The 49,826-nt window shown below is 59.4% G+C and carries 41 protein-coding genes and 7 pseudogenes; 27 read left to right on the top strand and 21 right to left on the bottom strand.

The genetic code is table 11. The annotated features are described in order from the left end of the window. Positions 1 to 1,452 (bottom strand): tripartite tricarboxylate transporter permease (locus ACPYOJ_RS20455; RefSeq protein ID WP_481417881.1); only part of this gene is annotated, 1,452 nt, incomplete at its 3' end. Between the two features lie 184 nt (positions 1,453 to 1,636). On the opposite strand from ACPYOJ_RS20455, the gene ACPYOJ_RS20450 reads away from it, so the two are divergent. Next, complete coding sequence (locus tag ACPYOJ_RS20450; RefSeq protein ID WP_481417880.1) at positions 1,637 to 2,707, top strand: Bug family tripartite tricarboxylate transporter substrate binding protein; 1,071 nt, start codon at positions 1,637 to 1,639, stop codon at positions 2,705 to 2,707. A gap of 1,201 nt (positions 2,708 to 3,908) precedes the next feature. Here the strand turns inward: ACPYOJ_RS20450 and ACPYOJ_RS20445 are convergent. The 3 genes from ACPYOJ_RS20445 to ACPYOJ_RS20435 form a co-directional block, all read right to left on the bottom strand. Continuing rightward, positions 3,909 to 4,895, bottom strand: a complete 987-nt coding sequence (locus ACPYOJ_RS20445) for an ABC transporter substrate-binding protein (protein ID WP_481417879.1) — start codon at positions 4,893 to 4,895, stop codon at positions 3,909 to 3,911. A gap of 181 nt (positions 4,896 to 5,076) precedes the next feature. After that, positions 5,077 to 6,381, bottom strand: coding sequence for a hypothetical protein (locus ACPYOJ_RS20440; protein ID WP_481417878.1), 1,305 nt, complete (start codon positions 6,379 to 6,381; stop codon positions 5,077 to 5,079). 43 nt (positions 6,382 to 6,424) lie between these two features. After that, the gene (locus ACPYOJ_RS20435; RefSeq protein WP_481417877.1) at positions 6,425 to 6,901 is read right to left on the bottom strand and encodes a MarR family winged helix-turn-helix transcriptional regulator; all 477 of its coding nucleotides are present in this window, start codon (positions 6,899 to 6,901) and stop codon (positions 6,425 to 6,427) included. Positions 6,902 to 7,220: 319 nt separating this feature from the next. Between ACPYOJ_RS20435 and ACPYOJ_RS20430 the strand changes: the two genes are divergently transcribed. The 13 genes from ACPYOJ_RS20430 (at position 7,221) to ACPYOJ_RS20370 (ending at position 18,720) form a co-directional block, all read left to right on the top strand. Further along, positions 7,221 to 7,916 carry a DUF2848 domain-containing protein gene (locus ACPYOJ_RS20430; RefSeq protein ID WP_481417876.1) on the top strand — a complete coding sequence of 232 codons (696 nt, stop codon included), beginning with the start codon at positions 7,221 to 7,223 and terminating at the stop codon, positions 7,914 to 7,916. Then, positions 7,916 to 8,647, top strand: coding sequence for a GntR family transcriptional regulator (locus ACPYOJ_RS20425; RefSeq protein ID WP_481417875.1), 732 nt, complete (start codon positions 7,916 to 7,918; stop codon positions 8,645 to 8,647). The genes ACPYOJ_RS20430 and ACPYOJ_RS20425 overlap by 1 nt, the downstream gene beginning before the upstream one ends. Beyond that, positions 8,644 to 9,873 carry an FAD-dependent oxidoreductase gene (locus tag ACPYOJ_RS20420; protein ID WP_481417874.1) on the top strand — a complete coding sequence of 410 codons (1,230 nt, stop codon included), beginning with the start codon at positions 8,644 to 8,646 and terminating at the stop codon, positions 9,871 to 9,873. The genes ACPYOJ_RS20425 and ACPYOJ_RS20420 overlap by 4 nt, the downstream gene beginning before the upstream one ends. Further along, positions 9,873 to 11,222: an amidase gene (locus tag ACPYOJ_RS20415; protein WP_481417873.1), complete on the top strand. Its 1,350-nt coding sequence runs from the start codon at positions 9,873 to 9,875 to the stop codon at positions 11,220 to 11,222. The genes ACPYOJ_RS20420 and ACPYOJ_RS20415 overlap by 1 nt, the downstream gene beginning before the upstream one ends. A 12-nt stretch (positions 11,223 to 11,234) precedes the next feature. Then, positions 11,235 to 11,357 carry a hypothetical protein gene (locus ACPYOJ_RS20410; protein ID WP_481417872.1) on the top strand — a complete coding sequence of 41 codons (123 nt, stop codon included), beginning with the start codon at positions 11,235 to 11,237 and terminating at the stop codon, positions 11,355 to 11,357. Between the two features lie 83 nt (positions 11,358 to 11,440). Further along, on the top strand, positions 11,441 to 12,154 hold the full coding sequence (locus ACPYOJ_RS20405) for a cysteine hydrolase family protein (protein WP_481417871.1): 714 nt from the start codon (positions 11,441 to 11,443) through the stop codon (positions 12,152 to 12,154). Positions 12,155 to 12,226: 72 nt separating this feature from the next. Next, positions 12,227 to 13,219: an ABC transporter substrate-binding protein gene (locus tag ACPYOJ_RS20400; protein WP_481417870.1), complete on the top strand. Its 993-nt coding sequence runs from the start codon at positions 12,227 to 12,229 to the stop codon at positions 13,217 to 13,219. 14 nt (positions 13,220 to 13,233) lie between these two features. Further along, a complete protein-coding gene (locus ACPYOJ_RS20395) occupies positions 13,234 to 14,016 on the top strand; it encodes an ABC transporter ATP-binding protein (RefSeq protein WP_168832870.1) in 783 nt (260 codons plus the stop codon). Positions 14,017 to 14,044: 28 nt separating this feature from the next. Next, entirely contained in the window at positions 14,045 to 14,875 is an 831-nt protein-coding gene (locus tag ACPYOJ_RS20390; protein ID WP_481417869.1) for an ABC transporter permease, read from the top strand. A gap of 58 nt (positions 14,876 to 14,933) precedes the next feature. After that, entirely contained in the window at positions 14,934 to 15,860 is a 927-nt protein-coding gene (locus ACPYOJ_RS20385) for an ABC transporter substrate-binding protein (RefSeq protein ID WP_481417868.1), read from the top strand. A gap of 26 nt (positions 15,861 to 15,886) precedes the next feature. After that, the gene (locus ACPYOJ_RS20380) at positions 15,887 to 16,267 is read left to right on the top strand and encodes a cupin (protein WP_168832867.1); all 381 of its coding nucleotides are present in this window, start codon (positions 15,887 to 15,889) and stop codon (positions 16,265 to 16,267) included. A gap of 11 nt (positions 16,268 to 16,278) precedes the next feature. Further along, a complete protein-coding gene (locus ACPYOJ_RS20375) occupies positions 16,279 to 17,625 on the top strand; it encodes an amidase (RefSeq protein ID WP_481417867.1) in 1,347 nt (448 codons plus the stop codon). 174 nt (positions 17,626 to 17,799) lie between these two features. Then, entirely contained in the window at positions 17,800 to 18,720 is a 921-nt protein-coding gene (locus ACPYOJ_RS20370; RefSeq protein WP_481417866.1) for an ABC transporter substrate-binding protein, read from the top strand. A 152-nt stretch (positions 18,721 to 18,872) separates the two neighbouring features. On the opposite strand, the pseudogene ACPYOJ_RS20365 reads toward ACPYOJ_RS20370, so the two are convergent. The 4 genes and pseudogenes from ACPYOJ_RS20365 to ACPYOJ_RS20350 all read right to left on the bottom strand — a co-directional run bounded on the left by ACPYOJ_RS20365 (position 18,873) and on the right by ACPYOJ_RS20350 (position 23,044). Beyond that, positions 18,873 to 19,871, bottom strand: a pseudogene (locus ACPYOJ_RS20365) (IS5 family transposase). A 169-nt stretch (positions 19,872 to 20,040) separates the two neighbouring features. Then, positions 20,041 to 20,682 (bottom strand): ThuA domain-containing protein, encoded by a 642-nt coding sequence (locus ACPYOJ_RS20360; RefSeq protein WP_481417865.1) that lies wholly within the window; start codon positions 20,680 to 20,682, stop codon positions 20,041 to 20,043. A gap of 16 nt (positions 20,683 to 20,698) precedes the next feature. After that, on the bottom strand, positions 20,699 to 21,799 hold the full coding sequence (locus tag ACPYOJ_RS20355) for a Gfo/Idh/MocA family protein (protein ID WP_481417864.1): 1,101 nt from the start codon (positions 21,797 to 21,799) through the stop codon (positions 20,699 to 20,701). Between the two features lie 39 nt (positions 21,800 to 21,838). After that, a complete protein-coding gene (locus tag ACPYOJ_RS20350) occupies positions 21,839 to 23,044 on the bottom strand; it encodes an ROK family protein (RefSeq protein ID WP_481417863.1) in 1,206 nt (401 codons plus the stop codon). 211 nt (positions 23,045 to 23,255) lie between these two features. Between ACPYOJ_RS20350 and ACPYOJ_RS20345 the strand changes: the two genes are divergently transcribed. The 4 genes from ACPYOJ_RS20345 (at position 23,256) to ACPYOJ_RS20330 (ending at position 27,507) form a co-directional block, all read left to right on the top strand. Next, entirely contained in the window at positions 23,256 to 24,566 is a 1,311-nt protein-coding gene (locus ACPYOJ_RS20345) for an ABC transporter substrate-binding protein (RefSeq protein ID WP_481417862.1), read from the top strand. Between the two features lie 69 nt (positions 24,567 to 24,635). After that, on the top strand, positions 24,636 to 25,574 hold the full coding sequence (locus tag ACPYOJ_RS20340; protein ID WP_168832915.1) for a carbohydrate ABC transporter permease: 939 nt from the start codon (positions 24,636 to 24,638) through the stop codon (positions 25,572 to 25,574). Beyond that, the gene (locus tag ACPYOJ_RS20335; protein ID WP_481417861.1) at positions 25,567 to 26,415 is read left to right on the top strand and encodes a carbohydrate ABC transporter permease; all 849 of its coding nucleotides are present in this window, start codon (positions 25,567 to 25,569) and stop codon (positions 26,413 to 26,415) included. Before ACPYOJ_RS20340 ends, ACPYOJ_RS20335 begins: the two co-directional genes overlap by 8 nt. A 21-nt stretch (positions 26,416 to 26,436) precedes the next feature. Further along, positions 26,437 to 27,507 carry an ABC transporter ATP-binding protein gene (locus ACPYOJ_RS20330; protein ID WP_481417860.1) on the top strand — a complete coding sequence of 357 codons (1,071 nt, stop codon included), beginning with the start codon at positions 26,437 to 26,439 and terminating at the stop codon, positions 27,505 to 27,507. On the opposite strand, the pseudogene ACPYOJ_RS20325 reads toward ACPYOJ_RS20330, so the two are convergent. After that, a pseudogene (locus tag ACPYOJ_RS20325) lies at positions 27,495 to 27,789 on the bottom strand (transposase); the annotation flags it as partial. The gene ACPYOJ_RS20330 and the pseudogene ACPYOJ_RS20325 overlap by 13 nt on opposite strands. A 75-nt stretch (positions 27,790 to 27,864) precedes the next feature. Between ACPYOJ_RS20325 and ACPYOJ_RS20320 the strand changes: the two are divergent. Continuing rightward, a pseudogene (locus tag ACPYOJ_RS20320) lies at positions 27,865 to 28,276 on the top strand (LysR substrate-binding domain-containing protein); the annotation flags it as partial. A 770-nt stretch (positions 28,277 to 29,046) separates the two neighbouring features. On the opposite strand, the gene ACPYOJ_RS20315 reads toward ACPYOJ_RS20320, so the two are convergent. After that, positions 29,047 to 29,946, bottom strand: coding sequence for a LysR family transcriptional regulator (locus ACPYOJ_RS20315; protein ID WP_481417859.1), 900 nt, complete (start codon positions 29,944 to 29,946; stop codon positions 29,047 to 29,049). A gap of 249 nt (positions 29,947 to 30,195) precedes the next feature. Between ACPYOJ_RS20315 and ACPYOJ_RS20310 the strand changes: the two genes are divergently transcribed. The 5 genes from ACPYOJ_RS20310 to ACPYOJ_RS20290 all read left to right on the top strand — a co-directional run bounded on the left by ACPYOJ_RS20310 (position 30,196) and on the right by ACPYOJ_RS20290 (position 35,399). Further along, positions 30,196 to 31,284: a mandelate racemase/muconate lactonizing enzyme family protein gene (locus ACPYOJ_RS20310; protein WP_481417858.1), complete on the top strand. Its 1,089-nt coding sequence runs from the start codon at positions 30,196 to 30,198 to the stop codon at positions 31,282 to 31,284. A gap of 75 nt (positions 31,285 to 31,359) precedes the next feature. Further along, positions 31,360 to 32,472, top strand: coding sequence for an ABC transporter substrate-binding protein (locus ACPYOJ_RS20305; RefSeq protein ID WP_481417882.1), 1,113 nt, complete (start codon positions 31,360 to 31,362; stop codon positions 32,470 to 32,472). A gap of 22 nt (positions 32,473 to 32,494) precedes the next feature. Beyond that, complete coding sequence (locus ACPYOJ_RS20300; protein WP_481417857.1) at positions 32,495 to 33,445, top strand: ABC transporter permease; 951 nt, start codon at positions 32,495 to 32,497, stop codon at positions 33,443 to 33,445. Next, on the top strand, positions 33,442 to 34,296 hold the full coding sequence (locus ACPYOJ_RS20295) for an ABC transporter permease (RefSeq protein ID WP_481417856.1): 855 nt from the start codon (positions 33,442 to 33,444) through the stop codon (positions 34,294 to 34,296). The genes ACPYOJ_RS20300 and ACPYOJ_RS20295 overlap by 4 nt, the downstream gene beginning before the upstream one ends. Positions 34,297 to 34,301: 5 nt before the next feature. Then, complete coding sequence (locus ACPYOJ_RS20290) at positions 34,302 to 35,399, top strand: ABC transporter ATP-binding protein (RefSeq protein ID WP_481417855.1); 1,098 nt, start codon at positions 34,302 to 34,304, stop codon at positions 35,397 to 35,399. A gap of 1,276 nt (positions 35,400 to 36,675) precedes the next feature. Here ACPYOJ_RS20290 and ACPYOJ_RS20285 read toward each other — a convergent pair. The 3 genes and pseudogenes from ACPYOJ_RS20285 to ACPYOJ_RS20275 form a co-directional block, all read right to left on the bottom strand. Beyond that, a complete protein-coding gene (locus tag ACPYOJ_RS20285) occupies positions 36,676 to 36,996 on the bottom strand; it encodes a hypothetical protein (RefSeq protein ID WP_481417854.1) in 321 nt (106 codons plus the stop codon). A 457-nt stretch (positions 36,997 to 37,453) separates the two neighbouring features. Then, positions 37,454 to 37,842, bottom strand: a pseudogene (locus ACPYOJ_RS20280) (sulfite oxidase); the annotation flags it as partial. 637 nt (positions 37,843 to 38,479) lie between these two features. After that, positions 38,480 to 38,554: pseudogene (locus ACPYOJ_RS20275) on the bottom strand (thermonuclease family protein); the annotation flags it as partial. An 810-nt stretch (positions 38,555 to 39,364) separates the two neighbouring features. Between ACPYOJ_RS20275 and ACPYOJ_RS20270 the strand changes: the two are divergent. After that, positions 39,365 to 39,505, top strand: a complete 141-nt coding sequence (locus ACPYOJ_RS20270; protein ID WP_481417853.1) for a glycosyl hydrolase 108 family protein — start codon at positions 39,365 to 39,367, stop codon at positions 39,503 to 39,505. A gap of 1,081 nt (positions 39,506 to 40,586) precedes the next feature. On the opposite strand, the gene ACPYOJ_RS20265 is transcribed toward ACPYOJ_RS20270, so the two are convergent. From ACPYOJ_RS20265 to ACPYOJ_RS20255, 3 genes are all read right to left on the bottom strand, one after another. After that, complete coding sequence (locus tag ACPYOJ_RS20265) at positions 40,587 to 41,546, bottom strand: GlxA family transcriptional regulator (RefSeq protein WP_481417852.1); 960 nt, start codon at positions 41,544 to 41,546, stop codon at positions 40,587 to 40,589. After that, a complete protein-coding gene (locus ACPYOJ_RS20260; protein ID WP_481417851.1) occupies positions 41,546 to 42,556 on the bottom strand; it encodes an SLAC1 anion channel family protein in 1,011 nt (336 codons plus the stop codon). The genes ACPYOJ_RS20265 and ACPYOJ_RS20260 overlap by 1 nt, the downstream gene beginning before the upstream one ends. 398 nt (positions 42,557 to 42,954) lie before the next feature. Continuing rightward, positions 42,955 to 43,674, bottom strand: a complete 720-nt coding sequence (locus ACPYOJ_RS20255) for an SOS response-associated peptidase (protein ID WP_481417850.1) — start codon at positions 43,672 to 43,674, stop codon at positions 42,955 to 42,957. Between ACPYOJ_RS20255 and ACPYOJ_RS20250 the strand changes: the two are divergent. Beyond that, positions 43,607 to 44,223: pseudogene (locus ACPYOJ_RS20250) on the top strand (ferritin-like domain-containing protein); the annotation flags it as partial. The gene ACPYOJ_RS20255 and the pseudogene ACPYOJ_RS20250 overlap by 68 nt on opposite strands. 188 nt (positions 44,224 to 44,411) lie before the next feature. Next, complete coding sequence (locus ACPYOJ_RS20245; protein ID WP_481417849.1) at positions 44,412 to 44,594, top strand: CsbD family protein; 183 nt, start codon at positions 44,412 to 44,414, stop codon at positions 44,592 to 44,594. Here ACPYOJ_RS20245 and ACPYOJ_RS20240 read toward each other — a convergent pair. The 5 genes and pseudogenes from ACPYOJ_RS20240 to ACPYOJ_RS20220 form a co-directional block, all read right to left on the bottom strand. Further along, positions 44,570 to 44,722: pseudogene (locus tag ACPYOJ_RS20240) on the bottom strand (cupin domain-containing protein); the annotation flags it as partial. The gene ACPYOJ_RS20245 and the pseudogene ACPYOJ_RS20240 overlap by 25 nt on opposite strands. A gap of 450 nt (positions 44,723 to 45,172) precedes the next feature. Next, a complete protein-coding gene (locus ACPYOJ_RS20235; protein WP_481417848.1) occupies positions 45,173 to 46,612 on the bottom strand; it encodes an aspartate ammonia-lyase in 1,440 nt (479 codons plus the stop codon). 72 nt (positions 46,613 to 46,684) lie between these two features. Next, positions 46,685 to 47,527: a LysR substrate-binding domain-containing protein gene (locus tag ACPYOJ_RS20230; protein WP_481417847.1), complete on the bottom strand. Its 843-nt coding sequence runs from the start codon at positions 47,525 to 47,527 to the stop codon at positions 46,685 to 46,687. 184 nt (positions 47,528 to 47,711) lie between these two features. Then, positions 47,712 to 48,617, bottom strand: a complete 906-nt coding sequence (locus tag ACPYOJ_RS20225) for a helix-turn-helix transcriptional regulator (RefSeq protein WP_481417846.1) — start codon at positions 48,615 to 48,617, stop codon at positions 47,712 to 47,714. Between the two features lie 131 nt (positions 48,618 to 48,748). Further along, a partial coding sequence (locus tag ACPYOJ_RS20220; protein ID WP_481417845.1) for an ABC transporter substrate-binding protein occupies positions 48,749 to 49,826 on the bottom strand: 1,078 nt, incomplete at its 5' end.

The following is a 49,826-nucleotide window of genomic DNA, read 5'->3' as shown; positions in this document are numbered from 1 at the left end:
GTTGCGGACTGCACTCCAGACGCTAGCGGCAACGGAGGCAACAACGAGGGCTGCAATGACCATGGCCTGGGGCCGCTCCATGAAGCGAAGGCCGTAGACCTGCACCGTCTGATAGCTGCTCGCCTCGAGGCCCTGCGAAAGAACGAAACCGACGACGAGAGCCGGGCGGGGCCAGTCGAAGCGCTTCATGTAAAGGCCAATCACCATCAGCACCAGGAGAGTGATGATATCGCCCCAGTCCTGGGTCGCCTGGTAGGCCGTGAAGAACATCAGCACGATGATCAGCGGTGCGAGGTAGGCGTAGCGGATAAGAGTGACCTTGGCGATCGGACCGGCAAGCACGATGGCGATGACGGCGCCGAAGACGTTGGCAAGCGCGAGCGACCAGATAATGACGAAGGTCAGATCCAAATGCGGTCCAACCATCTGGAAGCCGGGCTCGAGGCCGATAAGAACGAAAGCACCGAGCAAAAGCGCCATCGAACCGGAACCCGGTATGCCGAGAAACAGGGTCGGAACGAGATCGCCGCCGCGCACCGCGTGGTTTGCGGCCTCCGGCGCAATGACACCACGGATGTCACCCTTGCCGAACATGCTCTTGTCGCGTGAGGATTGCACGACGTGACCGTAGGCCAGCCAGTCGGCGGTAGAGGCGCCAACGCCGGGCATGATGCCGATAACGGAACCGATCGCCGAGACGCGAAGCATCAGCCACCATTCCTTCAGCGTATCGGCGATACCCTCTCGCCACCCGCTTCCCAGGGTCTTGACTTCCGCGATCGACGACCGCTGACGCATGAGGTCGATGATTTCGGGCATGGCGAAAAAGCCGAGCGCCAGAACGACCAGTGGTACGCCATCGCTGAGATAGGTCGTCTGAAAAGCATTTCGAAGTTCGCCCGTCGCGGGCGCCGATCCGATCGTGCCGATGAAGAGGCCGATACCGCAGCCCGCCAGCCCCTTCAGCGGACTGTTGCCCGTAAGAGAACCGACCATGCTGAGTGCCAGAACGATCAGCAGGAGCTGTTCGCCCATGCCGATTCCCAGAATCAGCGGTCGGGCAATGAAGACACAGAGCGTAAGAACAATGGCGCCGACCAGACCTCCCAGCAAAGATGCGGAAAACGCCGCCGAGAGCGCACGTGCGGCGTGTCCCTGTCGCGCCAGCGGAAACCCGTCCAGCACCGTCGCGGATGAAGAGCCGCCGGGGATTCCCATCAGAATGGAAGGGAACGTATCTCCCGTCGCCGTTGTCGAGAGCATGCCCATCATCAGCGAGAGAGCGGATGCCTGCTCCATGCCGTAGACAAAAGGCAATAGAAGCGCCATGCCGGCGGCACCTCCCATGCCCGGAACGATTCCGACGACAAGGCCGATCAGCACACCGAGCCAGAGGTAGAGAAAATGCTGCAAGGTGAGCAGCTCACCAAGAGCCTGTAGAACGACGGCCATATTCCTCCCCTATGATCGCTAGCTATCCCTCGCGAACGCTAAGCACGAATTGGATTGGCGTCAACAAATGATGAAAGACAATTTCATATGATGAAAAATTCGGAAGGGCGCTTGACTTTCCATTTTACGATCCATACCATATTTTGGAATTCAATTTCACCATATGAAACTTGGTAGGGTTTAGATGGTTGTGAAATCACTTTTTTCTGCTGTGGCAGCTGGTCTGCTGATGGCAATGCCGGCCTTGTCGGCCGATTTCTCCGGCAAAAGGGTCGAGATCGTCGTCCCCTATGAAGCAGGCGGCGGTACGGATCTCTACGCGCGTTTCCTGGCGCCGCTCATTTCGGCAAACCTGCCGGGAAAACCGACAGTTATCGTGACCAACATCGAGGGTGCAGGGGCGATTGCCGGCAGCAATCAATTCCAACAAAGAGCCAAGCCTGATGGCATGACACTCATCGCCGTCGCCGCTTCGGTGACGTCGAACTATGTCTTCCGCGATCAGCGCGTCAAATACAAACTCGATAGCTGGATTCCGATCATCAGTTCGCCTGCCGGAACCGTGGTCTATGGACGCCCCGATATCGGTGCGAAGAAGGCCGGTGACGTTGAGGGCTTGAAAGGAAAGCAGCTCGTCATGGGCGCCAACAATCCTTCGGGCGGCGATATGCGAGTCCTCCTCAGTCTCGATCTGCTCGGAATGAGCGTCAAGCCGATCTATGGTATCAACAGGGGTGATGCGCGCCCGTCCTTCGAGCGCGGCGAGTTCAACATCAACTTCGACTCTACACAGGCCTATCCCACGCAGGTAACGCCACTCGTGCAGGCGGGAAATGCTATCCCGCTCTTCACCTTCGGAATAGCCGACGAGCACGGGACGATCGTCCGCGATCCGACTGTTCCGGATCTTCCGACATTCGTTGAAGTCTATAAATCGCTGATGGGAAAAGATCCCGAGGGGCCGGGCTTCGATGCCTGGAAGGCGGTGTTCAATCTGAATATCATGGCCTCCAAAGCACTGGCACTTCCGGCCGGAACACCGGCAGATGTCGTGGAAGCCTACAACAAGGCAATGGCGGCAGTGGTGGAAGACCTTTCCAAGCCGGACTACAAGGAAAAAGCAGACGAAATCGTCGGCCCTTATCCGCAGGCGCTCGGCCAGCAGGCAGCCGATGTGCTTCATGGCGCGGTGAAGTTTGATGAAAGCACATACGTGTGGCTTCAGGACTGGATCAAGAAGCAAACAGACGGCTGACTTCGACCTCGCTCCGCCAAATAGATCGGCAGCTCACGCGGGGTTAGATCATGAGATCGGTCACTTCTTGGCAAGCTTCGGCTCGTGAAGCCGAAGCTTGCCACCAACCTCAAACGGGCGCGTGTTAAACCAGTTGCCAGCTCGCGCTCCCGCAATTCAGGCCTTGGGGAGTTCCGCTCCGAGTCTCAGTTCCCGCCATTCTTCGATCTCGGCAACCCGGTCCTCCATCTTGTTCGTGAGAGCACCGAAGCCGAGGGCGCAAGCACCAGATGGCGCGGCGGATTCTTCGTAGTAGATACAGAAGAAACGGAGCTCACTATCCCCCGATAAATGATGGACTAGACTCTTTTGACAAGTGCGGAAGCCAGATGCTGCCTGTGGGCGCTACAGTTTCCTATCGGTCGTGCCGGACAACGAAAAGAAAAGAAAATCTTGTTCGGTTGCGCCGTGGCCAGGTCGGCGAGTTCCTCGGCATTCATTCGAGCTTCTCACGCTGGACGGCCTCGCACATCTTATCCAGCCGGCGATCAACCTGACGAAGGCGGAAGGTCGGACCTTAAGGTCGTCGATGGCGACGTCGATTGACAGATTTCTCCAGGCCCCGTCTCCATCATTATACTCCGTCAATGGGATAAACAGCGGCGTTATCCTGTAATTCTGCAAGCCCTTGTCGGAGGAATAGCGCAGCCTGGCATCGTCCGTATTCGTCTTACGCTGCAGAAACGAAATTTCGGGTGCACGGTTCGACTCCTTTCAAGAGCGCCCTCTCTTAGTCGGAGCCCGCGCGATAGACCCAGATAGAGATCAGCGCGCGTTCGCAACGCGCACGGGGGGCTTAGTACCCACGATTTTTTGACCAACTCAGCCGCATCAACTCCCAAAACGGTTGCAAAACGATCCACGTCTTCAATGGTTGGGCGGTAAACGCTGCGCCCTAAAGACCGAATGTAGGTTCGGTTCAGGTCCGCCTGATGAGCAAGTTCTCGGCACACCCGTTTTGAAGGATCCATGTCACGAACAAGACAAGATTGACTTTGACGCCCAACCCTTCCCGCAATTCATGCCAGGCTGCGATACGCCCAGCATGCCGTAAAGCGTAACGGAAACCGGTAGGGCGGTTTTTCGGGGTTGGGCGTCTCCATGGAAAACGCACATTCGTGTTCGGAAAGACGTTCGAATTATGTGCGTGAGGCTCGCCGTCCTAGTGGCTGTCGGCTCGTGTCAGCGCATCCTGGCGGACCGTGTCGTCGACGATCTTTGCGGCGTCGAAATCGGCCGTGATACTTCCTGTCTTTTCGAGCAGCTCCTTCAGCCACCTCACGCGGTCCACGGGGATCGTCATCGCAGGATCGATCGCCTTGTATTTCACCGCTTCATCGAAAATGTAGGCTGGCCGCGGATCTTCGGCCGGCAGCTTCGCGGCGCTGCGGGCGTAATCCAGGAATTCGTCGCGATGCTGCAGGCCGTACTTTATCGCATTCATTTCGGCAGCCATGAAGCGGGTTGCCGCATCATGGCGGTCATGAATAACAGCCGGTGTCATATAGGTGCAGAGGCGCAGGAATTCGGGTGCATCCTCGAGCGCGGAGGCGAGAAGATGGTAACTCTTCTGGACGACTGGCACATAGGATGTGGAGGCGGCGACTGCGTCGGCCGAACCGGCATAAAGCGCATTGAAGCGGGCGGCATCGGTGCCGAGCGCGGCAAAATTGACGCTCCTCGGGTCGACCTTGCTGTTGGCAAGGATGACGCGCGTCAGTATGTCGGGCAACGAACTTGGAGCTGAAATGCCGATCGTCTTGCCGCTGAGTTCGGCAGGCGTCTTGATGCTGTCCTTGCTGTAGATTCCATAGGTTAGGCCCGGCCAGTAACAACCAACCATCCGCAGGTCCACGCCTTTCGACATGCCGATTAGCGGACTGCCCGGGCTGCCTTCGTAACTGTCGATCTCGCCGGCGATGAGCGCCTTGAGCGCGATCGCGTCGCTGTTGAATTTGACGAATGTGATATCGATACCCTGCTTCTTCGCGAAGTCGCGGGTCGACGCCAGCGTGGTGAAGGCCGAGTCGAGATCGGAGGCGGTGATACCGTGCTTCCACTGCGGCAGTTGCTGTGCCATCGCAGTTGCGCTGGAAAGCAGGACGGACGTGAGGAGGCAAGCTCCGATGATTCTGCGCCTGATATTCATGATTGTACGTTCCCTTTTTATGGTTAGGCCGCGCCCCTTTTGCGGCGACGGTCGGGCCGATTGACGATTGCCTTTCATATCCCCGAGGACGTCGGGCTGGATGTCCGCGCCGGTGCGTCGTCTCTTCTCAGCACGTTCCGTTCTGGCCTGATCTCCCTCAGACAGGAACGGTCGCCGAATGTCACAGCGGTCGCGGCGTGAAATAGCCGGCGTCGATCGCCTCTTTCCACAGCTCGACCATGGCGGGAACAAGCCCGAAGGGCAGGCCGTCTTCCGCACGTTCATAGGCATGCGTGCCGGCATCGAAACGGCTAAGCTCGACGCGCGGCGCGGGCCTGATGTCCGCAAAGCTCGGCAGAACCACCGACTCGTAGATCTCGGGACGATGGTCCCGGCTGAACTTGGCGATGCTGAGAAGGATCGGCGGAACCGGCTTCGGCCCCGAGAGCTCCCGAGTGTAGCCGATATAGCGTGCGACAAGCTCGTCGGTCGCGGCCTCACCGAGCTTCAGGCGGGTCGCTGCGGTGCGGGCAGCGGCCGTCAGTGCCGGAACGGATGCATAGTGGATCGGATATTCCGCCTTGAAATTCGGCTGGGTCTTCCCTCTCTCCCATTTTGCGAAGACGTCCTCGATCAGCCAGGGCAGCCGCATCAGCGCCTGCGCGCCCTCCTGATGATAGATCTCCGCACCGGAATAGCGGGCGATGTCGCGCCAGGTCCTGATATAGAGGTCGTTGAAGGGAACCGGCCATTCGATGTCCAGCATCCGCTGGTAGATGTAACCGAAGGGCGAGTTCTCCATGCCGACCACGCCCACGATGTTTCCGACGCGCTGGGTCAACATGTGCGCGAACGGGCCGCCGGTCGAATGGCCGTGCACGTAGATCGAATATTGATCCTCCGGAAACTGGCGGGCGCAGGCCGTCTTCATCGCGAGCTCGAAGGCAACGGGCCAGGCGGCCATCCGATCGTAGAACCGCGTTCCCGGTCTGGCCCGGGCATTGGTGCGCGTGCCGTAACGCGCACGCAAAGTCTGGTCCTCGACGACCTCCACCTGATCCTGCGAGATATTCTCGCCGGCCAGCCAGATCGGCAGGCGCACCGATCCGTCAGGGGCAATCGTATCTCCTGGCCAGTCGCGGGAAGGGTCGTTGAGGTTCAGCCGGCCGGGATAGGTCATGCTTGCGACGTGATATCCGTATTTGCCGGCAAGAAGGCGTGCCAGGGGTGCCATGAAGCGAAAGTCGGCGGCGCCGCCGTGAAGCAGAAAAAAACCGATCTTTCGGCCGTCGATGCCGGTCGGTATTCTGCTTTTGTCGAGCGGGGCATAGGACATGACGCCGATGTCCCATTCGAGCTCAAGCGCCTCGATGCGGAAGATATGTTCGGTTTCCACGATCGGCATGCTTGGCCGGGCCAGCAGCTTCTCGGAGGTCAAAACCAGCTCTTCGCGGCTGATGGTATGTGGCGCCCGCCAGTTGATCATATCCGTATAACTCCCAATCTCGAAAACAGGTCGACCCGGGACGTCAGGCAGCGGCATCCGCCTCCGCGACCTGCGACATCGTCTTGAGGTGCCCGTCGAGTTTCTTCAGAAGGGTTTTCAGCGTCGCGACCTCTTCGGCGGACAGTCCGCTTTCCATCGCTTCGGCGAGCAAACAGGCGCGCGGGAGAAACCGGTCCATGAAGGATTCGCCGTCTTTGCTCAGAGCCAGTTTCTTGCTTCGACGATCATCAGCATCGGGAATCTCTTTTATCAAACCGCGCTTGACGCAGCTGTGCGCCGCGCGGCTGATGCTCACCTGATCCAGCGAAATACGTTCGCTGATCTCTTTGGCGGAAATGCTGCCGAACCTGCTGATCTGCGCGAGAAGGCGCCATTCCGTGATCTTCATGCCGAATTTCGTGTAGACCGCATCGCAGGTACGGGACATTTTTCGTGCCACCGATGGCAGCAGATAAAGCAGGAATTCCTCGTTATTGAACTTCTCTTCAAAGGCGTTCATCCGGGTCCCAATGTCCGCTGGCCAATTAGTTTCATATGAGATGATATCTTGTGAAAATAGTTGTCAAGACAGCGTCGGGCGCTGCAGACGAGGATTTCGGGTCAATTCAGTCGACGGAGAAGCTGGAGAGGGCTTGGAGCCTGTGCAACATACATAGTTTTTTCAATCGCTTACCGTGGATAAAATTCTCCTCGAAAATCAGCTCTAATAAATTCGCTCCTTTGCCCATTTTTTTGCCTTGACTATTTTTTCGGCCAGTCCTTAGATATCGGTGTGAAATATCACTGTGATGGAAGAAAAATTTAAGAGGAACTTCGGAGTGAAACCACCCATCTTCTCCTTCCCGGCAGTTCTGCACAGCGGCTCTGAGGTCAACCAAAGCGAAATCGATATCCAAAGCGCAATCGTCGCCGGCTGGACCGGTCGCGACACCGCTGCGCTTGAAAAGCACATCGCCGAACTGGAGGAGTTGGGCGTCAAGCGCCCCGCTTCGACGCCGGTCTTCTATCGGGTCGCCTCCACCCGGTTGACCACACAGAACGCGGTCGAGGTCAGTGGCGAAGATTCCAGCGGCGAAGTCGAATTCGTGCTGATGAAAGTTGACGGGCGGATGTGGGTCGGCGTCGGTTCCGACCATACGGACCGCAAGGTCGAAACCTATAGCGTGACCGTCTCGAAGCAGATGTGCGACAAGCCGATCTCCCCGGAATTCTGGGCATATGAAGATGTCGCATCGCACTGGGACAAGCTCGTCCTGCGCTCCTACATTCACGAAAATGGTCAGCGGGCTGTCTACCAGGAAGGGTCGGTGGCCGGCATGCTTCCTCCCGACGGCTTGCTCAGTCGCTGGAATGACGGCGGTCTTGAGGACGGCTCGCTCATGTTCGGTGGAACACTTGCCGTGCATGGCGGGATACGCCCGTCGAGCCGCTTCGAGATCGAAATAGAAGATCCGGTCCGCGACCGCAGGATCAGCCACGCCTACGACATCATCACACTTCCGGTGGCTGGCTGATGTCGCCAAAAATCACGACATTGCCGAACCTGGGCACGGACGAGGAGGAGGGCGGGCGTCGCTCACTTCGCGATGTCGCCTACGACATGATCAAGCAGAGGATTACGACCTGTGCCTACAAGCCGGGGGAGTATCTCAACGAGGCACTCGTTTCGGCAACGCTCGGCATCGGCCGCACACCTGTCCATCAGGCAATCGACCGCCTGAAGGTCGAGGGGCTCGTGGAAGTGATGCCGCGCAAGGGTATCATCGTCAAGCCGATCAGCCTCGATGAGGTCATGCAGATCATCGAAGTGCGCCTGCTCAACGAATGTTACGGCGTGCGGCTCGCCGCAACGCGAGCCAGTCAGACCGAGATCGATCAATTGGCCGATGTGCTTGCGCGTTCCAAGGACGGCATGGCGGCCCGTGACAATGAAATGATGATGGCGCTCGATCGCGAGTTTCACGGCATCTTGGCGCAGGCATCGCGCAACGATGTGCTTGGTGAGCAACTTGGCCGTCTGCACGACCGCTCACTGCGCTTCTGGATCATCTCGCTCAATGCGCCGGGTCATCTGCAGAAGGTTTACGAAGAGCATCAGGCGATCCTGACGGCCATTCTCGATCGCGATGCCGATGCCGCCGAACAGGCGATGCGTCTGCATATCGAGGACTTCCAGCGAAACATCATAAGAAGTGCGGCGCCTGGGCAATCGATGCCGGTGTGGAATGAAGGAGGCTCGAAATGACGACGAACCCGCAAGTATTGATTTCCGGCGGAGGCCCGGTCGGCTTGTTCTGCGCTCTCCTGCTTGGACGGCAGGGCGTTAGCGTGCGGGTATTCGATGTCAATGCGACACTGCAGCGTGATCCGCGGGCAGCCACGACCCATCCGGCGACCCTGGAGGTTCTCTCTGCCGTCGACGGTCTGGTCGAGGACATGGCAAGGGTCGGCCTCGTCGCGCCCATCTTCCAATTCTGGGATCGTCCATCGGGACGTCTCGTTGCCGAGTTCGACCATGCCATGCTCGTCGGCGAAACCAAATTCCCTTACGTGATCCAGTGCGAACAATTCAAGACGTCGAAGCTGCTGCTCGAGCGCGTGACGCAGCTTGCCAATGTCGAGGTTCTGTTCGAGCACGAAGTGCTCTCGGTCGAGCAGTCGACGGACGGTGTCCAGGTTTCCGTCAAGGGTCCGAAAGGAATCACCACGCACAAAGGATCATATCTGATCGGTGCGGATGGTGGCCGAAGCATCGTACGCAAGCAATTCAATATCGCCTTCGAAGGCTTTACCTGGGACGAACGGTTCATCGTTCTTACGACGCCATTCGATTTCCTCAAACATCGCGGCTACTCCTATCGCAGCTACTTCGCCGATCCGGACGAATGGTGCAATTGCTTCAAGGTCGCAGCAGACGCACCGCCCGGCCTGTGGCGGGCGGTTTTCCCGACCAATCCGGCGCTGCCGGAAGCCGAGCTGATGAGCGACGAGGCGGTGCAGGCGCGGCTTCAGAAATTCTTCCCGTCCGAACAGCCCTACGAGATCATCCATCGTAATCTCTATACGACACACCAGCGCGTCGCGACGACGTTCCGGTCCGGCCGCGTGGTGCTTGCTGGCGACGCAGCGCACGTCAACAATCCGATCGGTGGCATGGGGCTGAACGGCGGCCTTCAGGATGCTGGCAATCTCTGTGAGAAGTTACTCGCTATCTTGCTGAATGGCGCTGACGATCGGTTGCTCGATCTCTACAGCCTGCAGCGGCGCACCGTTGCCACCGAATTCGTCCAGGAACAGTCGATTGCCAACAAGCGGCAGCTTGAGGCCCGAGACGAGGAAACGCGTCAGCGCAATTTTGACCAGCTGTCGCAGGTCGCAGCCGATCCTGACAAGGCACGCGGGTTTCTGCTGCGCGCCTCGATGCTGTCGGCCCAGCGCCGGGTCGCGAACCTGAGCCTGGAGGCGGCCTGATGTCCGTTGCCGCTGCCCCTTCCAGCACACGGCCCTATCTCAAGGCCGCTCCGGCTTTCGCCGCGGGAAATGATACCCCGCGCGCGTTTCTGGAACGCTGCCTGGCCGTCATCGACGAGCGGGAGACCGATATCGGCGCCTTCGTCGAACTGGATATGGCGGGCGCGCGGCAGACGGCAGATGCGGCAGCGGATCGCTGGCGGTTGGGAAGGGCGATCTCGCCGATCGACGGGATGCCGCTCGGCATCAAGGATATCATCGAGACGATCGACATGCCGACCGGCATGGGGTCGCCTCTGTTCGAGGGCTGGCGATCGGACCGGGATGCGGCTAGCGTCAAGGCATTGCGGGAAGCCGGTGCAATCATCGTCGGCAAGACGGTGACCACGGAATTTGCGGCAACCCAGCCGGGCAAGACGCGCAATCCTCACGACCGTGAGCGGACACCCGGCGGATCGAGCAGCGGTTCTGCTGCTGCGGTGGGCTGCGGCATGCTCAGCGCGGCGCTTGGAACCCAGGTCATCGGATCCATTATCCGACCGGCCGGCTATTGTGGCTGCATCGGCTTCAAGCCGACGGTCCACGCCCTCAATCGCGGCGGCAGCCACGATTATATGAGCCAGAGCGCGATCGGCGTATTGGGCGCGGATCTCGCCGATACCTGGCAGGTGGCCCGCGAAATTGCCGCGCGCTGCGGCGGAGATGCGGGATACCAGGGCCTGTCCGGCCCGATGGCCCTGCCGAAGATGCAGCGTCCCGCCCGGCTTGCCCTGGTGCGCACGGCCGGCTGGCCATCCGCACCGCAGGAGGCGATCGATGCCTTTTCTCGCGCCTGTGATCGGCTGGCCCTCGTCGGACTGGATATCGCCGATGCCGAAAGCGATCCGCAGCTCGCTGAGCTGGAAAGTGCAATCGAGCACGCACAGGAACTCAGCCGGCGGATCAACGCCTGGGAGTCGCGCTGGCCGCTCAATACATATCGGGACCGCGATTTCGCCAAGCTGAGCCCCGTGATGCAAACCAGACTGAGGCAGGCGGAAGCCATGTCCCAGGAAGATTACGGCAGGGCGCTTGCCGAGCGCGATGCCGCGCGGAGTGTCCATGCCGTGCTTGCCGGACATTACGATGCCGCCATCACGCTGTCGGCGCCGGATGTCGCGCCGCTCGGCCTCGCCTCGACGGGCGACGCCACCTTCGCCGTTCCGGCCTCGCTGCTCGGCGTGCCGGCATTGTCATTGCCTTTGCTGCGGATGGGAAAGCTGCCGCTCGGCCTGCAGATTATCGGATTTGCCGGTGCCGACGAGAACCTCTTTTCCCTCGCCGCCTGGCTTTCAAATCATCTCAACTAGAGACGTCGCATCATGTCCGAAAAACCGTCGCCCATTCCTGCTTCCCCGAACAAATATGCGCCGTCCGGTGGGCCGGAGCGCGGCTATCTCGATCCCCGGGAGATCGTTGCCATGAACGAGCCTGTGCCACGCTGACCGCGGAATACGGGCGGTACGCCTTACCGGCCGCGACGCGCGGCGAAGGGCGGATGTGATCGATAGCGGAATAGGAAATCAGCATGGCGTCCATCGACAAATTCGAAGATCACTGCTGGAAGGACGTCATTCCTCCGGAGGATATCGAGCTCTACGCGACCTATCGCCGGGAGACCTTCGTCGGCCCGCATCCGGCGCTCCTGATGATCGATCACTACAATATCGTCTACAAGGGTGGTCCGGGCTCCCCTTACGAGCTGGAAAAGCAATACCCGAACAGCTGCGGCATATATGCCCATCAGGCGATCGAACCGACGAAGCACCTGCTCGCCGCCGCGCGTCGGGCCGGGCTCCCGGTCTTCTTCTGCACCAAGGACATTGCCGCGCACAGCAAGCCGCCGAACACGGTGTCGACCAAGCGTACCCAGCATCCGGTCATGCCCGGCGACTATGACATCTATCACGAATTCGAGGTGCTACCGACCGATGTGGTGATCCGCAAGCAGCGTGCCAGCATGTTCCAGAGCACGCCGCTGCTCTCGCATCTGAACCTGCTCGGGGTCCGCAGCGTGATTGTCTGCGGCGAGGCGACGTCGGGTTGCGTGCGCGCCAGCGTGATCGAGGCCTTTTCCTCCGGACTGCATGTGACGGTCGCTGAAGAATGCACCTTCGACCGGGCACCGCTCACTCACAAGGTCAACCTGTTCGATATGCACCACAAATACGCCGACGTCATGCATGTCGACGAGATCATCGCGCATCTTTCGGACATGAAGAGCGTGGGGGACGCCGCCTGATCCCTATTCTCGCAAGCATCAGCAGCTAAACCGACAAACGGCCATAGAGCCCATATAAAAAAGGAGTGGAACATGAAAAACAGCATCAAGAACATCATCGCCTTGACAGCAACCGCATTGCTGTCCTGCGTAACGCTGAGTGCAGCCTCGGCCGAGGATGCAAAGCCGTGGCGCCACGGAACCGTCCAGGCCAAGAGCGATGCTGGGATCGTGCTGATGGCCGATCACAAGGGCTTCGCGAAGGACCAGGGCATCGATCTCAATGTCGTGCAGTTCACCGGGGATGCGCTGGCGCTCAAGGCGCTCATCGCGGGTGAACTGGACAGCTATGAAGGCAGCCCTGGCGGCCCGCTGCTGGCCGCCTCCCGCGGCGCCGACATCAAGATCGTCGGCTGCTATTGGCCGGGTCTGACCTACGCGATCTTCTCCAAGCCGAGCCTGAACTCCGCCAAGGACCTGGCCGGAAAGACGCTGGCGATTTCCGGCCCCGGCTCGCTGCCGGATCTGATCACTCGTGCCGTTCTGCAGGCAAACGACCTTGCCTCGTCGTCGGTGAGCTTCACGCAGATGGGTAGCGACGTCGATCGCATGCGCGCTCTGACGACAGGCGTCGTCGATGCCGCAGCCGCCTCGACCGAATTCATCGACTTCGCCAAGGAAAACAACGTCAAGCTGCTCGTCCACGCCCAGGACGTAGCCCCGAACTTCCTGCGCTTCTGCACCTATGTGACCAGCAAGACGCTCGAAACCCGCAAGGATGAGCTCGCGCATTATCTGGCCGCGCAGATGCAAGGCGTTCAATACGCGCTCGATCATCGTGACGAGTCGATCGCGCTGACCAAGACACTGACCAAGGCCGATCCGAACGATACGCGCGCCGCCGATATGTTCGACGAAGTACAGAAATATCATGCGGTTGACAGCACGATGCCTGTCCCCGCCGAAAAGCTTAGCTGGATGCAGGATCTGCTCGTCAAGACCAAGAACCTCAAGACGCCCAATGACCTCACCAAGCTCATCGATACCAGCGCTCGTGATCAGGCGCTGACGCTCGTCAAAAAGTAATAAGGGGATCGAAGATGGGCCAAGTCAGCCTCGTCGATGTGTCCAAGCGTTTCAACTTGCGCATCAACAATGAAATCAAAACGGTAAGGGCCCTATCATCGGTCAATATCGACATCAGGGACGGTGAAATCGCCGTCCTCATCGGACCCAGTGGATGCGGGAAAACGACTGCCTTGCGGATCGCCATGGGACTGGAATCGGCGACGCGCGGCCGCGTGGTCGTTGATGGTCGCGATGTCAACGGCTGCGGCCATGACCGCGGCCTTGTCTTCCAGCATGCAGAACTGCTGCCGTGGCTGAGCGCCCTGCAGAACGTGATGTTCGGCCTGGAAATGAAGGGAATGCGCGGCGCGCAGCTGCAGGAAACCGCGATGCGCTACCTGGATCTGGTCGGGTTGGCAGAGTCAGCCGACCGGCGGCCACACCAATTGTCGGGTGGCATGAAACAGCGCGTTGGCATTGCCCGCGCTCTCGCTATCGATCCGTCTGTTCTCCTGATGGACGAGCCTTTCGGCGCTCTCGACGCCCAGACGCGGGAAGGATTGCAGAGCGAGCTTCTGGAAGTTCACGCACGAACGAACAAGACGATCCTGTTCGTGACCCACGATTTGGACGAGGCCGTGCTTCTGGCGGATCGCGTTATCGTCATGCGCAGCGGCACGGTTCAGGAAGTTATCGACATCAACCTGCCCCGCCCGAGAGGCGACCTCGGGGCCTTGCGCGGTTCGCCGGAATTTGCGGCGGCGCGCTACCGGATCTGGCGCGCGCTCCACGAACTGCCCGATAGCGTGCACTGAAGGTTGAACGATGAAAGGAAACAGCATCATGGCAACACCGGCCTTTCGATCGGAAACGCAGCAAACTGCCGAAGACGATATCGAGCCTGCAAAGCCCCGAGAGATGCCCGGCTGGATGATCACGACGATCTCGCTCGTGGTTATTATCGCCGTCTGGCAGATTTTCGGCCACGATATCAATCCAATCTTCGGATCCTACCCATCCGCAATCGCGATCGCCTTCTGGGGACTTCTTGTTTCCGGAGAGCTGCCGACAGCGCTGATGACGAGCATGCAGGCCTTTGCCGTCGGCTTTGCGCTGTCGATCGTCATTGGCGTGCCGCTTGGTCTCATCATCGGTCGGTCACGCATTCTCGAAAATGCCGTCGGTGTCTACATCACCGCCGGCAACGCGATGCCGCTCGTTGCTTTTGTCCCGCTGCTGATCCTCTGGTTCGGACTGGGCTTCATGGTCAAGGCTGCGATCGTCTTCCTGATGTCGGTCTTCCCGATCTGCATCAACACGTGGCTTGGCGTTCGGGCTGTGCCGAAAACGCTGATTGAAGTCGGCCGTGCCCTGGTGGCTCCGAATTCGGTGATCATCCGCAGGATCGTGCTGCCGGCGACGCTGCCCTACATCATGACGGGCATCAAGCTTGCCGTCGGCCGCGCCGTGGTAGCGATGGTGATCGCCGAATTCTTCACCGCGATCTCGGGTCTCGGCGGCATCATCATCAACTCCGCCAACAATTTCGACACGGCGACAATGTTCGTGCCGATCTTCGTCCTGATGATCCTGGCGACGCTGCTCAACGGCCTCGTGAGCCTCGTCGAGCGCTGGGTGGCGCCGTGGCAATACGAACTGACGGATCGCAATTAAGCGATCCGCTACTTTGATCTCATTCCGATAGACCTGTAACAGAAATTGGAGCAGGACCATGCGTATCGCTGTCCCCGATCTCATTTCCAATTCATATTTTCCCGCCGCCGCGGCGGTCGAACTAGGGTTCCTTCGAGACCTCGGCCTCGATATCAGCCTCGAACTGATTTTTCCGGTGAGCAAAGCGTATGAAGCGCTCCGCGACGGCGAAGTCGACTTCGTTGGCGGATCTGCCCATTCGGCTCTTGCGGCATTTCCCGACTGGAAGGGCTGCAAGCTTCTCTGCGCGCAGGCGCAGGGCATGTACTGGTTTCTTGTCATGCGCGCCGATCTCAACCCCGTGAAAGGTGATCTCAGCATCGTCAAGGGCAAGCGCATCGGTGCGGCCCCCTGGGTCGATATGGGCTTGAAGGAACTGCTGAAGGCTGCCGGCATCGATGAACAGCGCGACGAGGTTACCATTGCGCCGGTACCGGGCGCAGTTGGTGCCGGTGTCAACTTCGGGCTGACTGCGGCAAAAGCGCTGGGAGAAGGCAAGATCGACGGCTTCTGGGCGAACGGCATGGGCACGGAAGTGGCCGTGACACGCGGCGTCGGCAAGGTCGTGCTGGATGTCCGCCGCGGCGACGGACCCGCAGGCTGCTTCGACTACACGTTTTCGTCTATTGCGACCAGCGACCGTCTCATCTCCGAGAAGCCGGAAGCCGCCGCGGCGATGGTAAAGGGCATCGTCGCCACGCAGAAGGCTCTTAGGGCCGACGTCGGACGGGCGGGGACGGCGGGCAAGGCGCTCTTCCCGCCAACCGAGGCGGGTCTCATCACCGAGCTGATCCGCCGTGATCTTCCCTATTACAGCCCACGGATCTCCCAAAAGGCCGTTTCGGGGATGAACCGCTTCACACGCGATCTCGGGCTTCTCAAGAACGACGTCGACTATGACGACATCGTGGCGACCCGGTTCAGCCACTTCTGGAACGCTGCGTAATGCGCGATACGAAAGGAAATGAATCCATGGCAATCAATAAATTACACGACGAATTTCATACGTTGGATATGTCTTCCGGCTGGGAAGTACCACAAGGCTATCCTTCCGGCATCCAGCAGAAAATCATATCCGGCTCATTGGACGAGACGAACAAGAAAGGCAGTCGCACACGCCTGCTGCGTTTCGACGCCGGCACCTTCACGACCAAGCCCTTCGTTCACGATTATTGGGAGGAGGTCTTCCTTGTCTCCGGCGATCTGACTGTCGGTAACGACGAAAACGGGCAGGGCGGCGAAGCCTTCGCGCCCTTTACCTATGCCTGCCGTCCACCGGGCGCATTCCATGGTCCCTTCCTGTCGAAGACCGGCTGCCTGCTTCTCGAAATTCACTATTTCGATCCGGCTTGAGGCGTAGCGCGATGTCCCCCGATGCCACTTTGAGAAGCCTTTCCGAAGATCTGGCGCATGGCAGGACGACGAGTCGCGCGCTCGTCGAAGCCTGCCTCCAGAGGATTGAAGATCCGGCGGGTGAGGGTCGGCGGGCCTTCATCGCGGCCGATCGAGAAACTGCGCTCGCTCAGGCAGATGCAATGGACAGGCTTCGGGCGGTAGGCGCGGAACCCTCCCGGTACGCCGGCATTCCCATATCGATCAAAGACCTGTTCGACGTTAGGGGTCAGGTCACCAAAGCTGGCGCCAAAGTCCTGTCGGAGGCGAAGCCGGCAACGGAGGATGCGCCGGCTGTGGCACGTCTCCGCAGTGCCGGTTTCGTATTGATCGGCCGCGCCAACATGAGCGAGTTCGCTTTTTCCGGCCTGGGTCTCAATCCGCATTTCGATACGCCACGCAACCCTTGGGACAGGAAAACGGGGCGCGTTCCTGGTGGCTCGACTTCCGGTGGCGCCGTGTCGGTCGTCGACGGAATGGCATATGCGACCCTCGGCACGGATACGGGCGGATCATGCCGGATTCCGGCTGCCTTTACCGGCATTGTCGGCTTCAAGCCGACCGCACGGCGCGTGCCGACAGATGGAGCAGTTCCGCTGTCGACCAGTCTCGATTCCGTCGGCCCGCTGGCCCGGAGCGTTGCCTGCTGCGCAGCGTTGGATGCTGTTATCGCCGACAGCTCGCTTGGAAATATTGTGCGCGCATCCATTGAAGGATTACGGCTTGCCGTGCCGAACACGCTGGTCCTCGACCGGATGGACGCGACGGTTTCCGCCGACTTCGATCGCGCTTTGTCCGTTCTATCGAGAGCCGGTGCTAGGATCACGAAGATCGACATCCCCGAATTTGCCGATATCGCCCGCATCAATGCCAAGGGCGGCTTTGCCGCCGCGGAAAGTTTTGCTTGGCATCGCGACTTGTTGAACCGGTATCCGGATCGCTACGATCCGCGCATCAAGATGCGGATTGAGCGCGGCCAGCAGATGTCTGCCGCAGACTACATAGATCTACAGGCTGCCCGCAAAGCCTACATCGCCGGTGTGACCCGAAGGATCCGAGACTTCGATGCCATCCTCTTCCCCACCGTTCCGATAGTCGCTCCGGCGATTTCGGAGCTGAACGACGACCAGTCGTTCACCGACCAGAATCTTCTTGTGCTCAGAAACTCAACGACGATCAATCTGTTGGATGGATGCGCTATCTCAATTCCAATGCACAGACAAGGCGACGCACCCACGGGTCTAACGATTGCAGGCTTGCCAGGACACGACACAGCGGTTTTCAGTCTGAGTTCCGGGATTGAAAACCTGTTGCGATAACCGCGTCGGGAAGTTGCAGCACGTCTGCGCGGATAAATTGGTCGCTCAATCTCAATTTGCGACCCGGCAATTGACCCGCCTTGGAAGATCGGTGGCGCCTACGGCAAGGCGCCAGGCTTAATTCGAAACCGCAAAAAGTTAGAGCTCAAAAGATTGAAGCTATTGGAGGATAAAATGTATAGGTTGATGGTCGCTGATGTGGATTCCCCTTCATATTTCGTCGCGACGGCGGCCGTAAAACTGGGGTTCTTCAAGGCGGAGGGCGTCGATGTAGAATTCGTGCCGGAATATGGCGCTAAAAGCGGGCCAGAGAAACTCAAAGACGGTTCAATCCACTTTTTTGGTGGCCCGGCGTTCGCGGCGACGCGAGCCTTTCCAATGTGGAAAGGCGCCAAGCTCTTATGCGCCCTCGCGCAATATTCCTACTGGTTCATGGGGATCCGCAAGGATATCGACATTCCTCGCGGTGACGTCGCTGCCCTCAAGGGTCTGCGCATAGCATCCTCGTTCAAGTTTCCCCGGACGGCGCTGCGACACATGCTGATGGAGGCGGGCTTGAACCTCGATGACGTGCAGATCGTCGAGAGCCTAGCGTCGGAGTCGGAATGGCATAGCCTCGATGGCGTCAAAGCCATCGAGCAAAACCATGCGGATGCGTTTTGGGGCAATGGCATGCGGCTTGCCCTGGCAGAGAAGGCCGGTCTCGCCAAGTTGCATCTCGATCTGCGACGTGGCGATGGACCGCACGGAGCGCAATACTACAACTTCGCTGCCCTCACGGTAACAGACGCGCTGATCAAGAATGAACCTGAAATTGCCGCTGCCGCCATCCGCGCAATACGGGCGACACAGGAGGCGTTGAAAGCGGACGCATCCCTCGCACGACAGGTGGGTGCCGACCTCCTCTTCCCTAAGGATCAGACCGAACTCATTCCCACCCTTGTGGCCCGGGATAGTCCTTATTACACAGCGGACATCGGGGCGGAGGCAATCGAAGGGCTTAACAGGTTCGCTGGCGCCAATGGGCTGACAGAGCGAAAGCTGGATCCAGACGAGATAGTCGCGACACGATTCAGCGAGCTCTGGACCAGCTGATCTTGAGCATCAGTTCGGGGCGGTCCCACGTTTGTCGTCGTACGCCTCATTGCCCTGCATCGCTTGCAATTCTCGGGGCGGACGATGTGCCGTCTTTTGCGGCGTTGGTGCGCGGATAGTTATGCAGGCGCTATTCAGTCTTTGATGACGGGTCATTTTGTCGCCGGCGTCGTCGCCTTGCACCGCACGGATTTCGGGCGTGCACAGATGAGCATTCGGTTAAGGATGGCGACGCCGATGGCAGCCTCCGTCTGTTGAGCGGGGAATGCCCGGGCCTGCAAACGCCGCCCGATGATGCTCTTATATCTGCCCATCCCCGTTTCAACCAAAGCCCGCTTGCCATAGCCGGTGGAGGCCTGCCATTTCAGCCGGCCGTCGTTTGGATTGATGCGACATGACGATCCCATTGGTTTGGCGATTCTGTGTCTTGCCTTGCGACCGCAGTTGATCGCGGCGGAATGACGACCTTTGCCTCGGCACTGTGGCACAGGACGGCGTCATACGTTGGATCGCCATCATAGGCGCCATCGGCGGTGAGCTGGCCAATCTCATCGTCGATCTGATCGAGCAACGGCTCGACCTGCGAGGCGTCGCCGGTGTCGTGATCTGTGAGCGCATGCGCAATGATCTCGCCACTGCCGGCATCAAGCGCCACATGCAGCTTACGCCAACCACGGCGGGACTTTGCGCTGTGCTTTTCTTCCAACCATTGGCCCGCGCCATAGATCTTCAGCCCGGTGTTATCGACCAGAACATGAAGGGGTCCAACCGCCACAGGTTGACGGCCATTGCCTTGGGCAGGCGGGCTTCCAGGTTCTTGCCCGCCCGCTGAGGGTCGTGTGATCAGGTGCCGGCAGATCCAGGCCCATCAACGTAAGCACCGAGCCCAGCAATCCTTCGCCCTGGCGGAGCGGTAACCGAAACACCATCCCGAGCGTCAAGGTGGTTTCGATGGCGAGATCTGAATAGCGCGGCTGGCCACCGCGTGTCTTGCGTCGTGGCGCAGCCCATCCGGCAAGTGCTTCCGGCGTCAGCCACAGCGTCAGACTGCCGAGACGGCGAAGGCCCGCTTCATACTCCCGCCAGTTCGTCACCCTGAATTTCATCTTGCAGATGCGATGACGGCGGGCGGCGTTGTGCTTATGCGGCATGGTGTGCGGATCAATCACGCTGTTTGCGATTGCGGACCCATAGGCGGAAATCGTTGAAATTTGATCCCTGCACCAATGCTCGCGCCGGATGCTTCTTGTTATCGCCAAGACCTGCTGCGCAAGGATGGCTGGCCCCGCACATCGCGGCGGGGCCAGAGTGTAGCGATCGTCAGCGGGCCGCCCAGTTGGCGCCGCGGCGGAAGATGGTCTTCATCTGCGGCACATCGAATTCCTTGGCCTGGTGGCCGAGCGAGGAATAGAAGACACGGCCCTTGCCATAGTGGCGCTTCCAGACGACGGGCATCACGACGCCATTGATCCAATAGGCATAGTCGCCGGTGAAGGTCGTGGTGGCGAGCACTTCGTTCGAAGGATCGACGTGCATGTAGTACTGCTCCGACGTGTAGGGGAAATCGGTGATTCCCTCCATGAGCGGATCATCGGGCCGGGTGATGTTGACGGTATAGTCGATGATATTGCCGGGATGCGCGACCCACTGGCCGCCGATGATGAACTGGTATTCGACGCTTTCGCGGAAGCTGTCGCCCGCGCCGCCATGGTAGCCGGCAATGCCGACGCCGCTTTCGATCGCCGCGGCAAGGTTTTTCACTTCTTCCTTTTCGATCTTCGACATGGTGACGATCGGCACGATCAGGCTGAGATCATGGATCGACGGATCGGCAAAAGCTTCGGTGCTGTTTTCGAGATAGACCTTGAAGCCGTCTTCTTCCAGCATGTCGCGGATGATATGGGCGCATTCCTGCGGTTCGTGGCCGCTCCAGCCGCCCCAGACGATAAGTGCTTCGCGCATATTGCATTTCTCCTGATTAGCGGCCGATTTTTCCGTCTACGAGGGACTCGGACAAGGGGGCCGGACGTTCTGTCTTGGTGGTGATGGCGACTGTGCGGCCGGTGTCGGACGCGGTCTGGAAGGCTTCCATGACTTCGAGCAAATGCAGCGCCAGGCTGCCGTTGGCGCGATGCGGCCGGTTGGAGCGGATGGCATGGGCAAGGTCGGCGACGCCGAGCGAGCGATAGTTGCCGTCGGCATAGGGTGCCGTCACTTCGCGCTCCTCGAACTGGCCGCCCTTCTTCAGGAACTCGACCGGGCCGGCGAAGCGGTTCGGATCGGGAACGATCAGCGTGCCCTCGGTGCCGTAGACCTCGAGCGGAACATGCTTGTGGCCGGCGACGTCGAAGCTCATGCCGATCTGTACGACCGCGCCGTTGGCAAAGGCCATGACGCCGGCGACGTGGGTCGGCACGTGCACGGGAATGTGTTCGCCATTGCGCGGTTCGCTGGTGATGATGCGTTCCTTGCGCGGCGTTACCGCGAAACCGGCGACCTGCGCGACAGGCCCGAGCAGGTTGACGAGATCGGTGATGTAGTAGGGACCCATGTCGAGCATCGGGCCGCCGCCGACTTCGTAGTAGAAGGCCGGGTTCGGATGCCAGCGTTCATGACCCGGGCACATGAAGGTCGCGGTTCCGCCGACCGGAATGCCGATCTCGCCTTCGTCGATAATGGCTCGAGCCGTCTGATGGCCGCCGCCGAGGAAGGTATCGGGCGCGGCGCCGATGCGCAGACCCTTGGCAGCCGCCGCATCGGCAAGCCTCTTGCCTTCGGCGAAGTTGATGCCGAGCGGCTTTTCCGAATAGGTGTGCTTGCCGGCATCGAGCGCCTGCAGGCCCACCGCGACATGGGCCTTCGGGATCGTCAGGTTGACGATGATCTCGACGGAGGGATCGGCCAGCAGCGACGCGACGTCGACGGCCTTCAGGCCGAATTCGGCGGCCTTGGCTTCTGCCAGCTCGCGGTTCAGGTCCGCAACGCCGCGGATATCGAGAATGGGGAATGAATTCATCGCGTTGAGATAGGCGCCGGAAATGTTTCCGCAACCGATGATGCCAATGCCGACCTTTTCCATAACTTCCTCCAAATGAAGTGTCTTGTTGTGCCTTGGGGATCAGAGCGCCGGAGCAGGCCCGGTGGTTCCCCAAGGTGATTCATAAAGTTCGCGCAGCGCGACGACCGCGGCGCCCTGCGCCCAGGTTTCATCCGTCGACTGGTCGAAGACGAGTTCGGTCACGCCCTTGATCGAGGGCGGGATCGCCACGGAATAAGCCTGCCGCAGGCTGTCGAGAAAGGGTTGGCCAAGCGCAAGGCTGGAGCCGACGAGAATGACTCGTGGCGGCGCAAACAGCGTCACGATATTGGCCAGCGCCATGCCACATGCCTCGCCGGCGCGGATCGCGGCGCTGATCAGGGTGTTGTCTTCGGCGGCGATCAGGGTCTTTGCATGCGCCATGCCGCGACCAAGCCGGATCGCCTCGGCAAAGCGTCCGCCGGTCGGCTGGTCGCCGAGGATGGCGCTTTCGCCGGCCTGGCTCGCGAGCCTGATGGTGCCCTGCGGCCCGATGCCGAGCACGAGGTCGCCGAGATTGTGGCTGAGGCCGCCGGCGCCGCGGAAAAGCTGGCCGGCGTGCAGAACGCCGAGGCCAAGTGTCTGTTCCAGCGACACCAGCACCATGTCGTCGAGGTCCTTGGCCTGTCCGAACCAATGGTGCGCCAGCGTGATGGCGTGAGCGTCGCTCTCGACGATGGTGGCGATTCCGAGGCGCTCCGTCATCTCGGCCGCGAAATTGACGCCGCTTTCGCGGAAGATCGGGCTGGTGCGGACATGGCCGGTGCGGTGTTCGATGACGCCGGGCAGGCCCAGGCAGACCGAATCGATCTCTTCCAGCGACAGGTTGGCATCAACGACGCAACGCCTGACCCCATCCTCGATCAGATCGGCAATGACGCTGATGGGCTGGCGGTCGACGCGCAGCGCCAGCGTCAGTTTCGACAGGACTTCGCCCCGAAAGTCGGCAACGACAAACACCATCCTGTTGGCGGCGATCTTAGCGCCGACGACCCTTGCAGCATCCGGGTTCAGCTCCAGCATGACCCGCGGTCGGCCACGGGCGGCGGCCTCGCGCAGGTCGCCTTCGGTACGGGCAAGGATGAGGCCGTCATCGAGCAACGAAGCCGTGATCGCAGAGACGGTGGTCGTCGACAGTTGCGTGCGTTCGCTGATTTCGACGCGTGCGATCGAACCCGCCCGCCGGATGGTATCCAGCACGTTGAAGCGGTTTATCGCCCGCATAAGTTCGGGATCTGCTGTTTTCATGAAAATCTTTGCCGAGTGGGATCTCCGCCTCGGCGACGGCTTGATATTTTTGACGGGATGCGAATTAAATACTCTATGGTTGCTGCCCGGTGTCAAGCCGTATTGCCGAAATTTTGGGATCGGTGGTTGACTTTTCGGCAAAGCTCCGCTGAATTAATCCGCATAAGGGAAAAATTCTTTGAAGCTCTTATTCCCTTGGGAGGAGAAAATCATGTTTTACGAACGTAGGGCGAAGGCCCTCCGGCGGACGCGTGTTGCCGCCATTGCTGCCGCGACCGGTCTTGCCATGCTCTTGGGCGCCGGCAGCGCCGCGGCGGAAACTGTCGTCAAGTGGCTGCACCTGGAACTCGATCCGAACTATGTCGCCATCTGGCGCAAGATCGCGGATCAGTACGAAGCGCAGCATCCGGACGTGAAGGTCGAGATGCAATTCCTGGCAAACGAAGCCTTCAAGGCAAAGCTGCCGACTTTGTTGCAGTCGAACGACGCGCCGGACTTCTTCTACACCTGGGGCGGCGGCGTGCTGAAGCAGCAGGAAGAGACCGGCACGCTGATGGATCTGACCTCGGCGATGAACGCGAAGGATGGCGCCTGGGTGAAGACCTATAACCCGGCGGCCATCAAAGGCCTGACCTTCGACGACAAGATCAGCGCCGTGCCGTTCAAGCTCGGTACCGTCTCGTTCTTCTACAACAAGGCGCTGTTTGCCAAGGCCGGTGTCGACGCCAGCGCGATCAAGACCTGGGACGACTATCTCGCCGCGGTCAAGAAGATCAAGGATGCGGGTATCGTACCGATCGCCGGCGGCGGCGGCGAGAAGTGGCCGATCCACTTCTACTGGAGTTATCTGGTGATGCGTGACGGCGGCCAGAAGGTCTTCACCGACGCCAAGAACGGCCAGGGCAACGGCTTCAACGATCCGGCGATCATCAAGGCCGGCGAACAGCTCGCCGAACTCGGCAAGCTCGAGCCCTTCCAGCCCGGCTATCTCGGCACCACCTGGCCGCAAGCGCTCGGCGTCTTCGGAGACGGCAAGGCGGCAATGATCCTCGGCTTCGAAAACACCGCAGCCAACCAGCGCACCAATGCCGGCGACGGCAAGGGCCTCGCCGACGACAATATCGGCCGTTTCGCCTTCCCGGCGGTGACCGGCGGCGCCGGCCTTGCAACCGACACGCTGGGCGGTCTCAACGGCTGGGCCGTGACGAAGAAAGCCCCGCCGGAAGCGCTCGACTTCCTCGCCTATCTGACCAACGCCGAGAATGAGCGGACCATGGCGCAGGCCGGCATGATCATCCCGGTCACCATCGGCTCCGAGGATGGCGTGAAGAGCCCGCTAATGCACGCATCGGCCGAGCAACTGGCGCATTCGACCTGGCATCAGAACTTCTTCGACCAGGATCTGGGTCCGTCCGTCGGCCGTGTCGTCAACGACATTTCGGTTGGCATCGTCTCCGGCCAGATGACCCCGAAGGACGGCGCCCAGCAGGTGCAGGACGCATTCGAGCAAGACCAGCTCTAAGAGAGACGGACGCCGGCGGTCCGCCGCTGGCGTCATCGATTTTCTGAATTCCGAGTATCAGGATTGTTCATGACGAACATCACCGCAACCACCGCCCTCGGGCCTACCGCGCAGGCGAAATCGACGACGCGGCGCAAGAGCCCGGCAGCGCGCGGTCGAATGCCCGTGATCCTTCTGTTTTTGCCGCCTGCACTGCTGCTTTTTACCATCTTCGTCATCCTGCCGATGGGAGAGGCCGCCTGGTACAGTCTCTACAAATGGAACGGCTACGGTCCGCCGACGGAGTTCATCGGTCTGCGTAACTTCCAGGTTCTGTTCAAGAACTCGGCGTTCCTGACCGCACTCAAGAACAACGCGCTGATCATCCTGATTTCCATCTGCATTCAGGTGCCGCTTGCCATCTGGCTCGCGACCATGCTCGCAAACCGCATTCGCGGCGTCGTGCTGTTCCGGCTGATCTTCTTTCTGCCGTATGTCCTTGCGGAAGTTGCCGCCGGCCTCATCTGGCGCTTCGTCTACGACGGCGACTATGGCCTGTTTGCCGCGATTTCGCATTTCCTCGGCGTGGAGACGCCTTACGTTCTCGCCGACAAGAACCTTGCGATGTATGCGGTGCTCGCTGTCATCGTGTGGAAATATTTCGGTTTCCATATGATGCTGTTCATCGCCGGCCTGCAGTCGCTCGACAAGAGCGTGCTCGAGGCGGCTGAGATCGACGGCGCCACCGGCTGGCAGAAATTTCGCTATGTCACCCTGCCGCTGCTTGGTTCGACGCTGCGCCTGTCCGTGTTCTTTGCGGTCGTCGGCTCGCTGCAGCTCTTCGATCTGATCATGCCGCTGACCGGCGGCGGACCGTTCAACTCGACGCAGACGATGGTGACCTTCCTCTACAATTTCGGCGTCACCCGCATGCAGGTCGGCCTCGGCAGCGCGGTCGGCGTGGTGCTGTTCGTGATCTGCGTCACCCTCGCTTTCGGCTACAAACGGATATTTATGCGCAATGACTGACATGGCTTCATCCGTTCGCATGCGCACCGGCACGAAAATCTATCTCTACGTGTCGCTGACGATCATCGCCGCCATCGTGCTGATCCCGCTGCTGACGACTGCGCTTGGCGGCTTCAAGTCGCTAGGCGATCTCAGGACCAATCCGTTCGGACTGCCCACCGAGTGGCATTTCGAGAATTATACCGGCATCCTGTTCGGCGACCGCTACTGGCGGCAGATGATGAATTCGCTGATCATCGCGCTGCTGACCATGTTCCTGACGGTATCGGTATCGGCGATGGCGGCTTTCACCTTCGCCCATGTCAAATTTTTCGGATCCAACTTCCTGCTGAACTATTTTCTGATCGGCCTGATGTTCCCGGCGGCAACGGCGATCCTGCCGCTGTTCATCCGCATCCGCGATCTCGGCCTGCTCAATACCTATTGGGGCGTGGTATTGCCGCAGGTGGCCTTCGGGCTCGGCATGAGCATTCTCCTCTTCAGGAATTATTTTCGCAACCTTCCGGAAGAATTGTTCCAGGCGGCCTTCGTCGACGGCTGCGGCTATATCCGGTTCTTCTGGCACATCTCGCTGCCGCTTTCCCGGCCGATCGTCGCCACCGTCAGCATCATTTCCTTCGTCGGCAGCTGGAACAGCTACATCCTGCCGCTGATCATGCTCAATTCGGACTCGATCTACCCCTGGCCGCTTGGCATGATGGTCTATAGCGGCGAGTTCGGCACGGAGTGGGAACTGGTGCTGGCGTTCATTACGCTGACCATCATGCCCACCATCATCGTTTTCTTTCTTGCGCAGAAGCACATCATCGCCGGCCTGACCGCCGGTGCGGTGAAGTCCTGAGCCACAATCGGAGCAAGGCCTATGGCATCCGTCGAACTTCACAATATCCGCAAGGCCTATGGCGCGATGGACGTCATTCACGGCATTTCACTCGCCATCGAGGACGGCGAGTTCATCGCCCTCGTCGGGCCTTCGGGCTGCGGGAAATCGACGCTGCTGCGCATGATCGCCGGGCTCGAGGAGATCACCGACGGCGATGTTTCGATCGGCGGGCAGGTGGTGAACAGCATGACCCCGCGCGAGCGCAATATTGCGATGGTCTTCCAATCCTACGCGCTTTATCCGCACATGACCGTCGCCGAGAACATGGGCTTCAATTTGAAACTGTCGGGCGAAACGAAGCCGGTCATCGAACAGCGGGTGAGCGAGGCGGCGCGCATGCTCGACCTTACCAAGCTGCTCGATCGCAAGCCGGCGCAGCTCTCTGGCGGCCAGCGCCAGCGTGTCGCCATGGGCCGCGCCATCGTGCGCAATCCGGCCGTCTTCCTTTTCGATGAGCCGCTGTCGAATCTCGACGCCAAGCTGCGCGTGCAGATGCGCTCGGAGATCAAGGCGCTGCACCAGAAGGTGCAAACGACCTCAGTCTACGTCACGCATGATCAGATCGAGGCAATGACGCTAGCGGACCGTATCGTGGTTCTGAACCAGGGGCGCATCGAACAGCAGGGCACGCCGATCGAACTCTATCGCCAGCCGGCCAATCTCTTTGTCGCCGGCTTCATCGGTTCGCCGGCGATGAATTTCCTCGATGGCGTGGTGGACGGCGTCGCCGGCGCGCCCGCGGTCCGGCTCAAGGACGGAACAGCGGTGCGCATTGCCGATGCGCGCAAGGTAAAGCCGAGCCAGTCCGTCAAGATCGGGCTTCGGCCGGAGCATCTGAGCCTGTCAGCCAATGGATCGCCTTTGAGCGGCCAGACGCTGCTGGTCGAACCTACGGGCGCGCAGACGTATGTGCTCTTCGAGCTTGCCGGCGAGCAGGTGACCGCCGTCGTCGACGGCGAGGCACCCGTGCGTTATGGCGAACAGCTGAAGGTCGCCGTCAATGCCGAGCAAGTCTACGTTTTCGACAGTGGCAGCGGCCTGGCACTGTAAAAGCCGATTTCAACTCGGATGGCGGCCGACTTGTGGGAACCGAGGTTATCCATCACGACGATGTCACCGGGTTCGAACACCGGTAGGAGTTGCCGCTCGACACAGGCTCGGAAGCACTGACTGTTGATCGGTCCATCGAAGACACAAGGTGCGGCAAGCCGATCGCAGCGCAGCACGCCGAGGAAGGTCAGGGTGCGCCAATGGCCGTGCGGGGCGAAGCTGCGCAGGCGTTTTTCCCCTCGGCCCCCAGCCTCGAAGCGGCGGTGGCTCCCATTTCAGATATGGAACTTAGGCGGTGGACTAGTCTTGAGACCGTCGCAGAAGCAGACGAGCGCCTGTGTAATCACCATTTGTAATGCCCATGAGCGCTATCTGCTGGCGGTTGCAAGGACGAGCCCGCTTTGCCGGGATGGAGGAGATCGGCATCGAGGATCTACGCTCTCAGAAGATCATCTCGTTCAATAGGCAGAACCTCTCCTTCACCGAACGCTACTTCAATGAGAAGTTCGAGGAATATGATCTGACCAAGAACATCGCCTATAGCTGCGATGACACCTACTCCTTGGTCTCGCTCGTCTCGGCCGGGCTTGGCATCGGCTTTGCGCCGGAATGGACACAGGATCTGCCGAACCGGGCTTTTGAGCTGAAGCCGGTCAGGGGTATCGATTTCAGGATCGGGTTAGGCGTTGCCTGGAACAAGGAAGATCCGACCGCCTCGCGTGATGACATTGTCGATATTGCACGATCGCTGGCGAGACCAGGGAGGTGAAGGGAAAATACAGCCGCTACCCGTTCGAGGCGGATTTTCGGCACTACCACGGGAAGTTTCTAGCAGAAAGCAAGCGGTGCTTAAGAGATTCTGGCGACGCGTCTTATCCGCGTTTTGAATGCGGATGTATTATGGCAACGTTCATTTACGGCAGCCATGGAAGCCTGGTCTTAGGTTTGTCGCAAAAATTGAGGCAGCCGCGAAGCCGGCCGATTGTCGCGGCTGCTCAGAAGGCGCCGGCCAGGATGGCAATCATTGCAAGCCGGCGATATCGCCTCCGGTGACTGTATGACGAGACATCTTTTCGCTTCCCGGCGCGAGAGCCGTTCACGGAGGTAGAAGCCGGTCGGTTCACTCTGAGCTCTGATGGGAGGCACCTTTCAAGAGGCTGACAACGGTCGCTCCGCCGAACACCGCGAGGATCACGCGTGTTGCCACGAACATCCTCGCACCCATCAAATCTTCACCGATGCATCCACCGCATCAGAATGGCGCGTAAACCGCCGAGCATCTCAGCCAAGCGGTAGAAGCAATACTTCCGGCGAGCGCCATTTGCGCATGGCCGGAAATCCGAAGACCTCGCCGTCATCGGTGTGATACGTCACGACCCGGCTATAGCCACCGTCGTGGCCCAGCAGTCGGTTTAGCGGCTCCAACCCCGCGAGCGCGTCAGGTTATGTCGTGCTCTTCCTGGCCTCTATGTGTGGCAGGCCCGCTTGTTGATCCACTTCAGAGGAGAGCCTGCAAGAGTCCTTACAAAAGCGATCCTATCAAGGCCAGTTTTCATCGGGGGAAATAGGTCTGACGTAACTCCAGAACGTCTCCGATGCCACACTCAGCTTTTCCCGCGGTCGAAAAAGGCGGATCTCCATTGGGATGCTCCAATGCACGCCGCCGGCCTCAACGAGCGTTCCATTGGCGAGCTCGGTGCGCACCACACTTGCCGGGACCCATGCAACTCCTCTGCCTTCCAGGACCAAACCAAGAAGCAGCGCCAAATGTGAGGTGGCGACAGGGATGAGTTTCGGTTTCAAATTCTCGATGTCGAAAACCGTGCTGAATATTCGCCCCAAACCCGTCTGTTTTTCATAAGCAAGCAGCGGAATCGAGTCTGTCACGCCGGCGTCGAGACGGTAGAGGGGCTTGCCATCCCCATCAGTGGCGACGACCGGCATCAGACGGTCACGCAGAATGGAAATCCATGTGAATTCATCGGCGGGGAGGCGGAATGCCATGCCGTCGTAGTGATGGCAGAGCAGGAATTGAGCTCGGCCATGGAGCATATCGTATTCGCAAGGTTCAAGCCCGCCGGAGGTAAGGTGAATGCTGTCGATCTTGAACTTGCCAGTGATGGTCTTCAGCCATTTTGGAAAGAAGTTCAGCGAAAGAACCTGTGTTGCCGCAAAGCGCAGGGTTGCCTTCGAACTCTGCTCGATCTCCTGGACAACCTGACGAGCCTTGTTGATCCGGTCGAGAATTTCGGTTGCATAATCCAGGAATTGACGACCTGCATCCGTCAGCTCGGCAGGATGCGAGCTGCGGTCGATAAGCGTTGCTCCCGCCCAATCCTCAAGCATCCGGATGCGGCGGCTGAAGGCAGGCTGAGTGACGTTGCGCAGTTCCGCCGCGCGCGAAAAGTTCCCACTTCTGGCAAGTTCCACGAAATCCATCAGCCATGCGGAATCCATCGGGGCAACCACGCGTAATAATTGTATTTGAAATCGGCATTGGTGACGAAATCGTTGAATTGATACTACGGAGTCACGGCTGGAGTGGCAAGGGCGGAGGAAGGTGCAGCACTGCTGACGGGTGAGGGGAGACATGCCGTTACGGGCGTGACGAGGCTCGCAATATCTGTGCCCCTTTCTCGGAGAAGTCAGTCCCAGTTCCTGTCGCCCTAGAAAATTCAAGAGGATAAGATGACGATCAAATCGGCTCGCGTGACCGCATATTCGGCTCCATATGAGGAGCCCATTACCAATGGCCTTTACACCTATACGCATACGGAAATCGTCGTGGTCGAGCTGGAGACCCGTTCGGGGGTGGTTGGCGTCGGATGGACGCATGGCGGCAAAATCGTTTATGAAGCGCTGCGAGAAATCGCAGACGTTGTCGTCGGTCAACCATTGAATACCGAGCGCATCTGGAGCCTGATCTACCGTCCGAAGCTTTTTGGCCGTCGTGGTCTTGAGACTCGCGCGCAAAGCGCAGTCGATATCGCCGTGTGGGACGCAATCGGTAAGGAATGCGGCCGCTCCGTCCACCAGATGCTCGGCGGTTATCGGGACACGGTCCCAGCCTATGTCGCGGGTGGCTACTATGGCAAGGGGAAGGGCCTTGATGGCCTGCAGAAGGAAGTTTCCGAAAAGACCGCCAAGGGTGCCAAGGCGATCAAAATGAAGATCGGCGCCGTGCCTCTGACCGAGGATTTCGCCCGCGTCGACGCCGTCATAGAAGCTGTCGGTCCCGGCGTTTCCGTCCTGACGGACGCCAACAACGCCTACAACCGGCTAGACGCCCTGAAGATGGCACGCTTCTTGGAGGAGCGTGGCTGCTATTGGTTCGAAGAACCGCTTTCGCCGGAAGACAATGCGGGCGCCGCAGACCTCGTGCGCCGCACGGACATTCCGATCGCGCTGGGCGAGAACGAATATACCGTTACCGGCTTTCGCGAACTTATCGTTGCTGGCGCAGCTGATGTGCTCAACGCCGATGCGCAGATTCTCGGCGGCATTACGGAATGGCAGAAATGCGCACATTATGCCGATGCCAATCATATCCCGGTGGCGCCGCACGGTGACCAGGAAATTCACGTCCATCTGGTCGCGGCCGTACCGAATGGGCTCATTGTCGAATATTACGACAATAGCCTCAACCGGCTGAAGGACGCCATGTTCAATCAGCAACTCGAGGTCAATGCCGATGGCTCCATCAGCGCCCCGACGCGCCCGGGCCTTGGCTTCGACCTCAACCATGCTGCGATGGAGAAGTTCAAGATCCACGGCTGAAGAATGCCGGCGCTTCGGACCTGTCCGGAGCTCCGGAACACGCTTGTTCCAAGGAGGAGGAAATAATTGTTCAAGATGAAGACATGGATGGCCGCCGCGGCTTTCGCCGCGCTTGGCACGCTTTCGACGGGCGCCTATGCCCAGGACGGTAAGCCCGGCGACGAACTGGTTGTCTATACCGGCACAGGCATTCCAACGGACTTCGCCGATGCCCTCGTTGAGCCATTCTCCAAGCACATGCAGGAGAAATACGGCGTTCCGGTACATGTGCGCACTGTGCCCGGGGCGATCCCGACAGTCTGGGCCCAGCTTCAGACGGAATGGCCAAATCCGAGCGGCGACGTCTACTGGCTCTACAACCAGAACATCCGGGCAGGTATCGATCTCGGCTACTGGATGCCTCTCCAGGACAAGTTCACTGCAGAGGAGTGGGCAAGTTTTGATCAGGGAGCGATGAAAACCCTCAATACCAAGGGCTATTCGGCGCCAATCGAAATCTCCGCATGGGTTTTGGTCGTCCAAAACAGTCTCGCCGAGGGTGCGGTCAGCTCTATGGACGATCTGGGAAAAGAGGAGTTCGCCCATCGTATCACATTCGATTCCGCTCTTTCGGTTGGTTCGGGCTACAATGCGATCGCCGCGGCGGCCACCATTCGCGGCGACGACTGGCACGCATGGTTCCAGAATGGCCAGTTTAATGAAGAGGCCGCTCGGCCGGCTTTCGAACTGGTCGCTACGTGGGCCAAGAACGCGCTGACGCTTACTCAGGGATCGGGTTCGATCCGTCCGCTCCTGCGCCGCGATGAATCGTTGATCTCGGCATGGTGGTGGCACAATGCCGTAGAAGAGCTCAAGGCCGGCACGCCGGTGCATATCGTTGAGCCCAAGGAGGGCGTGGTCGCGTTGGTACAGTCCGGCCCGGTGATTGCGTCGAAAACGAAGAATCCGATCGGCGCCGTCGAATGGGCAAAGTTCGTGCATTCAGCCGAAGCAAACGAGATCGCCCAGAAGGTCGGCTACCTTAACAAGCTGCCGCGCGCCGGCGAATCGGCATCACCTCAATGGCAGGATTTCGCCAGCAAGGCGAAGATGCTCTGGGTCGACGATTTTCGCGATGCCATGCTCGATCCCGCCTACAACGAAAAAGTACTCGATCTCTACAATCGGGTCGTGATCCAAGGGCAATAACCCTCTCACCTGCGGGAATCCTATGACAGTCCTTCGTCCTCTCACGGAAGAAGCGCGTTCGCCGATGCTTTCGTTACCACCGGAAGCATCGGCAGACGATGACGGCTACAACATCTTGCGCCGGCGCATTCGCCGCGAAAAGGTCTTCTTCCGACTTTGCACACTGCCCGCCATCTTCGTGACCAGCCTGGTCGCGCTCGTTCCACTCGGGCTATTGTTCGTCAACAGTCTGAGGAACCAGCGAAGCGGCGCGTTTTCGCTCGAATATTATATCGCCTCGTTCGGCAGTGCGTTCTTCATGCGCACGCTTGCGACCACGATCCTTATGGCTTTCGGGGTTGCGGTCATCTCCATCCTGCTTGCACTGCCCATGGCCTATATGCTTGCGCGTAAAACGCTATTGCGCAACTTCATCATGCCGATCATCACCATCCCCCGCATGTTGCCCTTCGTGGTCATCGGTTATGCAATGATCCTGCTCCTTGCGCCGATGACTGGGGTCGTCAACAAGATCCTGCTTTCGCTTGGCATCCTGTCGCAGCCCGCCTTCATTCTCTTCGACTGGCCGGGACAGGCGATCGCCTTTACCTATAGCGGCGTCGTGGTTGCGACCGCGGTATTGACGGGCGTCCTGATGTCGGTCGATCCTCAGCTTGAGGATGCCGCCGTCAGCATGGGGGCGACGCGCCTGCGCACCTTCTTCGTCATCACCGTTCCGCTCGCCATTCCGGGCATCATAGCGGCGAGTGCTCTGATCTTCACATCGGTCGTAACATCCTATGCCATTCCCGTCATGCTGAACGGGCGCGTTCCATACATGGTTTCCCTCCTCGTTTCGGCCAATCTGCTGACGCTTCAGCAGCCGCATCTGGCTTACGCGCAAGCGGTCATCGTTTCCGTGCTGGCGATTGGCGTCACGGCTCTGTCGCAACTCATCCTCATGCGCTACGGGCGGCAAGGAGGTGAGCGATGAGCGCCGATATCGAAAAAGCCACGACAACCCGCCGCTGGACGTTCAGCGGCTTCTTCGGCAAAGGCTTGCTGACCATTTATGTCGGCCTCATGCTGATCTGGCTGCTCTTTCCGATCGTACTCGTTCTTCTTGCCTCCTTTCAAGGCAAGCTCGAGGTTTCCCTGTCGCTGACCGATGTTTCTCTCGAAGCCTACAAGGCCATTCCCTCTGCCTATTGGGAGGCCTTCTGGTTCACTGTGCGCATCGCCTTTACCGCGACGATCGTCGCGCTTCTCGTGGCCGTACCGGCAGCCTGGGCCATGAACCGCGGAAGGCTCTCCGGCAGTCGCCTGATGAGCAATCTCGTGCTCATTCCCGATGTGGTGCCACAGCTCATCCTCGGCATCGCCTTGCTGACAGTGTTTATTCCGCTGCACCTTTCCAACAGCTTTTCCGGCGTGCTGCTTGCACTCGTTGCGCTCAGTCTGTCGACCGGCCTGCGCTTCACGGAGGCCCTGCTTGCGGGCTTGCCGGAAGAATACGAGCAGGCAGCCCATACGCTTGGCGCAGGGCGGTTAGCGACCTTTCGCATCGTCACGCTGCCATTGATTGCGCCCGGCATCGCCATCGCGTCCCTGTTCATCTTCATGCAGAATCTCGTGACCTTCGAGCTTCTGTTCTTCATCGCCGGTCCCAACGCGACTCCAATCTCGATTAGGCTGTTCAGCGATATCGTGGATCGCGGCGTGGTTCCCTATGCCATCGCCATGGCCGGAATTCTCGTCTACGTCGCGATCGCTTTCTACACGATGGTCGCGGTCGTCTTAGGCCCCAAATATATGGCGGGCTCCGTCATGAGCCGTAAAGGTTGAACATCATGAATTCGCAAGATCACAGCCATTCGCAACCCGTGCATATCAGTCGCATCCGCAAGTCGTTCGGCGCCGTCAACGTGCTCCGCGATTTCTCCCTCGATATTGCCGCGGGTGAATTCGTCACCTTCCTTGGGCCGAGCGGTTGTGGAAAATCGACGACGCTGAAGATCCTGTCGGGACTCCTGCCGCAGGATGCGGGCGAAATCCGCTTCGGGAACAGGCGCATCGACCTGCTGCCGGCGAACAAGCGCAATATCGGGCTCGTCTTCCAGAATTACGCACTCTTTCCCCATATGACGGTCGCCGAGAACGTCGCATTCGGTTTGCGCATGCGCAGCTGGAGCAATGCAGACAAAAAAAACCGGGTCGACGAGCTCCTCGCTCTCGTTCGCCTCGAAAAGCTTGCCGACCGGCGCCCGGAACAACTGAGTGGTGGTCAGCAACAGCGTGTCGCTGTCGCCCGTGCCCTTGCGTTCAAGCCTGATCTCGTCCTGCTTGATGAACCGCTGTCAAACCTGGACGCCAAGCTGCGCGAGCAGGTGCGCATCGACCTTCGGGATATCCAGCGCGAGGCTGGGCAGACGACCGTGTTCGTGACGCACGACCAAGTCGAAGCACTGGTCATGAGTGATCGGATCGTGCTGATGAACGCTGGCCAGATCGATCAGGTCGGCACGCCTGTCGATCTTTATACAACACCCGCAACGGAATTCAGTGCGCGTTTCGTTGGCGCCAACAACCTCCTGAAGGCCACGATCACTGGCATCGACAGCGATCCGCACGCGCATGTGGAAAGAGCCGGATTGTCGATCTGGTTGACGACCGTGTCTCCGTTAGTCACTGGACCGGATATCTGGTGCTGCGTTCGCCCTGAGCATGTCGCAATTCGACCGCCTGCGGAGACAGGGCCGCAAAAGGGTATTCTAGCCCGGGTGACCGACAAGATTTACCAGGGAACGACAATACTACTGGACATCGAAATCCCCGGCGTGGAACGGATGCGGGCTGAGCGGCCGACATCCGAGGCGAATCGTATTGATATCGGCGAGACAGTGAGCGTCTATTTCGAGCAGGCACACGCAGTGTCCCGTGTACCTTGAGACCGGATCCCCGGTCGCGAGCACCCGTCCCGCCTCATGCACAAGGCAAATCCTTCAGAAAAAACCTGCAGCATGTGGAACCTCGGTCTTTGTGTCCCTGGGTCCGAATGCCAGAAGACAAAGTCACAGGCATAGCCCAAAGGTGTTATACACCGACGATTTGCTAACGATGCACAATTGGCCTGGCCCTGCAAGGCTTACAGAGGGCTCATTGCAAGGCAAGGGGGGCGCGACCGTCTGGAAGACGGCGTTACCCAATGCCTCAACATCCTGACGTTTGGATGTTCCCTACAGCTAGCGTACGTCATGAAGGATGCTGAAGATGCATCGAAAGCCCCTCAGGTCGTCAGCGCAAGGCATGCCGAACAGCCATGCAAAGAATAGCCACGTGATGAAAAGCCAAATCAGTAGCCCCAGCGCAATGAAGATGACGATGCGTAGACACCCCGGGCCATTGGTCCTTCTAGGATAGCGATCAGGCTCGCTCATTGAATTATGATATCCCCGCGACGCCGCGCCGGCGTGTAAACTATCGATCGTGACCGCGCGGCTCATGAAAAGCGCCTCATCGCTAGTGGCCGGGTCTGAAGCACTGCCGCGCGGCCATTCCAATAACGAGCTCAATTCCCCAGCGTTCCTGCGCGGTAACGTACAAAAAGGCCCCCGCCGAAGCTGGGCAGCTTCCGCCAAAAAAGGCATGCCAAAACAGAGCCAATTAGCCTACAGCATGATGGAACAACGCGGCGCCTAAAGCACCAGCAGATATCTGACGGGCCGCGCCACGCCGTCCAAGATATGAAGCGCTTAAAATTTCATCGGTCCGGTCCGGTAGCGTACTGCACGCCGGGAGACGACGGATGATGTCTTTAAGTGTCCCCCGAGAGGAGGATGTCAGCCGGATTGTCTCGGCTTCGGCCGGCCTGAGCGCTGCCGGAAAGGTCACTATCGTATCCAGCCCAGATTCTCTGGCAGCGGCAATGAAACCGGCTCGTGCCACCTCGTGCGTCGACTAGGCGCGTCGGTTCTCTTTAGCCCGAACAGCGGTGCCGATGGGCAGCGCGATAGTGTCAATGAGTGCGTGCGTTGAGGGACCTTTGGTGGCAATTGCTACCTGATAAGTGCACTCCTTGTCTTCCATCCGATAAGATTGCACATACGGCAGCCATCATCCGTTCGACGGCCCGAACCGTATCTCGGGGATCAATGGCTGCCAATGGCTCAGGGCGGAAGCGTCCTCGTCGCCACAGCCCTGGATCGACGCTCCCGGAGCATGTCGTCAAGCTTCGGTGTCTTCGCCGCTTTCAGCACTTTCGCCATTGAATATTTTGGTCAGAGCGATGCAGTTCGGGTCTTTGACATCGAACAGTTCGGCCGGAGACGCCCAGCCGGTCGCGACGCTGATGGCGGTTCCGGTCGCCCAAACCGGCTCTTCTCCCGCCCGCTGCAGCAGGCGAGGTCCGTGGGTCGCGACGCACTGCTGAGATTGCTGCAGTGTCTGGACAGGGAGGTTGGCGCTGTCGATGCGCTCGCCGATTTCCGCGTGGAGAGGGTCGATGACGAACAGAGCGAATAGCCAGGCGGCAATTTCGGAGATCAAGGTGGTCTTCCCTTGGCGTCGACGCAAATGTCGAAAATGATCCGACATCGCGAAAGTGCCGATGCTTTCGCCAGTGGGGCCCGGACCAGCGGGTCGCCAGTTCATTTGGGGATCACATGTCAGGTTTCAAGTGCCGGCGGCCGAGGAAGGCCTAGCGACAAACAAGGCCGGCACGGTAGGTCCGGCCCCCATATCGAGGTCCATCGGGGATTTGGCCGCGCAACTGCCCCCGCGGCTCCATCGCCTGCTGTCTCTGCGGCGATGCCACGCCCTCGTGGTCAGGGACAGCCGAATGTATCTTTCTCAGAGCATCTTCCTCAGGAAATCCCCGCAATTAGCTAGCAACTGCCACTAGCCGCCAGCCCCATGCGGCCGACCGTCGGCGCAGTGCTTTGGATTGGGGTGCGTGGCACCGCGGACGTTCCATCGCAGCCGACGCCTGTGCCAGCAAAGTTTCTCAAACGATGCGGATGCGGCGCGTCACCTGGCCATTGCTTTCCCAGTATGTATGCTTTTTGGCGATCACGGGATCGTCCATTTGCCGGTTGAATTTGCCCCGTGGTACCGATCGCGCGCGAGGTCACCGTGTACTCTCCAGGGGAGGGATTTACCCAATCCAGGGACCAAATCTGCCAAGCATGGTTGGCCTCCTCGCTGCGATCAATGATCACCGATGCCAATTGATCGAATGGCGATGACCGATTTTCACGTCGACCCGTTTGATCGGTGCCCCCCAGGCTGCCCCGATGATCCGGTAATCCGAGCCTTTCTTTGTGACCTTTGCGGGCGCGGACTTTATCAGGGATCGGCCGACCGAGGTCTCGCGGTCCACACCGTCTCGCCGCGGCTCAGACGAACCTTCACTGTCCTCTTAGGAATGAATGCCGGATTTCGAGTCGACCGCCTTCGCGAGAGGCTCGGGCGTCTCGACTGTGCGCCTGGCTTCCGGGGCATAGATGGCGCTGATGCCGGCGTATGCCCGTTGCGCCCTGTTGCAGATAGCTTAAATCGCAATCTAGGAGTCGTATCGCGATAAAGGCGCAGCCGGAAGTCCGGCCCAGCTCACACTTGGAATGAGGCCCAAACGGACGGACGGTAGGTTAAACGGCCACTCATGCCGCGGCTAACTTTGTGAGACTTGGACTTGGCATTGCCCTGATTGTGCACCGGCACGGAGGGTTGATCCCTCGCGGTCTGAGTGTAAAGCTTTGATTTAGTTGCAGAATGGAAACTGAGCGGGGTCACGATCGGCGCCGATGATGACCCCCCAGAGGCGAATTTTCCAGCAAACTCACGCACTGAATGCCAGTTGGCTCACGGGTCAGCGGTCGATGCTGATTCACAGCCAGACACCTATGGAGCGTATCGTGATCGCTGCCTGTCTCAAGGCAGCCGGCAGATTGGTGCGCAGGCACCCGTTTGTCGCCGCCGACGTTTTCGTCTCAAGGGTAAGCGAGGCCGGCGTGACGGCGTCTTGCGACCCCTCTTTCAGCCTTCCCTTGGCAATTAACGCGAGCTTGATGCACTTCGCGTGCGATCCGATCTCCGGCGTATCAATCCCCGAGACGAACGGAAGAGCCTGGGGCCTTACGAGTCTCCTTTTGCCGCACTAGGGCAGAACGTCACCGAATGGTTCCGGGAACCCCGTTGCAACTGCATGACGCGCCTATTGGCCCGGAAGATACTGAGCATGTGCTGGATGTCGTTACGCACTGCCCACCTCTCGGGTTGGCCGGCACTCCGATCCCCGGCAAAGACGCGCAATCTAATGAAGGATCAGTTGGAATGACCAGCGTGTTATTCGCTACGTCCAGCCAAATTGAGGAGGGCAGTTTTTCCCACCATCCAGTGCTTTGGCATTATGGCTCTGGCATATCTGGAAACCCAACTGGATATAACCGATGGAGCGCAATTTTCCCCTTCACAATGCTGTCGCGTGCGCCGGCAGCGACACCTGGGTCGGTAAAGCATCAAGGGAGCCCGCTCGATATTTCAAGTGGGCTCACAGGCTTGAGCCTTGGCTTTATGTTCAAAGATACATATCGACAGAAATGACAGTACTACTGATGTAATTCTCATATTCCACTCCCGTTAGACGGGCTAATATACGCACAATGCTAGATTTATTGCCGATACGGTTGCATAGCCGCGCTCGCAAAATTACCGGCCGGTACAGGCGGAGACCCGGCAGTAAGTCTGGGGTGCTACCGGGTCTCCTTTGCCGCAGGGAGGATGTGCGGCGCGACAATGTAGATGGGGCGCCACCCGATTCGTGCCATCGAAATGAACCGGTAAGGATAACCGCCGGTTAACATCCACCGGACCCGTCTCGGGTCACGACACATCATCATATTTTTAGAGCTCAAAAATGCAGGTCATCGACGCAGCAAATGAATTCGCACGTTCTCTCGCCAAGGTGCTCCTGAGCGAAGTCGGATATTCCAACAATCCGAAGGATCCCGGCGGCGCGGCGATGAAGGGCGTCACCCAGCGGGCCTATGACGAATAGCGCTGGTATGCGAAGCGCAAGAAGGACGAGCTGCAGGATACGGCAGGCAATTAGGCGAAACGGGAATTCCGCAAGGAAACTAACGAAGGCCACCGCCATCGAATAAGCAAGTCCTTGCCGATTCGACCTCGTGGGGAAAATAAGTGGCGGAATCACGCACGGGTTCCCCCTGCCTTAGCGGACTCGGCGCAGAATATTCCCGTGCTGAAGCGTCGGTTTCTAGCTACGACAGGACCCGTCCGAAGATCGAGCCCTGCCGCATACCACGGCGCCGTGGGGCTGGGGAGCCTTCGCCGCGATGGCACGCCACTAAAGCGTCGGCCAAGTCCGCTCGTCAATCGATCAATTAGGAGGATGCCGCTTGAGCAAGGGCCCGCCCGTTGAGAAGGCGAGCCCTCGCACCCATGCTATAGTGTTCCTCGAAAGCCTACAGCATGTGGAACTGGCGACGAAACACGGTGACCGCACGACGCCAGGATGAGGGCTGCGGCTCCGACATCACTGGCGACTGAGGTAACCGCGCGGCCATCCCATTCACAGTGCCGCCGCGGTTCCCTCAAGAGCACGCCTCACGTTCAGTCGGATAGCCCGGAAAGGACGAGGAGATCGATGGCATGGCTCGTGGCAGCTTGGCGCCAGGCAGGAACATCGCCGCGACCCTCCGGCTACCCCAGACTGGGCAGCGCAGCCGCTCCGACAGCATCGACAGCGGGAAATCGCGGCCTCTCGTGGCTACCGGGCGCCGGGTTCATGCTGCTGCCAATACTATGGGAGTCCGCAATGTACTAATTACTTATTTTCTCGTTTTGCTTGGCGTGCTCTTCAAGCTACTTGAAAGAAGAAGCATCTCGCAGCCGCACTCGTCCTCCTGAATTTAAAAGGCACACCAGCAGCGGAGACGTTTTGGACAGTATGGGTACAGACGCGACTTCGCCAGATGACCGCTGCCGGCCGATCTCGTTGAAAAACTCGCCCACGTGATCGCTCACGGCGATCGTCGCGCAGAACGAATTTGCCGGGGTTTCACCAGTCGCTTGACGGAAGGCTTTTGCGAGCTGTAGCGCGCATGGCAACCGGTTCGTCATGTCCCGAAGGAGCGTCGGTAGGCAACCGGCGAGATCCCGAACTTTCTGACGAACGCCCTTCTGAAGGCGACATCGTCGTGGAAGCCGATGTCTCGTGCGATTTTCTTCATCGGGACGTTCGTATCCTCGGCCAGCCGCCGGCCGGCCTCGAGTCGCATGGCTTCCACGTAGTCCGCCGGCGTCATGCCGACCTCCTGCTTGAATTGCCGTGAGAAGTTACGGGCGCTCATGCCGATCCGGCGCGCAACCGTCGCCACCGTCAGGTCCGCGCTGAGGTTATCGGAGATGTATTCCTGGGCGCTGCGTATCGGCGTCCGCTGGGCGATCTGGGTGACCAGATGTGTGCTGAACTGCGATTGGCCGCCCGGGCGCTTGAGAAACACCACGAGTTCGCGGGCGACTTTCAAGGCAACTTCAAGCCCGAGGTCCTTCTCCACGATTGCAAGCGCGAGATCTATGCCGGCCGTCACGCCGGCGGATGTCCAGACGTTGTTGTCGTGGGTGAAAATGCGGTTCGGCTCCAGCTTTACCTTCGGGAACCTGTTCGCAAACTCTGCCGCCTGCGACCAGTGCGTCGTCGCCTTGCGGCCGTCGAGCAGGCCGGCCTCCGCCAGCACGAATGCGCCCGAGCAGACCGAGCCAACCCGAGCGGACTCTTCGGACGTGGCCTTGACCCAGTCCAGGACCCGCGGGGAGACCGGGCGTTCCTGGATCAGCGGATCGCCGGCGACCAGAACGGTGTCAAATTCTTGCACAGGATCATCGATCGTGCGGTCGGGCAAAAGCTGGAGGCCGGAGGATCCGCGCACCGGCTGGCGGTTGAGGCCGACGACCGTCACCGAATAGTAGTCGATGCCACTCTGCCGGTTGGCTTCCGAAAAGACATCCGAGGGGCCGATGACGTCCAGCAACTGGACGCCCGGCATGGCGAGGATGGCGAGATTGTTCTTTGACATCAGTGTTCCCGAAACAGTCTGCCCCTCAGAACTTCGTTCAACGTCCTGAGGAAGACAATAGCGATGGCTGCGGCGAGGAAGACGAACGTGACGAGCGCCAGGTGTTTCAGCACTTCGCTGTCAACAGCATGGGCGTAGCGGAAAAAGGCAATCGAGAAGGCAGCCAGCGGAAAGCTGATGGCCCACCAGGCGACGCTGAACGAGACCGACCGGCGGAACACCATCGGCGACAGGACCAGGACGAGGAACAGAGCGAAGTAGAAAAGGACACTGGCCAGCATGTCGACGGTCCCGGTCAGGTTGGTGTAGGCCAGGAAGCCGACGGCAAACGGGGCGACCAGAACCATCAGCGACGGGCGGGCATGCAACGGTACCGGTTCATTGTGCCGCAGCCTGGCGAAGATCAGCGTGACGAACACCGTGGCGACGATGCTGCCAACGGCGAAGGCAAACATGTTGACTTCGTGGGCCCAGGAGAACGGCATGGTGTGCCCGGTGACGGCGATGTCAAGGGTTGCGACGCCGGGGATCAGCAGCGGCGGCAAGGTGTGATCGGAATCGTGCTGCCGACCGAGAAAGCGTATGGCAACCACATAGGCGAGGGCGAACGTTATCAGCAGGCCGGCGATCCAGACGGTTTGCCCGAGCGCCGCGCTGTAGCGCCCGAGAAAGACCGACAGCAGCAAAAGGCTTATGGCGAAGGTGGCAAAGAAGTTCCCCTGGACCGGGTGCGCGAACTCGGCGCCGACCAGTTCGGGGTGTTTCAGCCACTTGGCGGCATAGGCCACGGCAAGCGAGGCAAACGTCAGGACGGCAATCCAGCCGATGGCCTCCCCGACCATGCCCGGCAAAGTGACGGTCTTGGCGGCTTCACGCCAGGCCAGGCTGAGCCCGGTCAAGCCCATCACGGCGCCAAACAGGTTGATCGGCAGCTTGCCAACGGAATGACGGGCGATCGGTTTGTACTCAGGATCGCGCAAAATGCTTACATTCGACATTTCATTCTCCATGAACAACTTGGTAGAGAATGTAAGCATCTGCGCATGTGGCGCATATAGTGCTATAGAGACGTTATCGGACAAATGCAGCATGATATCGGCCGCCTCGCCGCCAGCCGCGCTGGAAGGCCCCAGCGGTGCATGCTGAGACGCAGCTCGCCATCGAGGCCCGGGTAACGCCTGCTGCTATCCACGTGCAGTGGCTCCAGAGCTCGAACCCGCGGCCGCTCGGGACGCGCTTGCACTCCTGTGGGGCCACAACTCACTCCACAGTGAGTAAGCGACGTCCGCAATGGCGCGGAGCGGGCCTCTCACCCCTCTCGTGTAGATCTCGGGTGAGGGCATAACAAAAGCCCCGCGGAAGAGTCCAAAGCCTCTTCAGAAGAGCGGCGTCACGGCGCTGGATAATTTCAGATCAGTGTCGGCTCGGGATCGATCTCTTCGATGATATCGGGGCTGTCGTTCTTCGGTGATCCGACCTTCCTGTCAATCGGCCACATTGTCATAAGTTCGGATGGGAAGGGCTTCGTCAGGTCGTTCGGATCTGGCTCTGGAGAGAGCCAGCGTTGGTAGTCTTCTGGATGCAGAATGACCGGCATGCGATCATGGAACGCAGCCATCATCTCGTTCGCCGGGCCGGCGACGGTAGCGAACGTGCGAATTTCAATGCCCGCCTGATCTCGAAATTTCTCCCAGATGCGGGCAAGCGCGAACGGCGCGCCAGGTTTCATGGCGATTGCATAGGGCTGCTTATTCTTGCCGGTGCCGAAGATGTCTTTCCATTCGAAGAAGCCGTCGATCGGTACCAGGCAGCGCCGCGCGCGATAGGCGGACTTGAACATGCCGTTGGTGGCGATGCCTTCGCAGCGCGCGTTGATCGGAGGCGGCCTTCCGCCTGGCTTCATCCAATATGGCATCAGGCCCCATCTGGCGCTAACGAACACCGGCCCCATGGTGTCCGGCTCGCGCACTAGGTCTTTGATGATGATCGGGTACTCAAGGAAAGGGGCACCGTTGTAGCGGGGAAACTGATTGGAGAGGCCGAACGCACCTTTGCGGTCGGCTGGGGGGAAGCAGGTTTCCTTCCAAACACCTGCGATAGGCGAGTTCATGCGTGAGGTGGCGGACAACGAACTCGCTCACGTGCGGTTCTATCGCAAAACACTTGGTGACCAAGCTGTGTCTCGACCAGCGATCGATTTCGATGCCGGCTTTGCTGCAGTGGCAAAAGCCGCAGGCTTCGGCCAGGACTTTGATCCCTTCGCAATGAAACGAATTTTGTGCTTGGCGGCATGCTGTTCGAAGATGTCGGGGTTACTGCCTACGCAGGTGCCGCAACGGTGTTAAAGAACAAGGAGTTTCTCGCCGCCACCGCCGCGATTCTCGCCGTCGAGGCCTACCATATATGGGAATGGCTCGGTCGACGCTCTACAGGAAGGGCGAGGCGGCTTGGAAGGCCGCAAACGCGGTCTCCGATGCGCGTGATAAGATCGACGGTCGGACGACAAGGACCAAGGCATCCAGATGGATGGCAAAGCTAACATAGTTCCTTCAACCCCCGGATGGCATTCACCCGAACTCCGCGAGAGGTACGGATCGTGTATCTCACCGATCAGGAAGGCACAAGCAAGGGTGGCTTCTACCCGAACGGGATGAACGGCACGATTAAGAGCACCTGAACTGCCAGGTGGGCCGCCCTTATGACAGCGCCTGGAAATGAAACCGGCCGTCGACAATCGGGCGGTGGCGGTTAGCTTTGTTGCCTGCGCCGTGCACCGGGATTGGAGTTCGTGCTGCTCGCGCCCGCTCCGCGGAACGCACCGACGCCAAATCTGTTATTCTTTCAGTCCCGAAAGGAGGAAACAAAATGGATTGGAATCGTGTCGAAGGAAACTGGAAGCAGATGAAGGGCAAAATCAAGGAACGATGGGGCGAACTCACTGACGACGACCTTGACATATCCGGCTTCGTGATGCGGCTTGGTATTCTTCGCCGCGAGCCCCGATGGGTTTTCGCCCGCTTCCACCGGCCCTTGAGTATGATGTGGTAGGGAATTTCGCTCGCGGCAGCCTCTCTCCAGGCAACGCGCCAAAGTGCGCCGTAGGCGCAACGGACCTCAAGCTGACCCGTCACAGTGATGATTTGCAGGAGATGGCTTAGCCAGTCGACTTCAGACATGGGACCTCGGGTACTTACGTTTAAGCCGATCCTATTCGCACTTTAGTTGAACAAACATGGCGTTATATGCGAATTAATCGGATGCTGACATTTCACTCAACGAGCCGCCAGCGCGGGTAGGCCCGTTGGCGGCGTTCCCGACATTACGCCGGCCCCCGCCGCTGCGTTTGAGCAAAAGGGGTTATCTGATCAAGGCGAATACGGGCAAGCCGAACAAGACCGTCGCGGGTCGTCCGTCAGCGAAATTGAATGCTCATTGCCAGCTCGTTATGCCGATGCCATTTTTGCGGAGCGCCTCACAAATCAAGTCGAAGAGCCAGTTGAGCCCGTGACGTATCGAAACTACGTCGCCTCTATCAGGATCGGCCGGCGAGGAGGGTGCGGTTCACCCAGCAGTTCGCGGAAGGAAGAACTGACAGTGCGCTCAAAATGGCGGGCGCCTTGTTTCACTCAAGGAGATAGTGGCGAAGCTCCTTGCTCAGCGGGATCGAGATTTGCACAGGCTTGCAGGTCGGGGTTTAGAATTCGATCAAGGGTCTCTCGATGGAGCAGCCGCCTTTCGAGCACGATCTCGTATACCCCCCGTCCGGTCAAGAGCGCTTCGCTCGCCACCGCCGTCGCGGCAGCATAGCCGATATGTGGATTGAGGGCGGTCGCAATGCCGATGGAGCGCTCCAGCGAGGCTCGCATAACCTCCTGGTTTGCGCGTATATCCCGTACGCAGTTGTCGGCGAGCGAGAGGCAGGCGGCCCGTTGATGCCGCAGGCTGTTGAACAGGCTGTAGGCGATGATCGGTTCGAAAGCGTTGAGCTGGAGCTGCCCGGCCTCGGCGGCGAAGCTGATCGTCACGTCGTTGCCAATGACCTCGAAGGCTACCTGATTGACGAGTTCCGGAATGACGGGATTGACCTTGCCAGGCATGATCGACGAACCAGCCTGCCGTGCCGGAAGTGAAATTTCACCGAAGCCGGCGCGCGGACCGCTCGAAAGAAGCCGCAGATCGTTGCAGATCTTCGAAAGCTTGACGGCGATCCGTTTCAGGACACCAGACAAGTGGACGAAAGCTCCGCAGTCCTGGGTGGCCTCTATCAGATTGACGGAGGTCTTCACCGGAACCTCCGTGATCTCGGCAATGTGGGCGCGAATGAGAGAAGCAAAGCCAGAAGGAGCGTTGATGCCGGTACCGATCGCCGTCCCGCCCATATTCAACTCGCACAAGAGGGACGATGCCTCCCGAAGACGCAGCCGATCGTCACCGCGCGTGTGCGAGAAGGCTCCGAACTCCTGTCCGAGAGTCATCGGCACGGCCTCCTGCAATTGGGTTCGCCCGATCTTCACGATATTAGCAAATTCACGCGACTTCTCGGCAAATGCGATCTGCAAGAGGTCGAGCGCATCGCCAAGACGCGCGGTCCCTCGCCACGCGGCAAGCTTCAAGGCCGACGGATAGACGTCATTGGTGCTCTGGCTCATGTTGACGTGCTCGTTTGGATTCAGGACGCGGTACTCACCACGGTCATGCCCCATGATTTCCAGAGCGCGATTGGCGATTACCTCATTCGCGTTCATATTGGTTGACGTTCCGGCGCCGCCCTGAATGAGGTCGACGACAAAGTGGTCATGCAACTTGCCGGCCCGTATCTCGGCGCAGGCCGCGACGATGGCCCGAGTGCGGTGGCCGTCCAGCAGTCCCGATTCGCGATTGGCCAGCGCAGCCGCTTCCTTGATTGCTGCAAGTGCCCAGATCAGATCAGGACAGGACGAAATCGGTTGGTCCGTGACCTTGAAGTTCTCCGTCGCCCGCAATGTGTGGATACCGAAATAGGCCTCCCGGGGAACATCCCGCTCCCCTAATAGATCGTGCTCGCGCCGCATCTCTTGAGCTGCCATGCAAATTCCTCCTGCAATGGCACTTCCTTAGCGCGTGGCGCCCACACAAAGCCAATTCATATCCGGTCTCATCTATTCCGATCTCGCATAATCGGGCTGGCTAAAGGTTCTGGCGGCACGCCAGATCCTCTCCAGGAATGCGCGTGACCGATTGCGGCTGCGATAAAGACGGATCTCCATCGGCATCTCGGAGCCAACGACGACCATTTCACCGCCCGCAAGTTCGCGCCTGACGAGGCTGCGTGGTAGCCAGGCAAGGCCGTGGCCGGCAACCGCCATGGACTTCAAACCCTCGGCCATGGAATTGCCGTTTCGATGAGCGGGAAAGGTTTCCGGCGCCCCCTCCTGGTCCTGGGCTACCGAGGCCATCAAGCCGAGAAACGACCCTCTTGAATATTGGAGGAGCGGAAAGGAGCCGCTGTCCTTGCGCCACCGCCGCCGATCAGGTGCTGAAGTAACCGCCGACAATGCGTCATATCCGACAACTTGGTGAAGATGTTCGGAAGGATCGAGCGGCATCATCACGCTCGGATTGTGGTAGGTCAGCAGGACGTCGTATCCGCCATCGGCGAGCGCTTGCACGCAGGTGTCGAGATTATCAGGAAGGACCCGGCTGCGCGTCGGACCGAAAGCGGCCTCGATGTCGGCAAGCCAGGTCGGAAGGAACGTGAGGCATAACGTATGCAGGCCAGTGACCGCGATGCTTTGGCCGCCTGTAATATTGTTGCGGCTTCGAAGTTCGGATCGCGCGAGCGTGAGCATGCGAACCATCTCTTCCGCGGTTTCCCGGAATTGACGTCCCTCCTCGGTCAAAGAAACCGGATAGGTGCTTCGATCCAGTAGCGGCACTCCCAACCACACCTCGAGCGAGCGGATCCTGCGGCTGAATGCAGACTGGGTAATGGAGCGCGACATGGCGGCTTTCGAAAAATTTCTTGTCTCCGCCAGGACAAGGAAGTCCTCAAGCCACTTCATTTCCATCGTTTAAGAACCATCAGAGTGCAGGATCGAGAGACGACCGACGGCAAACCACCATCCCGGCCGGCTCAACGTACGGGCCGAACCGCAAGACGCGTGATCAGTTGGTGGTCTTGTTTCTTTAGTTGTTGATCGTGAGATGCCCACGCCGATACTCGCACGGCGTCATCCCGATGATTTCGCGAAACGCATTTCCGAAGGAGCTTTGTCCCGCATAGCCAACTTCCTGTGCAATGCTGGTCAACGAGGCCTGCGTCGTCGACAGAAGTCGGCATGCCACTTCCATACGCTTTGACAGCTGCCATTGGACGGGAGGCTTGCCGGTGGCACGATGGAAGCCGCGACAGAGGTGCTCCTTGCTGACGCCGAGCAGATCGGCGAGCTCCTCGAGCCGAACGACGCGATCGAAATTTTCCTCGAGAAAGGCGCAGACGCGGCGCACCTGCCAGGGAGCAAGTTCCCCTTTGGCCGACGTGGGGTCATCATGCCGCAACCCAAGGCTATGTTGAAGCAGGCGCAAAGCGATGAGGTTCGCCCGGCTTTCCATCTCGAATTTCGTTGGTCGGTCGGTCGCTTCGAAGGCGCGGCGGACATAGGACTCGAGATTGAACATCATCTCGGAATCCTCATACATGACGCGGTCGTTTTCCCCGAGATCGCCTTCATCGGGCGCGGGATAGGCGGCCAGCCCCGCAACGTCCCGAAGAAATGCTTCGCTGACATAGATGTGGGCAAACCGGATGGCGGAGGGAGCAACAAATCGCAGGTCGCGTCGAGCTGGATGCACCGAAAACCCGCGCGGCCGCAAGCGCTCGCGCCTTTCTCTGGCCGAACCCACTCTATGAACCAGCGAGCCCGACAGTCTGAGTGCAATGACGCAGCATGGTTGGTGGTCCGGTCGGGCGCTGGTGTCAAACCCCCGAGGCGCGTTCCAGATCGCCACGGGCATTGGCCACGAGGCGCTGATACCGGCCATGTCGACAAGATCAACACCTTCTCTTTTTGAAAGTTCGTTCAACGAGACCATGCCATCCTCCCGACTTATGCTCTCCTCCAATGTTTCTTATCGGTTACATTAACATGTGATAATTCTGCAGCAATCCCTCGGCGTCGCGCCATCCTCCGTGCCGCGATTAAGCGAGCACGGAAGCGGTCGGTTCATTGGGTCACGAGTGGGCAAGTGCTTTCGGCGAGGGGGCGAACCGCCTGATCACCGGGAATGGTTCTGATAATATTGTAGTAATCCCAAGGATAGCGTACTTCGCTCGGCTTCTTGACCTGGACCAGGTACATGTCGTGGACTAGGCGGCCATCCGCCCGGATATATCCATCATCTGCAAAAATATCGTGCACTCGCGTTTCACGCATTTTCTGTGCGACTTTTTCGGGATTGTCGTCTTTTAGCGCGTCGACGGCCTGCAGATAATGCGTCACCGCAGAATAGACGCCGGCCTGGGCCATTGTGGGCATTGCGCCATGCTTTTCAAAGAAGCGCTTCGACCATTCCCGGGTCTTTTCCGTGCGGTCCCAGTAGAACCCTGTCGTCAGCTCCAAACCCTGAGCGCTTTCAAGGCCGATCCCGTGGATATCGGTGATGAACACCGCAAGGCCGGCCAGCTTGGTCCCGCTTGCCCCGGCGCCGAACTCCGCAAATTGCTTGACCGCGTTGACCGTATCAGAGCCACCGTTGGCAAGGGCAACGACATCAGGGCTTGCTCCTTGGGCCTGCAGGATGAAGGACGAGAGGTCGGGCGTGTTGATGGGGTGCTTGGTGACCCCGACAACGGTACCGCCGCCAGCCGTGACCACCTTGGTGATGTCGGCCGCCATCGTCTGTCCGAAGGCGTAGTCAGCGGCGATGATGAACCATTTCTTCGAACCCTCGTCGAGCAGGGCCCGTCCGGTCGAAGCAGCGACCGAATAGGTGTCCCAGACCCATTGGAAGCTGGTCGGTATACAGCCTTTGCCGGTGAGGTCGGCTGTGCCGGCGGCAGCGTAGATCACTAGCTTTTTTCGTTCCTTGGCAATCGCTTGAACTGCGAGGGCAACCGACGAATTCGGAACATCGAGGACGAGGTCGACTCCGTCTTCGTCATACCATTTGCGCACGATGGTGGATCCGAGGTCCGGCTTGTTCTGATGGTCCGCTGTGATGACGTCGATCGGTGCACCGGCGACCTTGCCGCCGAAATCCTCGACGGCCATGCGAGCGGCGACCGCGCCGCCCGGCCCGGAG

This window comes from Rhizobium sp. SVR5-9E (assembly GCF_056755095.1).
The sequence above is the reverse complement of the archived record's forward strand: the minus strand, read 5'-3'. Positions and strand labels throughout refer to the sequence as shown.

What these genes read in the sequence shown, in the direction of transcription:
- ACPYOJ_RS20270 (WP_481417853.1), top strand. Translation starts at nt 39,365, where the DNA reads ATGCAGGTCATCGACGCAGCAAATGAATTCGCACGTTCTCTCGCCAAG.
- ACPYOJ_RS20440 (WP_481417878.1), bottom strand. Translation starts at nt 6,381, where the DNA reads ATGATCAACTGGCGGGCGCCACATACCATCAGCCGCGAAGAGCTGGTT.
- ACPYOJ_RS20310 (WP_481417858.1), top strand. Translation starts at nt 30,196, where the DNA reads ATGACGATCAAATCGGCTCGCGTGACCGCATATTCGGCTCCATATGAG.
- ACPYOJ_RS20295 (WP_481417856.1), top strand. Translation starts at nt 33,442, where the DNA reads ATGAGCGCCGATATCGAAAAAGCCACGACAACCCGCCGCTGGACGTTC.
- ACPYOJ_RS20225 (WP_481417846.1), bottom strand. Translation starts at nt 48,617, where the DNA reads ATGGTCTCGTTGAACGAACTTTCAAAAAGAGAAGGTGTTGATCTTGTC.
- ACPYOJ_RS20335 (WP_481417861.1), top strand. Translation starts at nt 25,567, where the DNA reads ATGACTGACATGGCTTCATCCGTTCGCATGCGCACCGGCACGAAAATC.
- ACPYOJ_RS20260 (WP_481417851.1), bottom strand. Translation starts at nt 42,556, where the DNA reads ATGGAGAATGAAATGTCGAATGTAAGCATTTTGCGCGATCCTGAGTAC.
- ACPYOJ_RS20235 (WP_481417848.1), bottom strand. Translation starts at nt 46,612, where the DNA reads ATGGCAGCTCAAGAGATGCGGCGCGAGCACGATCTATTAGGGGAGCGG.
- ACPYOJ_RS20300 (WP_481417857.1), top strand. Translation starts at nt 32,495, where the DNA reads ATGACAGTCCTTCGTCCTCTCACGGAAGAAGCGCGTTCGCCGATGCTT.
- ACPYOJ_RS20330 (WP_481417860.1), top strand. Translation starts at nt 26,437, where the DNA reads ATGGCATCCGTCGAACTTCACAATATCCGCAAGGCCTATGGCGCGATG.
- ACPYOJ_RS20290 (WP_481417855.1), top strand. Translation starts at nt 34,302, where the DNA reads ATGAATTCGCAAGATCACAGCCATTCGCAACCCGTGCATATCAGTCGC.
- ACPYOJ_RS20425 (WP_481417875.1), top strand. Translation starts at nt 7,916, where the DNA reads ATGTCGCCAAAAATCACGACATTGCCGAACCTGGGCACGGACGAGGAG.
- ACPYOJ_RS20340 (WP_168832915.1), top strand. Translation starts at nt 24,636, where the DNA reads ATGACGAACATCACCGCAACCACCGCCCTCGGGCCTACCGCGCAGGCG.
- ACPYOJ_RS20265 (WP_481417852.1), bottom strand. Translation starts at nt 41,546, where the DNA reads ATGTCAAAGAACAATCTCGCCATCCTCGCCATGCCGGGCGTCCAGTTG.
- ACPYOJ_RS20450 (WP_481417880.1), top strand. Translation starts at nt 1,637, where the DNA reads ATGGTTGTGAAATCACTTTTTTCTGCTGTGGCAGCTGGTCTGCTGATG.
- ACPYOJ_RS20410 (WP_481417872.1), top strand. Translation starts at nt 11,235, where the DNA reads ATGTCCGAAAAACCGTCGCCCATTCCTGCTTCCCCGAACAAATATGCG.
- ACPYOJ_RS20385 (WP_481417868.1), top strand. Translation starts at nt 14,934, where the DNA reads ATGCGTATCGCTGTCCCCGATCTCATTTCCAATTCATATTTTCCCGCC.
- ACPYOJ_RS20420 (WP_481417874.1), top strand. Translation starts at nt 8,644, where the DNA reads ATGACGACGAACCCGCAAGTATTGATTTCCGGCGGAGGCCCGGTCGGC.
- ACPYOJ_RS20380 (WP_168832867.1), top strand. Translation starts at nt 15,887, where the DNA reads ATGGCAATCAATAAATTACACGACGAATTTCATACGTTGGATATGTCT.
- ACPYOJ_RS20305 (WP_481417882.1), top strand. Translation starts at nt 31,360, where the DNA reads ATGAAGACATGGATGGCCGCCGCGGCTTTCGCCGCGCTTGGCACGCTT.
- ACPYOJ_RS20245 (WP_481417849.1), top strand. Translation starts at nt 44,412, where the DNA reads ATGGATTGGAATCGTGTCGAAGGAAACTGGAAGCAGATGAAGGGCAAA.
- ACPYOJ_RS20435 (WP_481417877.1), bottom strand. Translation starts at nt 6,901, where the DNA reads ATGAACGCCTTTGAAGAGAAGTTCAATAACGAGGAATTCCTGCTTTAT.
- ACPYOJ_RS20415 (WP_481417873.1), top strand. Translation starts at nt 9,873, where the DNA reads ATGTCCGTTGCCGCTGCCCCTTCCAGCACACGGCCCTATCTCAAGGCC.
- ACPYOJ_RS20390 (WP_481417869.1), top strand. Translation starts at nt 14,045, where the DNA reads ATGGCAACACCGGCCTTTCGATCGGAAACGCAGCAAACTGCCGAAGAC.
- ACPYOJ_RS20360 (WP_481417865.1), bottom strand. Translation starts at nt 20,682, where the DNA reads ATGCGCGAAGCACTTATCGTCTGGGGCGGCTGGAGCGGCCACGAACCG.
- ACPYOJ_RS20405 (WP_481417871.1), top strand. Translation starts at nt 11,441, where the DNA reads ATGGCGTCCATCGACAAATTCGAAGATCACTGCTGGAAGGACGTCATT.
- ACPYOJ_RS20370 (WP_481417866.1), top strand. Translation starts at nt 17,800, where the DNA reads ATGTATAGGTTGATGGTCGCTGATGTGGATTCCCCTTCATATTTCGTC.
- ACPYOJ_RS20400 (WP_481417870.1), top strand. Translation starts at nt 12,227, where the DNA reads ATGAAAAACAGCATCAAGAACATCATCGCCTTGACAGCAACCGCATTG.
- ACPYOJ_RS20230 (WP_481417847.1), bottom strand. Translation starts at nt 47,527, where the DNA reads ATGTCGCGCTCCATTACCCAGTCTGCATTCAGCCGCAGGATCCGCTCG.
- ACPYOJ_RS20445 (WP_481417879.1), bottom strand. Translation starts at nt 4,895, where the DNA reads ATGAATATCAGGCGCAGAATCATCGGAGCTTGCCTCCTCACGTCCGTC.
- ACPYOJ_RS20345 (WP_481417862.1), top strand. Translation starts at nt 23,256, where the DNA reads ATGTTTTACGAACGTAGGGCGAAGGCCCTCCGGCGGACGCGTGTTGCC.
- ACPYOJ_RS20315 (WP_481417859.1), bottom strand. Translation starts at nt 29,946, where the DNA reads ATGGATTTCGTGGAACTTGCCAGAAGTGGGAACTTTTCGCGCGCGGCG.
- ACPYOJ_RS20375 (WP_481417867.1), top strand. Translation starts at nt 16,279, where the DNA reads ATGTCCCCCGATGCCACTTTGAGAAGCCTTTCCGAAGATCTGGCGCAT.
- ACPYOJ_RS20355 (WP_481417864.1), bottom strand. Translation starts at nt 21,799, where the DNA reads ATGGAAAAGGTCGGCATTGGCATCATCGGTTGCGGAAACATTTCCGGC.
- ACPYOJ_RS20395 (WP_168832870.1), top strand. Translation starts at nt 13,234, where the DNA reads ATGGGCCAAGTCAGCCTCGTCGATGTGTCCAAGCGTTTCAACTTGCGC.
- ACPYOJ_RS20350 (WP_481417863.1), bottom strand. Translation starts at nt 23,044, where the DNA reads ATGAAAACAGCAGATCCCGAACTTATGCGGGCGATAAACCGCTTCAAC.